At 70.2% G+C, this 54,950-nt stretch carries 60 protein-coding genes, 1 rRNA gene and 1 pseudogene (1 of these 62 running past the window's edge); 30 read left to right on the forward strand and 32 right to left on the reverse strand.

What is annotated here, in order from left to right; genetic code table 11:
* The first annotated feature begins 79 nt into the window (after window positions 1-79).
* Both rrf and DIZ27_RS16530 read left to right on the forward strand, forming a co-directional pair.
* A 5S ribosomal RNA gene (rrf, locus tag DIZ27_RS16525) occupies window positions 80-196 on the forward strand.
* Between the two features lie 108 nt (window positions 197-304).
* The gene (locus DIZ27_RS16530) at window positions 305-859 is read left to right on the forward strand and encodes a GNAT family N-acetyltransferase (protein ID WP_181383555.1); all 555 of its coding nucleotides are present in this window, start codon (window positions 305-307) and stop codon (window positions 857-859) included.
* A 10-nt stretch (window positions 860-869) separates the two neighbouring features.
* On the opposite strand, the gene DIZ27_RS16535 is transcribed toward DIZ27_RS16530, so the two are convergent.
* From DIZ27_RS16535 to DIZ27_RS16570, 8 genes are all read right to left on the reverse strand, one after another.
* Window positions 870-2,342 carry a TraM recognition domain-containing protein gene (locus DIZ27_RS16535; protein WP_109379190.1) on the reverse strand — a complete coding sequence of 491 codons (1,473 nt, stop codon included), beginning with the start codon at window positions 2,340-2,342 and terminating at the stop codon, window positions 870-872.
* A 31-nt stretch (window positions 2,343-2,373) separates the two neighbouring features.
* Window positions 2,374-3,783, reverse strand: coding sequence for an ATP-binding protein (locus DIZ27_RS16540; RefSeq protein WP_109379191.1), 1,410 nt, complete (start codon window positions 3,781-3,783; stop codon window positions 2,374-2,376).
* A 12-nt stretch (window positions 3,784-3,795) separates the two neighbouring features.
* On the reverse strand, window positions 3,796-5,355 hold the full coding sequence (locus DIZ27_RS16545; RefSeq protein ID WP_109379192.1) for an SCO6880 family protein: 1,560 nt from the start codon (window positions 5,353-5,355) through the stop codon (window positions 3,796-3,798).
* Window positions 5,352-6,704 (reverse strand): hypothetical protein, encoded by a 1,353-nt coding sequence (locus tag DIZ27_RS16550; RefSeq protein ID WP_109379193.1) that lies wholly within the window; start codon window positions 6,702-6,704, stop codon window positions 5,352-5,354. The genes DIZ27_RS16545 and DIZ27_RS16550 overlap by 4 nt, the downstream gene beginning before the upstream one ends.
* Window positions 6,694-7,521 (reverse strand): hypothetical protein, encoded by an 828-nt coding sequence (locus DIZ27_RS16555; RefSeq protein WP_109379194.1) that lies wholly within the window; start codon window positions 7,519-7,521, stop codon window positions 6,694-6,696. The genes DIZ27_RS16550 and DIZ27_RS16555 overlap by 11 nt, the downstream gene beginning before the upstream one ends.
* Window positions 7,522-7,722: 201 nt before the next feature.
* Window positions 7,723-8,031: a hypothetical protein gene (locus DIZ27_RS16560; protein ID WP_042174769.1), complete on the reverse strand. Its 309-nt coding sequence runs from the start codon at window positions 8,029-8,031 to the stop codon at window positions 7,723-7,725.
* Between the two features lie 208 nt (window positions 8,032-8,239).
* Complete coding sequence (locus tag DIZ27_RS16565) at window positions 8,240-8,593, reverse strand: DUF397 domain-containing protein (RefSeq protein ID WP_109379195.1); 354 nt, start codon at window positions 8,591-8,593, stop codon at window positions 8,240-8,242.
* 11 nt (window positions 8,594-8,604) lie between these two features.
* Window positions 8,605-9,450 (reverse strand): helix-turn-helix transcriptional regulator, encoded by an 846-nt coding sequence (locus tag DIZ27_RS16570; RefSeq protein ID WP_109379361.1) that lies wholly within the window; start codon window positions 9,448-9,450, stop codon window positions 8,605-8,607.
* Between the two features lie 208 nt (window positions 9,451-9,658).
* On the opposite strand from DIZ27_RS16570, the gene DIZ27_RS16575 reads away from it, so the two are divergent.
* From DIZ27_RS16575 to DIZ27_RS16595, 5 genes are all read left to right on the forward strand, one after another.
* Window positions 9,659-10,066: an ATP-binding protein gene (locus tag DIZ27_RS16575; RefSeq protein WP_109379196.1), complete on the forward strand. Its 408-nt coding sequence runs from the start codon at window positions 9,659-9,661 to the stop codon at window positions 10,064-10,066.
* Window positions 10,067-10,184: 118 nt separating this feature from the next.
* On the forward strand, window positions 10,185-11,195 hold the full coding sequence (locus DIZ27_RS16580; RefSeq protein WP_258308421.1) for a bifunctional lytic transglycosylase/C40 family peptidase: 1,011 nt from the start codon (window positions 10,185-10,187) through the stop codon (window positions 11,193-11,195).
* A 208-nt stretch (window positions 11,196-11,403) separates the two neighbouring features.
* Complete coding sequence (locus DIZ27_RS16585) at window positions 11,404-12,096, forward strand: phosphatase PAP2 family protein (RefSeq protein WP_109379197.1); 693 nt, start codon at window positions 11,404-11,406, stop codon at window positions 12,094-12,096.
* A 342-nt stretch (window positions 12,097-12,438) separates the two neighbouring features.
* Complete coding sequence (locus tag DIZ27_RS16590; RefSeq protein ID WP_109379198.1) at window positions 12,439-13,293, forward strand: hypothetical protein; 855 nt, start codon at window positions 12,439-12,441, stop codon at window positions 13,291-13,293.
* Window positions 13,294-13,374: 81 nt separating this feature from the next.
* The gene (locus DIZ27_RS16595) at window positions 13,375-13,590 is read left to right on the forward strand and encodes a hypothetical protein (RefSeq protein ID WP_109379199.1); all 216 of its coding nucleotides are present in this window, start codon (window positions 13,375-13,377) and stop codon (window positions 13,588-13,590) included.
* Here DIZ27_RS16595 and DIZ27_RS16600 read toward each other — a convergent pair.
* On the reverse strand, window positions 13,579-14,001 hold the full coding sequence (locus DIZ27_RS16600; RefSeq protein WP_109379200.1) for a metal-sensitive transcriptional regulator: 423 nt from the start codon (window positions 13,999-14,001) through the stop codon (window positions 13,579-13,581). The genes DIZ27_RS16595 and DIZ27_RS16600 overlap by 12 nt on opposite strands.
* Before the next feature lie 241 nt (window positions 14,002-14,242).
* Between DIZ27_RS16600 and DIZ27_RS16605 the strand changes: the two genes are divergently transcribed.
* Both DIZ27_RS16605 and DIZ27_RS16610 read left to right on the forward strand, forming a co-directional pair.
* On the forward strand, window positions 14,243-14,863 hold the full coding sequence (locus tag DIZ27_RS16605) for a DUF47 domain-containing protein (protein ID WP_109379201.1): 621 nt from the start codon (window positions 14,243-14,245) through the stop codon (window positions 14,861-14,863).
* Between the two features lie 8 nt (window positions 14,864-14,871).
* Complete coding sequence (locus DIZ27_RS16610; RefSeq protein WP_109379202.1) at window positions 14,872-15,873, forward strand: inorganic phosphate transporter; 1,002 nt, start codon at window positions 14,872-14,874, stop codon at window positions 15,871-15,873.
* Window positions 15,874-15,984: 111 nt separating this feature from the next.
* Here the strand turns inward: DIZ27_RS16610 and pstB are convergent, their stop codons facing one another.
* The 8 genes from pstB to mshD all read right to left on the reverse strand — a co-directional run bounded on the left by pstB (window position 15,985) and on the right by mshD (window position 26,037).
* Window positions 15,985-16,761, reverse strand: coding sequence for a phosphate ABC transporter ATP-binding protein PstB (pstB, locus tag DIZ27_RS16615; protein ID WP_109379203.1), 777 nt, complete (start codon window positions 16,759-16,761; stop codon window positions 15,985-15,987).
* Window positions 16,762-16,804: 43 nt separating this feature from the next.
* Window positions 16,805-17,869 carry a phosphate ABC transporter permease PstA gene (gene pstA, locus DIZ27_RS16620; protein ID WP_109379204.1) on the reverse strand — a complete coding sequence of 355 codons (1,065 nt, stop codon included), beginning with the start codon at window positions 17,867-17,869 and terminating at the stop codon, window positions 16,805-16,807.
* Window positions 17,866-18,870, reverse strand: a complete 1,005-nt coding sequence (pstC, locus tag DIZ27_RS16625) for a phosphate ABC transporter permease subunit PstC (protein WP_109379205.1) — start codon at window positions 18,868-18,870, stop codon at window positions 17,866-17,868. Before pstC ends, pstA begins: the two co-directional genes overlap by 4 nt.
* 106 nt (window positions 18,871-18,976) lie before the next feature.
* Window positions 18,977-20,104: a phosphate ABC transporter substrate-binding protein PstS gene (gene pstS / locus DIZ27_RS16630; RefSeq protein WP_181383556.1), complete on the reverse strand. Its 1,128-nt coding sequence runs from the start codon at window positions 20,102-20,104 to the stop codon at window positions 18,977-18,979.
* A 365-nt stretch (window positions 20,105-20,469) separates the two neighbouring features.
* Window positions 20,470-20,940 carry an NUDIX hydrolase gene (locus DIZ27_RS16635; protein WP_109379207.1) on the reverse strand — a complete coding sequence of 157 codons (471 nt, stop codon included), beginning with the start codon at window positions 20,938-20,940 and terminating at the stop codon, window positions 20,470-20,472.
* Window positions 20,941-20,951: 11 nt separating this feature from the next.
* Complete coding sequence (locus tag DIZ27_RS16640; RefSeq protein ID WP_109379364.1) at window positions 20,952-22,166, reverse strand: CHAD domain-containing protein; 1,215 nt, start codon at window positions 22,164-22,166, stop codon at window positions 20,952-20,954.
* Window positions 22,147-24,384 carry an RNA degradosome polyphosphate kinase gene (locus DIZ27_RS16645; protein ID WP_181383557.1) on the reverse strand — a complete coding sequence of 746 codons (2,238 nt, stop codon included), beginning with the start codon at window positions 24,382-24,384 and terminating at the stop codon, window positions 22,147-22,149. Before DIZ27_RS16645 ends, DIZ27_RS16640 begins: the two co-directional genes overlap by 20 nt.
* 702 nt (window positions 24,385-25,086) lie before the next feature.
* Window positions 25,087-26,037 (reverse strand): mycothiol synthase, encoded by a 951-nt coding sequence (mshD, locus tag DIZ27_RS16650; RefSeq protein ID WP_109379208.1) that lies wholly within the window; start codon window positions 26,035-26,037, stop codon window positions 25,087-25,089.
* A 280-nt stretch (window positions 26,038-26,317) separates the two neighbouring features.
* Here mshD and DIZ27_RS16655 point away from each other — a divergent pair, with 280 nt between their 5' ends.
* Entirely contained in the window at window positions 26,318-28,174 is a 1,857-nt protein-coding gene (locus DIZ27_RS16655; RefSeq protein ID WP_109379209.1) for a bifunctional UDP-sugar hydrolase/5'-nucleotidase, read from the forward strand.
* 87 nt (window positions 28,175-28,261) lie between these two features.
* On the opposite strand, the gene DIZ27_RS16660 is transcribed toward DIZ27_RS16655, so the two are convergent.
* The 5 genes and pseudogenes from DIZ27_RS16660 to DIZ27_RS16680 all read right to left on the reverse strand — a co-directional run.
* A complete protein-coding gene (locus tag DIZ27_RS16660; RefSeq protein ID WP_109379210.1) occupies window positions 28,262-28,927 on the reverse strand; it encodes a Uma2 family endonuclease in 666 nt (221 codons plus the stop codon).
* Window positions 28,928-29,093: 166 nt separating this feature from the next.
* The gene (locus tag DIZ27_RS16665; RefSeq protein ID WP_109379211.1) at window positions 29,094-29,294 is read right to left on the reverse strand and encodes a DUF1737 domain-containing protein; all 201 of its coding nucleotides are present in this window, start codon (window positions 29,292-29,294) and stop codon (window positions 29,094-29,096) included.
* A 30-nt stretch (window positions 29,295-29,324) separates the two neighbouring features.
* Window positions 29,325-29,564, reverse strand: a complete 240-nt coding sequence (locus DIZ27_RS16670) for a hypothetical protein (RefSeq protein ID WP_109379212.1) — start codon at window positions 29,562-29,564, stop codon at window positions 29,325-29,327.
* Window positions 29,561-29,887, reverse strand: coding sequence for a DUF6247 family protein (locus DIZ27_RS16675; protein ID WP_109379213.1), 327 nt, complete (start codon window positions 29,885-29,887; stop codon window positions 29,561-29,563). Before DIZ27_RS16675 ends, DIZ27_RS16670 begins: the two co-directional genes overlap by 4 nt.
* A 92-nt stretch (window positions 29,888-29,979) precedes the next feature.
* Window positions 29,980-30,165: pseudogene (locus DIZ27_RS16680) on the reverse strand (hypothetical protein); the annotation flags it as partial.
* Window positions 30,166-30,197: 32 nt separating this feature from the next.
* Here DIZ27_RS16680 and DIZ27_RS16685 point away from each other — a divergent pair.
* Window positions 30,198-30,476, forward strand: coding sequence for an Imm49 family immunity protein (locus tag DIZ27_RS16685; protein WP_109379214.1), 279 nt, complete (start codon window positions 30,198-30,200; stop codon window positions 30,474-30,476).
* Between the two features lie 214 nt (window positions 30,477-30,690).
* On the opposite strand, the gene DIZ27_RS16690 is transcribed toward DIZ27_RS16685, so the two are convergent.
* From DIZ27_RS16690 to DIZ27_RS16715, 6 genes are all read right to left on the reverse strand, one after another.
* Window positions 30,691-32,145 carry a cell wall metabolism sensor histidine kinase WalK gene (locus tag DIZ27_RS16690; protein ID WP_109379215.1) on the reverse strand — a complete coding sequence of 485 codons (1,455 nt, stop codon included), beginning with the start codon at window positions 32,143-32,145 and terminating at the stop codon, window positions 30,691-30,693.
* Window positions 32,142-32,882: a response regulator transcription factor gene (locus tag DIZ27_RS16695; protein ID WP_109379216.1), complete on the reverse strand. Its 741-nt coding sequence runs from the start codon at window positions 32,880-32,882 to the stop codon at window positions 32,142-32,144. The genes DIZ27_RS16690 and DIZ27_RS16695 overlap by 4 nt, the downstream gene beginning before the upstream one ends.
* A gap of 148 nt (window positions 32,883-33,030) precedes the next feature.
* Window positions 33,031-33,231 carry a hypothetical protein gene (locus DIZ27_RS16700; protein ID WP_109379217.1) on the reverse strand — a complete coding sequence of 67 codons (201 nt, stop codon included), beginning with the start codon at window positions 33,229-33,231 and terminating at the stop codon, window positions 33,031-33,033.
* 69 nt (window positions 33,232-33,300) lie between these two features.
* On the reverse strand, window positions 33,301-34,332 hold the full coding sequence (locus tag DIZ27_RS16705; RefSeq protein WP_109379218.1) for a S1C family serine protease: 1,032 nt from the start codon (window positions 34,330-34,332) through the stop codon (window positions 33,301-33,303).
* 153 nt (window positions 34,333-34,485) lie between these two features.
* Entirely contained in the window at window positions 34,486-35,508 is a 1,023-nt protein-coding gene (locus tag DIZ27_RS16710) for a LacI family DNA-binding transcriptional regulator (protein WP_109379219.1), read from the reverse strand.
* A gap of 117 nt (window positions 35,509-35,625) precedes the next feature.
* On the reverse strand, window positions 35,626-36,405 hold the full coding sequence (locus DIZ27_RS16715; protein WP_109379220.1) for a response regulator transcription factor: 780 nt from the start codon (window positions 36,403-36,405) through the stop codon (window positions 35,626-35,628).
* Window positions 36,406-36,730: 325 nt separating this feature from the next.
* Here DIZ27_RS16715 and DIZ27_RS16720 point away from each other — a divergent pair, with 325 nt between their 5' ends.
* From DIZ27_RS16720 to DIZ27_RS16750, 8 genes are all read left to right on the forward strand, one after another.
* Window positions 36,731-37,612: an alpha/beta hydrolase gene (locus DIZ27_RS16720; protein WP_109379221.1), complete on the forward strand. Its 882-nt coding sequence runs from the start codon at window positions 36,731-36,733 to the stop codon at window positions 37,610-37,612.
* Between the two features lie 41 nt (window positions 37,613-37,653).
* A complete protein-coding gene (locus DIZ27_RS16725; protein WP_109379222.1) occupies window positions 37,654-37,908 on the forward strand; it encodes a MoaD/ThiS family protein in 255 nt (84 codons plus the stop codon).
* Between the two features lie 3 nt (window positions 37,909-37,911).
* Window positions 37,912-39,108, forward strand: coding sequence for a hypothetical protein (locus tag DIZ27_RS16730; protein ID WP_109379223.1), 1,197 nt, complete (start codon window positions 37,912-37,914; stop codon window positions 39,106-39,108).
* 167 nt (window positions 39,109-39,275) lie between these two features.
* Entirely contained in the window at window positions 39,276-40,016 is a 741-nt protein-coding gene (locus DIZ27_RS16735) for a DUF2993 domain-containing protein (protein ID WP_109379224.1), read from the forward strand.
* A gap of 230 nt (window positions 40,017-40,246) precedes the next feature.
* Window positions 40,247-40,354 (forward strand): Ms5788A family Cys-rich leader peptide, encoded by a 108-nt coding sequence (locus DIZ27_RS48760; RefSeq protein ID WP_350849312.1) that lies wholly within the window; start codon window positions 40,247-40,249, stop codon window positions 40,352-40,354.
* A 151-nt stretch (window positions 40,355-40,505) separates the two neighbouring features.
* Complete coding sequence (locus DIZ27_RS16740; RefSeq protein ID WP_109379225.1) at window positions 40,506-41,351, forward strand: sulfurtransferase; 846 nt, start codon at window positions 40,506-40,508, stop codon at window positions 41,349-41,351.
* Between the two features lie 50 nt (window positions 41,352-41,401).
* Window positions 41,402-41,689 carry a DUF1416 domain-containing protein gene (locus DIZ27_RS16745; protein WP_006139129.1) on the forward strand — a complete coding sequence of 96 codons (288 nt, stop codon included), beginning with the start codon at window positions 41,402-41,404 and terminating at the stop codon, window positions 41,687-41,689.
* Between the two features lie 109 nt (window positions 41,690-41,798).
* On the forward strand, window positions 41,799-42,068 hold the full coding sequence (locus tag DIZ27_RS16750) for a DUF3099 domain-containing protein (protein ID WP_109379226.1): 270 nt from the start codon (window positions 41,799-41,801) through the stop codon (window positions 42,066-42,068).
* A 21-nt stretch (window positions 42,069-42,089) separates the two neighbouring features.
* On the opposite strand, the gene DIZ27_RS16755 is transcribed toward DIZ27_RS16750, so the two are convergent.
* On the reverse strand, window positions 42,090-42,452 hold the full coding sequence (locus tag DIZ27_RS16755) for a DsrE family protein (protein ID WP_042174837.1): 363 nt from the start codon (window positions 42,450-42,452) through the stop codon (window positions 42,090-42,092).
* Window positions 42,453-42,685: 233 nt separating this feature from the next.
* Between DIZ27_RS16755 and DIZ27_RS16765 the strand changes: the two genes are divergently transcribed.
* From DIZ27_RS16765 to DIZ27_RS16775, 3 genes are read left to right on the forward strand one after another with little or no spacing between them, the layout of a single operon-like run.
* The gene (locus DIZ27_RS16765) at window positions 42,686-43,261 is read left to right on the forward strand and encodes an FABP family protein (RefSeq protein ID WP_109379228.1); all 576 of its coding nucleotides are present in this window, start codon (window positions 42,686-42,688) and stop codon (window positions 43,259-43,261) included.
* A 53-nt stretch (window positions 43,262-43,314) separates the two neighbouring features.
* Entirely contained in the window at window positions 43,315-43,752 is a 438-nt protein-coding gene (locus DIZ27_RS16770; protein ID WP_109379229.1) for a Fur family transcriptional regulator, read from the forward strand.
* Between the two features lie 9 nt (window positions 43,753-43,761).
* Complete coding sequence (locus tag DIZ27_RS16775; protein ID WP_109379230.1) at window positions 43,762-44,727, forward strand: folate-binding protein YgfZ; 966 nt, start codon at window positions 43,762-43,764, stop codon at window positions 44,725-44,727.
* A gap of 63 nt (window positions 44,728-44,790) precedes the next feature.
* Here DIZ27_RS16775 and dtd read toward each other — a convergent pair whose 3' ends face one another.
* Window positions 44,791-45,216, reverse strand: coding sequence for a D-aminoacyl-tRNA deacylase (dtd, locus tag DIZ27_RS16780; RefSeq protein ID WP_109379231.1), 426 nt, complete (start codon window positions 45,214-45,216; stop codon window positions 44,791-44,793).
* Between the two features lie 177 nt (window positions 45,217-45,393).
* Here dtd and DIZ27_RS16785 point away from each other — a divergent pair, with 177 nt between their 5' ends.
* From DIZ27_RS16785 to DIZ27_RS16795, 3 genes are all read left to right on the forward strand, one after another.
* Window positions 45,394-46,107: an aerial mycelium formation protein gene (locus tag DIZ27_RS16785; protein WP_109379232.1), complete on the forward strand. Its 714-nt coding sequence runs from the start codon at window positions 45,394-45,396 to the stop codon at window positions 46,105-46,107.
* Between the two features lie 91 nt (window positions 46,108-46,198).
* Entirely contained in the window at window positions 46,199-47,470 is a 1,272-nt protein-coding gene (locus DIZ27_RS16790) for a GNAT family N-acetyltransferase (RefSeq protein ID WP_109379233.1), read from the forward strand.
* 346 nt (window positions 47,471-47,816) lie between these two features.
* Entirely contained in the window at window positions 47,817-48,728 is a 912-nt protein-coding gene (locus tag DIZ27_RS16795; RefSeq protein WP_109379234.1) for a winged helix-turn-helix domain-containing protein, read from the forward strand.
* A 27-nt stretch (window positions 48,729-48,755) separates the two neighbouring features.
* Here DIZ27_RS16795 and DIZ27_RS16800 read toward each other — a convergent pair whose 3' ends face one another.
* Window positions 48,756-48,944: a hypothetical protein gene (locus tag DIZ27_RS16800; protein WP_109379235.1), complete on the reverse strand. Its 189-nt coding sequence runs from the start codon at window positions 48,942-48,944 to the stop codon at window positions 48,756-48,758.
* Window positions 48,945-49,107: 163 nt separating this feature from the next.
* On the opposite strand from DIZ27_RS16800, the gene DIZ27_RS16805 reads away from it, so the two are divergent.
* A complete protein-coding gene (locus tag DIZ27_RS16805; RefSeq protein WP_109379236.1) occupies window positions 49,108-49,992 on the forward strand; it encodes a GntR family transcriptional regulator in 885 nt (294 codons plus the stop codon).
* Entirely contained in the window at window positions 49,938-50,771 is an 834-nt protein-coding gene (locus tag DIZ27_RS16810; protein ID WP_375231976.1) for an HAD family hydrolase, read from the forward strand. Before DIZ27_RS16805 ends, DIZ27_RS16810 begins: the two co-directional genes overlap by 55 nt.
* Here the strand turns inward: DIZ27_RS16810 and DIZ27_RS16815 are convergent.
* Window positions 50,762-50,944, reverse strand: coding sequence for a hypothetical protein (locus tag DIZ27_RS16815; protein WP_109379238.1), 183 nt, complete (start codon window positions 50,942-50,944; stop codon window positions 50,762-50,764). The genes DIZ27_RS16810 and DIZ27_RS16815 overlap by 10 nt on opposite strands.
* Window positions 50,945-51,141: 197 nt before the next feature.
* On the opposite strand from DIZ27_RS16815, the gene DIZ27_RS16820 reads away from it, so the two are divergent.
* From DIZ27_RS16820 to DIZ27_RS16830, 3 genes are all read left to right on the forward strand, one after another.
* The gene (locus DIZ27_RS16820; protein WP_258308408.1) at window positions 51,142-52,023 is read left to right on the forward strand and encodes a GntR family transcriptional regulator; all 882 of its coding nucleotides are present in this window, start codon (window positions 51,142-51,144) and stop codon (window positions 52,021-52,023) included.
* A gap of 238 nt (window positions 52,024-52,261) precedes the next feature.
* A complete protein-coding gene (locus DIZ27_RS16825) occupies window positions 52,262-54,451 on the forward strand; it encodes a phosphotransferase family protein (protein WP_375231977.1) in 2,190 nt (729 codons plus the stop codon).
* A gap of 94 nt (window positions 54,452-54,545) precedes the next feature.
* Window positions 54,546-54,950: the 5' portion of a hypothetical protein gene (locus tag DIZ27_RS16830; protein WP_258308409.1), read on the forward strand. Its footprint extends 471 nt past the window's final position; the window shows 405 of its 876 coding nt (coding positions 1-405); its start codon is at window positions 54,546-54,548; its stop codon lies beyond the right edge, outside the window.

Raw genomic sequence — 54,950 nt, forward strand, 5'->3', positions numbered from 1 at the left:
CGCGTCCACTGTGTTGGTTCTGAAACCACGAACGACCCCGCGTTGATTCAGCGTGGTGCGGTTGAGTGTTTCATAGTGTTTCGGTGGTCATAGCGTGGGGGAAACGCCCGGTTACATTCCGAACCCGGAAGCTAAGCCCCAGAGCGCCGATGGTACTGCAGGGGGGACCCTGTGGGAGAGTAGGACGCCGCCGAACAAATCGTGGGAGAGCCCCGCACCGACAGGTGCGGGGCTTTCTGCATTTCAGGGGTGCCTGCAGTAATTCAGGTGAGGGCGGTGGCACCCCGGTACTACGGTGGCCGGCATGACTACTTTCGGGGATTGCGTGATCCGGCAGGTGCGGGCCGAGGAGTGGGCCGCGGTGAAGGGGCTGCGGCTGATCGCGCTGCGGGACCCGGTCGCGGACATCGCCTTCCTGGAGACGTACGAGACGGCGGTGACGCGGCCCGACACGTACTGGCAGGAGCGGACGGCGCGGGCGGCCGAGGGCACGGACGGGATGCGGCAGTTCATCGCCGAGACCGCGGACGGCACCTGGGTGGGGTCGGTCGCCGTGCTGGTCGAGGAGCCCGGTACGACGGACTTGGCCGGGTTCACCGTCGAGCGGCGGCAGGGCCATCTCTTCGGGGTGTTCGTACGGCCCGAGCACCGGGGGAACGGGCTCACCAAGGCGTTGTTCGAGGCTGCGCTGGAGTGGGCGTGGGGGGTGGGGTTGGAGCGGGTGCGGCTCATCGTGCACCCGGACAACGCGCGTGCCCTCGGCTTCTACCGCAAGGCGGGCTTCGTGGAGAGCGGGGTGAGCCTGCCGCTGGCGGGGAAGCCGGACGAGTACGAGCTGGAGATGGTCGTCGAGCGCTGACCTGCGGTGCCTACACCGGCAGTTCGTCGTGCGGCCAGCGGGTGCGGGCCTGTTCGCGGGAGCGGAGGAGGGCCAGGGTGGGCATGCCGCGGTCCGCGCCGGTGGCCAGGAGCTCCGGGAGCTGGGGGAGGGGGGCCACGGCCGCGACGTCGTCCAGGACCAGTGTGAATGGTGGGTCGAGCCGACCGGAGGATGACCGTTCGGCCATGCGCCGGCCGTGCTCGACCACGCTTGCGGTGAGGGCCGTCAGCAACGGCATCGCACCCGGCTGGGTGCGGGGATCCTCGATGGATTCACCCACCACATAAAGCGTGCCCGTTTCGTGGACGAAGGAATCCAGGGAGAGGGCATCAGTTCGGTTCGGCGTGCAGGCCTCGCGGACGTTGACCGTGAGCAGGGCGGAGAGCGCACGCGTCGTCAGCTGCTGGGCGATGTCACGGCGTTCCGGGTACGCGGTGAGGGTCGCCTCGAGTTCGCCCGCGGCGCCCGGGGCGGCCTTGGGGTTGGTCCGCAGCACGCGTACCGCGTCCTGGACCTGGGTGCCCTGCGCCCAGCGGTGGACGTGGCGGATGGTGCGGCCGTCGATGGCGGCGGCGTGCAGGTAGCTGCGCAGGAGGGTCTGGGCGGTGTCGCCGACGGCCTGGTCGAGCCGAGAGGCGGGGCGGACCGGAGCCAGCAGGGCGGTGGCGCGTGCGACGGCCGTCTCCTTGTCCTCGCAGCCGACCGTGGGGGACCAGTGGAGGCGGGCCGGGGTGTCGCAGCGGTGGGTCGGGTCGTAGAGGTGGGTGGGGCCGAGCTTCGCCCGCGCGTCCTTGGTCTCCGCCCAGAGGGAGGGGTTGGAGGTGACGACGAGGGCGGGGCCCTCCGCGTCCCGTACGGCCGAGGCGGCGGTGGTGTGCCGGGTGTCCGGAGAGCCGTAGAACACCGGGTGGGCCGAGGCCGCCAAGGGCGGGAGGGCTTCGGTGAAGGCGGCTTCCTGGGGTGGTGCCGTGCCGGGGGGTGGCGCTGTTTCCCGCTCCCGCTCCCGTACGGGCTCGGGTGCCGCTCTCGGTGTCGGTACCTCGTGCTGGACCGGCTCCGGTGCCGCGGTCGCGCCCGCCGCCCGCTCCGCCTTCCGCCGGGCCCGTACCGCCCGCCACCGGGCCACCGTGCCCAGCACGAAGATGGTGAGGACCAGCAACAGCATCAGCTGGCCGATGAACAGGCCCCAGAACAGCCCGTACCCCGAGAGGGCGGAGGCGGGGGTGTCCGGCCAGGCGCCCGGGATGTCGTGGGGTTCGGCGACGAGGTGCCGCATGGCGACCGGGGTGCGGGTGAAGGTGACGCCGGACGGCCAGGAGCCGCGGGCGGCGAGGCCCGCGAGGCCGGTGGCCGTCCAGACCAGCAGGGTGATGCCGAGCAGGAACGCGAGCAGCCCGACCAGCAACCCGTCCGGAACGCCGCCCTGGCTGTTCCGTCCGTTCCCGTGGCCCTCCGGTCTCACGCGTGTTCCTTTCCCCTGTCGCCCGACGCCCTTACGCCACCGTCGACCGGGAGTCGCCGACGTGCTGCTCCACGAAGGCCGCCGCCCGCTCCTCCGCCTCCAGTTCGGCGGCGAGCAGGGCGTCGTGGGACAGGTCGGCGGAGGACTCGGTCATCGCGCGGTCGGTGAAGACCAGCGGGCGCTCGGTCTCGGTGATCAGGTGTTTGACCACTTGCACATTGCCGTTGACGTCCCAGACCGCGATGCCCGGGGTGAGCGAGGGGATGATCTCCACCGCCCACCGGGGCAGGCCCAGCACTCTGCCCGTCGCCCGTGCCTCGTCGGCCTTCTGGGCGTAGATGGTCCGGGTCGACGCCATCTTCAGGATGGCCGCGGCCTCCTTGGCCGCCGCCCCGTCCACCACGTCGGACAGGTGGTGGACGACCGCGACGAAGGACAGGCCGAGCCGGCGGCCGAACTTCAGCAGCCGCTGGAACAGCTGGGCGACGAACGGGCTGTTGATGATGTGCCAGGCCTCCTCGACCAGGAAGATGCGCTTCTTCCGGTCGGGGCGGATCCAGGTGTGCTCCAGCCAGACGCCGACGATCGCCATCAGGATCGGCATGGCGATGGAGTTGCGGTCGATGTGGGACAGGTCGAAGACGATCAGCGGCGCGTCCAGGTCGATGCCGACCGTCGTCGGGCCGTCGAACATGCCGCGCAGGTCACCGTCGACGAGCCGGTCGAGGACCAGGGCGACGTCCAGGCCCCAGGCCCGTACGTCGTCTATGGCGACGTTCATCGCCTCCGCCGACTCGGGTTCGGGGTGGCGCAGCCGCTCGACGATGTCGGTGAGGACCGGCTGGCGTTCGACGATCGTCTCGGTGACGTAGGCGTGCGCGACCTTGAGCGCGAAGCCGGAACGCTCGTCCAGGCCGTGCCCCAGCGCGACCTCGATGATGGTGCGCAGCAGCGCGAGCTGGCCCGTCGTGGTGATGGTCGGGTCGAGCGGGTTGAGCCGGATGCCGTGGTTCAGGGCGGCCGTCGGGTCCAGCCGGATGGGGGTGATCCCCAGCTCCTGCGCGATGAGGTTCCATTCGCCGACCCCGTCCTCGCCCTGGGCGTCCAGGACGACGACCTGGCGGTCGCGGAAGCGCAGCTGGCGCAGGACGTACGTCTTCTCCAGGGCCGACTTGCCGTTGCCGGACTCGCCGAGGACCAGCCAGTGCGGCGCGGGCAGCTGCTGGCCGTAGAGCTGGAACGGGTCGTAGATGTAGCCCTTGCCGGAGTAGACCTCGCGGCCGATGATGACGCCGGAGTCGCCGAGGCCGGGGGCGGCCGTCGGCAGGTAGACGGCCTGCGCCTGGCCGGTGGACGTGCGCACCGGCAGCCGTGTCGTCTCGACCTTCCCGAACAGGAAGGACGTAAAGGCGTCGGTGACGACGGACAGCGGATCCCGCATCGGACTCAGCCCCTACCTTCGAATGCCGGTGGCGAACGGGAGTGTGTTCACGAAGGCGCGGTGGTGCTCGCGGTCGCACCACTCCAGCTTCAGGTACGACTTTCCGGCCGAGGCCCGGATGGTCCGCTTGTCGCGGGCCAGCGCCTCGGGATTGCGGGAGGAGACGGTGATGTAGCCGACGAGGTTGACGCCGGCCGCGCCGCTGGCGAGGTCCTCGCCGCGCTGGTCGAGCCGGCCGTGCGCGGCGATGTCCCGCGGGTCGACCGTGCGGTTCATCTTCGCGGCGCGGGACGCCTCGGCCTCGTCGTTGGTCTTCTCCGTCAGCATGCGCTCGATGGCGACCTCGGTGGGTTCCAGGTCCATCGTGACGGCGACGGTGCGGATCACGTCCGGGGTGTGGACGAGGAGGGGCGCGAGGAAGTTGACGCCCACCGGGGTCATCGGCCACTCCTTGATCCAGGCCGTGGCGTGGCACCAGGGGGCGCGGGTGGAGGACTCGCGGGTCTTGGCCTGGAGGTAGGTGGGCTCCATGGCGTCCAGCTCGGCCGGCCAGGCGTTGCGCTTGGTCATCGCCTGGATGTGGTCGATCGGGTGGTCCGGGTCGTACATGGAGTGGATCAGCGAGGACAGCCTGCTCTGGCCGAGCGGCTGCCGTACGCGGATGTCGGCCTCCTGGAGCCGGGAGCAGATGTCGGTCAGCTCACGGGCCATGACGACGGCCAGTCCGGCGTCCCGGTCCACCTTGCGGCGGCCCTGGGTGCGCACCGCGCGGGCCATCGCGTTGGCCTCGGCAGCCAGCTCACGCGTGTAGTGCATGCAGGCGACCAGGTAGGCGCGGTGCTGCTCGCTGCTGGTGGACACCATCGACTGCAGCTGGTCGTACGACTGCTGGAGCCACGGCGGCGCCTTCTCGTCGCCGCGCAGGGAGACGTCCTTGGCGTGCGCGTCGGGGTCGGCGGGCAGCGTGCGGGCGAGCATCTGGATGCGGGTCACGAAGCCGTCGCCGTTCGCCACGTGCTTGAGCAGCGTGCCGAAGCGGTCGACGAGCGCCTCCTGGTCCTCGGAGTCGCGCAGGCCCACGCCGGGGCCCTCGATCTCGATGGCCGCGGTGACCGTCTTGCGGTCCGCGTGCAGTTGTACGGCGATCTCGTCGGGCCCGAACGGGGCGGCGAGCCAGGTGATCCGCCCGATCCCGGGCGGCGGCCCGACCTCGACCTCCCGGCCGTCCAGCCGGGTGCCCGCTTCCACGGCACCCGAGCGGTACGTGGTGCCCTGGCGCACGGTCCGCCGGTAGCTCCGGTTGATCTCGAACCACTTGTAGAACGTGCGGCCCCGGTACGGCACGTACACGGCGGCCAGCGCGATCATCGGGAGGCCCGCGAGCAGCACGATCCGCAGGGACAGCACGGGGACGAGGAGACCGGCCATCATGCCGAAGAACGCGCCCAGGACGATCAGCGCGATCTCCCCGGTCTCCCGATTGCGGCCGACGATCGCGTTCGGCCGGGCCCGGCCGATCAGATACGTACGGCGGGGCGTGACCGGATGGGACAGGTGGGACTCGGTCGTCAACGCCCTTCACCTCCCGTGCTGTTGTTACTGCTGCTGTTGCTCCGGCCGGCGTGCGGCGTGGTCACCGGGCTGCCCGAGCGGGGTGCGGGTGCGGCAGGTGCGGCGGAGGGGACAGATCCGCCGCCACCGTTCGAGGGGCGCGAGCTGTGCGCGGCGACTCCGCCGGAGGCGGGATTGGAGGGGCGCGCGCCGCCGGACGACGAGGACTGGCCGCCTCCGTGGCTGTCGGCGCGGGTGCTGTGGGTCTTGATGCCCTGAGCGACCATGGTCGCCGGGGAGCTCATGACCGCGGCGGCCTTGCTCTCGGCGCCCTGCATGATGCGGTTGTTGCGGGAGTTCGCGATCTCGTCGCCGAAGCCCGGCACGAAGCGGTAGATCATCGCGCTGGCGAAGATGGCCAGCAGGATGATCGCCAGACCCGACACCACGGCGGAGAAGGCGTTGGGGCCGTCGTCGGAGGACAGCGCGCCCGCCAGGCCCAGCACGATGACGATGACCGGTTTCACCAGGATCACCGCGATCATGATGCCCGCCCAGCGCCGGACGTGCCCCCACAGGTTCTTGTCGACCAGCCCCGCGTACACGACCGTGCCGAGCAGCGCGCCCACGTAGAGCAGGGCCGCGCGGATGACCAGCTCCAGCCAGAGGACGCCGGCCGCGAGGATCGACACCAGCGAGACGATGATCAGCATGATCGGGCCGCCGCCGATGCCCTCGCCCTTCTCCAGGGCGCCCGCGAACGTGCCGAAGAACGTGTCCGTCTGGTTGCCCGTCGCCGCCGCCAGGACGTCGGTCACGCTGTCCGTGGCCGACACGATGGTGTAGAGGATCAGTGGGGTGAACGCCGAGGCCAGCACCGTGAGCCAGAGGAAGCCGATGGCCTCCGAGAGGGCGGTCGTGAGGGGGACGCCTCGTACGGCCCGCTTGGCCACGGCCAGCAGCCACAGCAGCAGCGTCAGGATCGTCGACGCCGCGAAGACGACGGCGTACTGCTGACGGAACGTCGGGTTGGTGAAGTCCACGGCGGCCGTCTCGTCGACGGCGGCGCTGAGTTTCTTGATCGTCCAGGCGGCGGCGTCGGCGCAGCCCCTTGCCAGGGCGGCGAGGGGGTCGAGGGCGGTGGTGGGGTCGTTGAGGGAACCGGCTCCGCCGGACCCGCCACCGGAGCCACCTCCGCCGTCTCGGTCGCAGTACTCCTTGGCGGGGCCGGCGATGAGCGAGCAGGGGTCGTCGCTGCCCGTCGGTGTCGGGGTGGGTTCCGCGAAGGCACGGGTGGCGAAGAGGATGGCTGATGCCTGTACTGCCGCAACGATGCCGGTCAGTTTGAGCAGGCTGCGGTTACCGGGCATAGGTGAAGCCTCCGAACTCCTTGACCACCTTGCTCATCTCGTCGGCCCCAGAAACAGGGTTGTCCCCGGGGACGGGAGTTGGTCCGGTCTTCTGGGTGGTCTCGAGGACCCTCCAGTCGTCACCGCTCCAGTTCAGCTTCATGGTCACCGTGAACCAGGTACTGGTCACGGGATTGGTTGAACCCTCACCGGCCAGCCCGAAGAGGCCGTTGCACCAGACCTCGACAGTGGCTGAGCTTTCATTGAAGGATGTTGCCTTGGTACCGGCAGGAAGTGTGCGATTGACGAACGTGCTCCCCTTCGGAGCAGCGCCGTCCTTGGTGAGGCCGATGTTCTTCAGCAAGTTCGCTGAGTAGTCGGCGTCGAAGCCTGCCTGGAGGCGGTCCAGCGTGCTGGGGTCCGCGATGGCCTGCACGATCTCGTGACGCCGGGTCGGACTGAACATGCCGTCCGAGCCCAGCATCACTGCGTAGTTCGCCGCCGCGCTCTCCGCCCCCTGGCGGTTGTGGGCGAAGCCTGAGGGGATGCCGGTTTCCTTCGATTGGACCGGCTTCTCCCCAGAGGGGGCCGTCGCCGCCGCCTTCGGGGAGTCGTCGTCCTCGCCCGATGAGGAATCGTCTCCTCCACGGTTCGCGAAGGCGATCGCGGCGATCAGGAGCACCACCACGCCCACCACCGTGACCAGGCTGCGCGACGACGTACGGCCACCTCTGCGCCCGCCGGCGTACGGGCTGACGTCGGTCTCCGGCAGGCGGGTGTGGGTCTGGCCCGTGCCGCCGTACCCACCGGAGTTCCCGTGTTCGTCTCCGAGACTCATGCCGCGTACGCCCCCTCAGCGTCGTGCGGAAACACCTCGTACTCCGCGTACTCCATGTACGACGGTAGCCGTGCTGGTCCCCGCGCGGGCGCGGTGTTATGAGTCGACATCAGGGAAACGCAACCTCAGCCGGTGGGCGCGACGGGCGGGTGGGGTGGAAGGAGAGGCCGGACGGGCCCGGTCGGAGGCATGGCGGGTCTCCTACACGGCCATTCCGTACACGATGGTGAACACCGTGCCCAGAGAGCCGATGATGAAGACCCCTGTCAGGCCCGCGATGATCAGGCCCTTGCCCTGCTCCGCGCTGAAGGTGTCGCGCAGCGCCGTCGCGCCGATGCGCTGCTTCGCCGCTCCCCAGATGGCGATGCCCAGGCAGATCAGGATGGCGAGCGCCATGACCACTTCGATCATGACCTTGGCCTCGTTGCCCAAGCTGCCGAAGGGGCCCCAGTCGGGAGCGATCCCGCCGATGATGGTGTTGATGTCTCCCTCGTCGGCCGCAAAGAACATGTAAGTCACCGCCCCTGTCGGGTCGTTCCGTGCCCCCTGCGGGCATGCAGAGGTCAGGCCTCATTGTCGCCGACGATGACGCCGTCGGATGTCGACTCGGCGTCATTAGTTGGCGGGTTTCGTATGAAGAAAGCTTCTCACCGGCGCGCGCCGGTCCCTGGGAGGGGAGCGAGTCGATGGGTGATGAGTCGTATCGTCACTCTGTGTATCACGGTTCGGCCACGAAATGGTCGAACTCACCCGCGCGCACGCCGAGGACGAAGGTGTCCCACCGGCGCCGGTCCGTGGTGACGGTGGCCCCAGGGGGCGCGCCGGCGTGGATGCGGACGGTGAGGTCGTCTTCGACGGTCACGTCGATGGCGGGGGGCCGGTCGACCGTCATCTCCCTTTCTCCCTTGAGCACCTGAAGCAGGCTCAGAAAGTTGCCCGGCGTGGTGGTGAGGATCGCTCCGCTGGGATCGGCGGACTCGGTTATGTGGATGGCCTGGGCAGTGGTGGCTACATGGACGCAGGAGTCGCCTTCGCCGCAGTACGACGACTTCTGCCAGCTGAGCCGGGGCATCTCGGTTCCTTTCAGAGGTCCTGGACGATGGTGTGGATGACATCGCGCGACCTCTCCGGGGTGAGGGCTCGGGACTCCACCCGCTCCAGAAGGACGCGGTACTTGTTGAGCTGGGCCTCGGCGTTGAGGAACGCGGGCCCGTGCGACTGGTCGAGATGGACGGTGTCGAGCTGGGGTACGGGGCCGCGCGAGTAGAAGATCGACTGCCCCGACCCCGGGAAGCCTCCGGCGGCGAACGGGATCACCCTGATGGTGACGTGGTCCCGCTCGCTCATGTCCAGCAGGTGCCGTAGTTGTGCAGCGGCGACGGTGGGACCACCGAACTGCATGCGCAGGGCGGCCTCGTGAATGAGTGCCACATACGGGGTGACGGAGTTCCCGTAGATCACTGCCTGACGCTTGATGCGGAACGAGACGCGGTGCTCGATGTCGGGTGGTGAGAGATCGGGCACGACCTGGCGGAACAGCGCGCGGGCATGGTCCGTGGTCTGGAGCAGGCCGGGGATGTGCACGGTCACGGAGCCGCGCAGATGTGTCGCGTGGCATTCGAGTTCGGCCAGGTCCAGCAGCCCGGCGGGCAGGATCTCGCGATACTCCTCCCACCAGCCCCGCTTGCGATCGCCCGTCATGGCGGCGATGGCGTCCACGAGGGCGGTGTCGGCGCAGTCGTAGTGGCAGGCCATGGTTCGGACGCGTTCAGGGCTGACGCCCGCTCGTCCGGCCTCCATGTTGCTGATGTGGGTGGGCTTGATGCCAAGGAGTTGACCGGCCTCCATGGCGGTGAGTCCCGCGCGCTCCCGGAGTTTCCGCAGCTCAATGCCCAGGCGGAGCTGGCGACCCGTTGGGTTGGTTCTCACGGGCTGGCCCGCCTCCTTGCCGTGTGTGTCACCCACACGAGTGCTGTATCTGGGTTTTCATCGGAAACGTATAAAGGCTTTTACGGGCTCGCGCTAGCTTGAATGCCGGGCGCCCCGCTCCCAGAAGCGCACCGATCGACGGATCGGCACTGCCACTGGGCAACACCGTACGCAACCCGTCAATTTCCGTCAGTGATCGGAGACTTCCGTGCCCACCGTAAACCCGCCCTGGTCGTACGTCCTTCAACTCCCGCACGATCCCCGCGCTCCGCGCATCGCCCGTGTCACCCTGCGGACCGTGCTGGGGACGCACGGTCTCGCCGAACTCGTGCCCACCGCCGAGCTGGTGGCCGCCGAACTCCTCGCCAACGCCCACGTGCACACCACCGGCCCCTACGCCCTGCGGCTGCGCGCCGCCGAGGGCGGGCGGCTGCGGGTCGGGGTGTGGGACACGGACCCGCGCGTTCCGCCCGGGTTCGCCGACGGGGCGCCGCTCGACGCACCGCCGGACGGGGCGGAGAACGGGCGGGGGTTGCCACTGGTGCGGGCCTGCGCGTCCTCGTGGGGTGTGGGGACGTTGACCGGGGGGAAGGCCCTGTGGGCGGAGTGCGGCTGACGCCGTGCGTCCCGCCCCACGCGGCACATGTGTTCCCGTCCCTCCCGTGATCACCCCGGAGAGGGGCGGGCGCCTCTATGCTGACGTGGGCAGCGGACTGCGGTACGGCGAGGGGCGGTTGACGGTGCGTAAGGCCTGGATCGCGGCAAGCGTCGCTGTGGGTTCCGCGCTCGCCTTCGTCATGCTGCTCGCCGTCGGCGTCTTCCTCGTCGCGGGGAACCTCGTGGGCGGGGTCGGCGGCGGTGCCGCCAAGGCGCTGGCGAAGGGGGCCGTGCCGGCCGCGTACCAGGACCTCGTGCAGAAGTGGGGCAATCTCTGTCCGGCCATCAACCCGGCGCTGCTCGCCGCGCAGTTGTACCAGGAGAGCGGGTTCAACCCGAAGGCGCAGAGTCACGCGGCGGCGCAGGGCATAGCCCAGTTCATCCCCGGCACCTGGGCCACCCACGGTGTCGACGGGGACGGCGACGGCGACCGGGACGTGTGGGACCCGAACGACGCGATTCCCTCGGCGGCGACGTACGACTGCGCCCTCGCGGGCTATGTGAAGGACGTGCCGGGGAATCTGACCGAAAACATGCTGGCCTCGTACAACGCCGGGGCGTACGCGGTCATCAAGTACCAGGGCGTGCCGCCGTACAAGGAGACGCAGAACTACGTCAAGCGCATCCTCTCGCTGGAGAAGAGCTTCGCCGCGCCGGTCGGCCGGGTCGACCCCTCCAGGCAGGCCGCCGGGGCCATCGACTACGCGCAGAAGAAGCTCGGCACGCCCTATCTCTGGGGCGGTAACGGCACCGCTGACCAGGGAGGACGCTTCGACTGCTCAGGGCTGACCAAGGCCGCGTACGAGAGCGTGGGGATCACGCTCCCGCGGGTGGCGAACGACCAGTACAACGCGGGACCGCATCCCGCGCGGGACGAACTGCTCCCCGGCGATCTGGTCTTCTTCTCGGACGACCTCACCGATTCGCGGGCCATCCGGCATGTGGGCATTTACGTCGGCGGTGGGTACATGATCGACGCGCCGCGCCCGGGTGCCGTGATCCGATTCGACCTGATCGACACACCTGACTACTTTGGTGCCACCCGCGTCACCGAAGATGGCGCGAAAGCGCTCCCCACGACGGTCTGAGCGATGCGTGAACCAGCCCCCTGAGCTGCGACAACGCATCTCTCTTCGATAACGTCTGAGTGATCATTCGATGGAGGGCGGAACGTATCGGCGGTGGCCGTGCGTTCCTGTTGTCGTAGCCGAACAGGCCAGCGGATCTACACCACGGGGGTGGGGTAGAGGCGTACGCACGGTGCGCCGGAAGACATGACGAAGGGGCCTCAGCACCATGGCTGGACTCGCAGATTCCGGGTCGAACCCCGACGTCGACCTGCTCTATGACATCAACGGCCTGGCGAAGGCCGCACCGCCCTGGTTCGACCACCTCATGGAGTTCGTGGGCGAGTTCGGCCTGCTGTTCGCCTTGCTGGGGTTGCTGCTGTGGTGCTGGTGGGGCGTCAGGAAGCGGGGCGGCGAGGACGCGGCCCCGACCGTGGCGGCCCTGGTGTGGGCCCCGCTCGCGGCGGGCGTCGCGGTTCTGGTGAACGTGCCGATACGTGAGTTCGTGGAGCGGCGCCGGCCCTTCCTCGACCATGAGGGGCTCGAGGTCCTGGTCGACGGCAAGACCGACTACTCGTTCGTCAGCGACCACGCGACGCTCTGCATGGCGCTGGCGGTGGGGCTGTTCCTGGCCAACCGGCGGCTCGGGATCATCGGCCTGGTGCTCGGGGTGCTGGGCGGGTTCATCCGGGTCTACATGGGCGTGCACTACCCGACGGACGTCGTGGGCGGGCTCGCGCTCGGTACGGCCGTCGCGCTGCTGCTGTCGCCGCCCGCCATGGCGCTGCTGACCCCGCTGATGCGGACGATCGAGCAGTCACGGCGGGGGGCGTGGCTGGTCAAAGGGAACGGGACCGAGGCGCGGGTGACCCGGGGAGAGGCCCGGCAGTCCGAGCCGGGGGAGCGCGACCTGGCGGCGTAGCCCGTCGTCCTGTGTGACGTATGCCATGAGTGCCATGAGGTGGAGTGGCCCCCCGGGTGGTTCCCCGGTCCGGGTCACTCCACCGAGTGTTTCTCGGCGTCCGTACGGGCCAGGCTTCTGGCTCTCCTCGCGGGGCCGCGCCAGCCGCAGACGCAGCGGGCGACGCAGAAGCGCCCCTGCTCGGATGTGGTTGTCCTGTGTTCCTGGAGGCTTACCGGGGCTCCCTGCTGTTCCACCCGACAAAGGTACCGCTCCCGGAGTGTCTGCGTGACGGGGTCCCCTACCGGTCGTTAACCGGGAGAACAGGCGGCCCGTGTCGGACGTAGCGGGGGTAGGCGGAGCATGGCAGGACGGGAACTGCGGCGTGGGCGGACCGGTGGTGCGGTCGTTGCTCTCGGGGCTGTCGGTTGTCTGGTGCTCGGTGGCCTCGCGGGGTGCGGCGGCAGCAGCGGGGCCGCGACCGGCGGTTCGCCCGGCGGCTCGGCGGCGGTGGCGGTGGTGCGGGAGGCCGCGGACGCGCTGGTGGACGCGGGCAGCTCCAAGGCGCGCACCTCGATGGAGATGGCCACCGGCGGCACCCGGGTGACCATCCGCGGGGAGGGTGTGTACGACTACCGGAAGCGGCTGGGGCGGCTGAAGGTGCTGCTGCCGCAGGACCCGTCCGGTACGTCGGTGCGCCGGCCCATCACCGAACTGCTCGCTCCGGGCGCGCTGTTCATGAAGAACCGGGGCGCCGGAGTGCCCGCCGACAAGTGGGTGCGGGTGGACACCCGGACGCTGTCCGACGGGAACCTCGTCACCGGCGGCGTCACCGACCCGTTCGCCGCGGCCGAGCTGCTGCGCGGGACGCGGTCCGCGACCTTCGTGGGCAGGACGGAGCTCGCCGGGACCGAGGTGCGGCACTACCGGGGCACGGCGGACCTGCACGAGGCCGCGCGCGCCGCCTCCGAGGCGAACAAGGGGCCGCTGGGCGCGGCGGCGACCGGCTTCGCCACCGCCGTGGTCCCCTTCGACGTCTACCTGGACGGCGAGGGACGCATCCGGAAGGTCCGCCACCGGTTCAGCTTCATGAACGGGGAGCGGGAGGAGCCGGTCGCGGTCGCCTCCACCACCCTCCTCTACGACTTCGGCGCCCCCGCCGACGTCCGCCTCCCGGAGCCCGCCGACATCTACGCGGGCCGGATCGCCGAGGAATGACCGACGTGAACTAGCCCTTACGTGCCATGCGCGGGGCGGGGAGTGCTGCCTACGCTAGGGAACCTCTGCCCGTATGACGGTATGGATGAGGTGACGTGTGTGGCCCCGCTCGGTGGTGGGTCGGTTCGGGACTATGTGGCCCTCGCCGAGATCGAGCTGTGCGGAGAGTTGATCATCGCCGCCTCCGCCGCCCAGGGGCGGCTCAGCCTGGAGAGCATAGACAAGGTGCTGAAGGTGGCCGAGGTGTGCACGGAGCCGGGGATCGGTTCGATCGGTTCGCTCAGGTCACGTCCGTAGCATGCGGGCGATCGCCTGGGTCGCTTCCTTCACCTTGGCGTCGACCTCGTCGCCGCCCTTGAGGGCCGCGTCGGCGACGCAGTGGCGCAGGTGTTCCTCCAGCAGTTGCAGTGCGAAGGACTGCAGGGCCTTGGTGGAGGCGGACACCTGGGTGAGTATGTCGATGCAGTAGACGTCCTCGTCGACCATGCGCTGCAGGCCCCGGATCTGGCCCTCGATGCGGCGCAGGCGTTTGACGTGCTCCTGCTTCTGGTGGTGGTAGCCGTGGATGCCCCGGTCGTGGTCGGTCATGACGGCCGCGGGGTCGGTCGCCTCGGTCACCTCGGTCGCCCCGGTCACGTCCGTGGTGTCCGTCACGTCCGCGGTGTCCGGGGAGGAGGGCGCGTCGGTGCCGGTCTCGGTGGTCGTCATCGCGTCCTCCTGTGCAGTGGCGGGCGACATATACCCCTGGCGGGTATATGGTAGCGAACTTTGCTGGGTATAGGCACTGTGGCTGCCGCCCATGGGCGGCAGTCGCGCCGCGGCCCTCGGACCGCCCCCCGTGCCTGTTGTCCGACACCGAATGGGTGACACTGGTGGGCGGCCCGACAGTTGTGGCTGGATGGTGCGCCCGGCACCAGCCTCACCGAAACCTGCACCCCGAGGACCCCACGTGCGCTTTCGTCTGACCCCCAGGGAGACGAGCTTCTACGACATGTTCGCCGCGTCCGCGGACAACATCGTCACGGGCTCGAAACTCCTGATGGAACTGCTCGGGGCGGACGGCCCCGCCCGGGTCGAGATCGCAGAGCGCATGCGGGCCGCGGAACACGCGGGTGACGACGCCACGCACGCGATCTTCCACCAGCTGAACTCCTCGTTCATCACGCCCTTCGACCGCGAGGACATCTACTCCCTCGCCTCGTCCCTCGACGACATCATGGACTTCATGGAGGAGGCCGTCGACCTGGTCGTCCTCTACAACATCGAGGAACTGCCCAAGGGCGTCGACCAGCAGATCGAGGTGCTGGCGCGGGCCGCCGAGCTCACGGCCGAGGCCATGCCGAACCTGCGCACCATGGACAACCTCACCGAGTACTGGATCGAGGTCAACCGTCTGGAGAACCAGGCCGACCAGATCCACCGGAAACTGCTGGCCCATCTCTTCAGCGGCAAGTACGACGCCATCGAGGTGCTCAAGCTGAAGCAGATCGTGGATGTCCTGGAGGAGGCGGCCGACGCCTTCGAGCACGTGGCGAACACAGTCGAGACCATTGCCGTCAAGGAGTCCTGAGACCCTTCATGGACACCTTCGCTCTGGTCGTGACCATCGGGGTCGCGCTCTTCTTCACGTACACGAACGGCTTCCACGATTCGGCGAACGCCATCGCCACCTCGGTCTCGACCCGCGCGCTCACCCCGCGCGTGGCCCTCGCGATGGCCGCCGTCATGAACATGGCCGGCGCCTTCCTGGGGTCCGGGGTCGCCAAGACGGTCAGTGAGGGGCTGATCCAGACCCCCGAGGGCTCGACGGGCATGGGGATCCTGTTCGCCGCGCTCGTCGGCGCGATCACCTGGAACCTCATCACCTGGTACTTCGGGCTGCCGTCCTCCTCCTCGCACGCCCTGTTCGGCGGCATGGTGGGGGCGGCGCTGGCCGGCGGGACGACCGTGTACTGGAACGGGGTGCTGGACAAGGTCGTCATCCCGATGTTCGTGTCGCCGATCGTCGGTCTGGTCGCCGGTTACCTGGTCATGACCGCGATCCTGTGGATCTTCCGGCGGACCAACCCGCACAAGGCCAAGCGCGGTTTCCGTATCGCGCAGACGGTGTCCGCGGCGGGCATGGCGCTCGGGCACGGTCTCCAGGACGCGCAGAAGACGATGGGCATCGTGGTGATGGCCCTCGTCATCGCGGACGTCGAGGACTACGGCGATCCCATCCCGATCTGGGTGAAGGTCGCCTGTGCGGTGATGCTCTCGGCCGGTACGTACGCGGGTGGCTGGCGGATCATGCGGACGCTGGGCCGGAAGATCATCGAGCTGGACCCGCCGCAGGGGTTCGCGGCCGAGGCGACCGGCGCGTCGATCATGTTCGCCACGGCGTACCTGTTCAAGGCGCCGGTCTCCACCACGCATGTGATCACGTCGGCGATCATGGGTGTCGGGGCGACGAAGCGCATCAACGCGGTGCGGTGGGGCGTCGCCAAGAACATCGTCCTGGGGTGGTTCATCACCATGCCCGCGGCGGCGCTGGTGGCTGCGGCCGCTTACGGGCTGGTCTACCTGGTGATCCTCATGTAGCACGACCCTCGTGCAGTGCCGAAAAGCGCTCGGGCCCGCCCCCGCTAACGGGGGCGGGCCCTTCGCGTCCTCACGGTGGCACCGCCATGCAGCACCGCGAGGGGTCCGTGATCAGCCGAAGCGGCCGGAGATGTAGTCCTCCGTGGCCTGGACCGACGGGTTGGAGAAGATGCGCTCCGTGTCGTCGATCTCGATCAGCTTGCCCGGCTGGCCGACGGCCGCCAGGTTGAAGAACGCGGTGCGGTCGGAGACGCGCGCCGCCTGCTGCATGTTGTGCGTCACGATGACGATCGTGAACTGCTCCTTGAGCTTCCCGATCAGGTCCTCGATGGCGAGGGTGGAGATCGGGTCCAGGGCGGAGCAGGGCTCGTCCATCAGCAGCACCTTCGGCTCGACCGCGATCGCGCGGGCGATGCACAGCCGCTGCTGCTGGCCGCCGGAGAGGCCCGAGCCGGGCTTGTTCAGGCGGTCCTTGACCTCGTTCCAGAGGTTGGCGCCCCTCAGGGACTTCTCGACGATGCCGTCCAGCTCGGACTTCTTGTACTTGCCGTTCAGGCGCAGACCGGCCGCCACGTTGTCGTAGACCGACATGGTGGGGAACGGGTTGGGGCGCTGGAAGACCATGCCGACCTCGCGCCGCACGGCGACCGGGTCGATGCCGGGGCCGTAGAGGTTCTCGTCGTCGAGCATGACCTTGCCCTCGACCCTGCCGCCGGGCGTGACCTCGTGCATGCGGTTGAGGGTGCGCAGGAAGGTCGACTTGCCGCAGCCGGACGGGCCGATGAAGGCCGTCACGGAGCGGGGCTCGACGGTCATCGAGATGTCCTCGATGGCGAGGAAGGAACTGTAGTAGGCGTTGAGGCCGCTGATGTCGATGCGCTTGGCCATGTGGATCACTGCTTCTTTCGGGTCCGTGTCGCTGATGGCCGCGTCAGCGACCGGTCTTCGGGGCCTTCCAGCGGGCGATGCCGCGGGCCACGAGGTTGAGGATCATGATGAACGCGATGAGCGTCAGGGCCGCCGCCCAGGCACGGTCGTAGGCCGCGCCGGAGCCGCCGCTGTTGGCGTACTGCAGGTAGATGTACATCGGCAGTGACGCCTGCGGGTCGGAGAACGGGTTGGCGTTGATCACGCTCGTACCCCAGACCAGCAGCAGCACGGGGGCGGTCTCACCGGTGATGCGGGCGATGGCCAGCATGACGCCGGTGGTGATGCCGCCGATGGACGTGGGCAGGACGACCTTCAGGATGGTGCGCCACTTGGGGATGCCGAGCGCCAGGGACGCCTCGCGCAGCTCGTTCGGGACGAGCTTGAGCATCTCCTCCGTGGAGCGGACGACCACCGGGATCATCAGGATGCTCAGGGCCAGTGAGCCGGCGAAGCCGGAGTAGCCCATGTCCAGGATCACGATCCACAGGGTGAGGATGAACAGACCGGCGACGATCGACGGGATGCCCGTCATGACGTCGACGAAGTAGGTGACGGCCTTGGCGAGCCTGCCGCGTCCGTACTCGACCAGGTAGATCGCGGTGAGTACACCGATCGGCACGGAGATCGCGGTGGCGATGCCGACCTGCTCCAGGGTGCCCAGGATGGCGTGGTAGATACCGCCGCCGGGCTCGCTGTCGGCGACGACGCCCATGGAGTGGCTGAGGAAGTAGCCGTCGAGGACCTTCACGCCGCGCTTGACCGTCTCCCAGATGAGGGAGGCCAGCGGGATGACGGCCATCAGGAAGGCGACCCAGACCAGGCTGGTCGCGGTGCGGTCCTTCGCCTGGCGCTTGCCCTCGACCGCCGCGGAGACGGCGTAGCAGCCGAGGACGAAGAGGACCGCGGCGATCAGCGCCCACTGGATGCTGCTGTGCAGGCCGGCCAGGCTGCTGATGCCCAGGCCCAGCGCGGTGGAGGCCGCGGCGACCGCCCAGGAGAACCACTTGGGGAGCGTGGCACCGCGCAGGGAGCTCGCGGACTTCGGGGTGATGGTTGCGTGGCTCATGCGTTGGCCCCCGAGTACTCCTTGCGGCGGGCGATGATCAGGCGGGCGCCGCCGTTGACCAGCAGGGTGATGACGAAGAGGACCAGACCGGACGCGATCAGCGCGTCCCGGCCCATCACGGTGGCCTCGTTGAACTTGCTGGCGATGTTCTGGGCGAACGTGCCGCCGCCCGGGTCGAGCAGGCTGGCGTTGATGTCGAAGGACGGCGAGAGCACCATGGCCACGGCCATCGTCTCGCCGAGCGCGCGGCCGAGGCCCAGCATCGAGGCGGAGATCACGCCGGAGCGGCCGAAGGGGATCACCGACATGCGGATGACCTCCCAGCGGGTGGCGCCCAGGGCGAGGGCGGCCTCCTGGTGCATCTGCGGCGCCTGCCGGAAGACCTCACGGCTGACGCTGGTGATGATCGGCAGGATCATCAGGGCGAGCAGGATGCCGACGGTGAACAGCGAGCGCGCGGCGCCGCCGTTCCACTCGAGGATGCCGGTCCAGCCGAGGTAGTCGTTCAGCCAGCCGTAGAGGCCGGCCATGTTCGGCACCAGGACGAGGGCGCCCCACAGGCCGTAGACGATGGACGGCACGGCGGCGAGCAGGTCGATCACGTACGCGATGGTGCCGCCCAGCTTGCGCGGGGCGTAGTGCGTGATGAACAGCGCGATGCCCACCGAGATCGGGACCGCGATGATCATGGCGATGATCGACGACACGACGGTGCCGTATACCAGGACCGCGATGCCGAACTCCGGCGGGTTGCCGCTGGGGTTCCACGCGAAGGACGTGAAGAAGTTGGCCTCGTTCTCGCTGAGCGCGAGAACGGTGCGGTAGGTCAGGAAGGCCGCGATCGCGGCCATGATCGCCAACACGAGAATGCCGGACCCTCGGGAGAGCCCGAGGAAGATCCGGTCACCGGGGCGGGTGGCGCCGCGGGCGGCGCGCTTGTGCCCCGCCGAGGGCGGCGGGGGGACGGAGGGTGGAGCGGTCTGCTGTGTCGATATGTCCATCAGGGTTCTCCGGTCTGCGGGGCCTCTGGTCGGTCGAGGCCCCATGGCGGCGGTGCACCGGACGGTGCGGTCCGGCCCCTGGTCGGGAGCCGGACCGCACTCGGGGTCAGCTCAGGCTCGAGATGGTGTCGCGAACCTTGGTGATGATCTCCTCGGGCATCGGGGCGTAGCCGGCGTCCGCCAGCAGGCCCTGACCGTCCTCGGAGGCCATGTAGTTCAGGAAGGACTTCGTGGCGGGCAGGGTGTCCGCCTTGTTGCCCTTGTCACAGGCGATCTCGTAGGTCACCAGGACGAGCGGGTAGGCACCCTCGGCCTCGGGGGTGTAGTCCAGCTCCAGCGCGAGGTCCTTGCCGGTGCCGACGACCTTGGCGGCGCCGATGGCGGCCGTGGCGTTCTCGATGGTGGCCTTGACCGGCTCGGCGGCCTCGGTCTTCACGTCGACGGTGTTGATGTCCTTGGCGTAGGAGAGCTCGAAGTACGAGATCGCACCCTCGGTCTGCTTCACCTGCTGCGCCACACCGGAGGAGCCCTGGGCGGACTGGCCGCCCTTGGCCTCCCACGACTTGCCCGGCTCGTAGGGCCAGGCCTTCGGCGCGGCGGCCTTCAGGTACTTGGTGAAGTTGTCCGTGGTGCCGGACTCGTCGGAGCGGTGGAACGCCTGGATCTTCAGGTCGGGGAGCTTCGCGTCGGGGTTGAGCTTCGCGATCTTCTTGTCGTTCCAGTTGGTGATCTTGCTGTCGAAGATCTCCGAGATGGTCGCGGCGTCCAGGACGAGCTCGTCGACACCCGGGACGTTGTAACCGATCGCGATCGGGCCGCCGACCATCGGCAGGTCGATGGCCTGGCCGTCGGTGCAGATCTTCTTGGAGTCCTCGATCTCCTCCGGCTTGAGCGCCGAGTCGGAGCCGGCGAACGAGGTCTGGCCCTGGAGGAAGGCGGTGATGCCGGCGCCGGAACCGTCAGGACGGTAGTTGATCTGCACGTCCTTGCACGCGGCCGTGTAGTTCTTGACCCAGGCGTCGATCGCGTTCTTCTGCGCGGAGGAGCCGGAGGCCTGGAGCTGGCCCTTGGCGTCGTCGCACTGGATGTTGCCGGTCTGCGCGCTGGCGGAGGAGTCGCTGCTGGCGCTGTTGCCGCTGGTGTCGTCCGACCCGCACGCCGTGAGGGCCAGGGCGCCGGAGACGGCGAGAGCGCCGAGAGCGAGGGCCCGCCGGTTCTTGCGCTGAAGCTTCACTTGAGTTCCTTCCAGGTGCCGCCGTCCTGAATTCGGCGGCGTGCGAAGTCTGAAGTCAGAAGTCTGGGCGACGCTGGTGCCCGATCGGCGGGCGGTTCGCATCGCGTAAGGCCGAAATTAGGCAGAAGAGGTGACGGCGCCGATGGGCGTAAATGAACGAGAGGTGAACCCCTGGGGACGGTGCGGTGAGGTCACGGAACGCTTACGCCAAGGACACGAGTGGATACCGGGCCGGAACGGGGCAGTCCCGTACGACGGGGGGCCACGGCCGGGTCGTCGTCCGGGCGTTGCCGGAAGGCTGCCTGCGCGTTGTCCGGAGGTGGTGCGGGTGGTGACAGAGGGGCTGCCGCAGGGGCGGGCGGACGCTACCGGGCCGGGCGGAAGGTGGCGAGCAGGGCGTCCACCAGATCCGCGTCCCTCGGCTCGGTGAGCCGGCGGCGGGCCATGTGCGGGGGGAGCCAGAGGATGCGGTCCACCTCGTCGTTGGGGGTGAACGTGCCGGAGACGGCCTCGGCGGCCCAGTACCGGACCCGCTTCGGCCGGCCGTTCGCCACGTAGTGCGCCGACGGGAGTTCCGCGACCGGCACCGCCCAGTGGCCGGTCTCCTCCGCGACCTCGCGCAGCGCTCCGGCGAGCGGGTCCTCGCCGCGCTTCAGCTTGCCCTTGGGCCAGGACCAGTCGTCGTACTTGGGACGGTGCACGAGACACAGTTCGAGCGTCCCCTCAACGGGGGAGCGGCGCCACAGGACACAGCCGGCCGCCTGGACGGTGAGTGTGACGGCGGCCGGGCCCGGGGACGGGTCCGCGGGCCGGCGGGGGCTGTCGGACGGGCTCACCGGGCGCCTCCCTACAACGAGCCGACGACGTCCGTCTGCCAGCAGTGCTGGAACGCGTACCGCGCCGCCTCCACGTCGTGCCGCTGGTCCGCGTGGAGCACGCCGAGCGCGTACGCCGTGGCCGGGGCGATCCGCGGGGTACGGGCGGCGTGCGCCGCGGCCGCCGACGCCTCGGAGGCGTCCCGGTGCCGGTCCAGGGCTTCGCCCGCGGCGACGAGGCCGACGCTCGGGGGCGGTGCCGGGGCGGTGCCGTCGGTGCCTCCGGCGCGGTCCGTGGGGCCTTCGGTGCTGCCGGTGGGGGCCGGGACGGCGGCGCACAGGACCTCGCGGGCGTACCGGTGCAGGCGCAGCAGCAGGCGGACCTGGTGCCAGGGGACGTCCTGCGGATGCGGTGCCGGGTCCGGCGACAGCCCGTGCAGCAGAGCCTCCGCGTTGTACGGGCTGCCCGCGGTGACCAGGGGCAGCGCGGCGACGGCGTCGACGAGCCGTTCCCGCGCGGCCTCGGCCAGCGGGCGCAGGTCGGCGGAGCCGGCGGCCGGGGTCAGCGGAACCTCACTGGCCAGCACGGCGACCTTGTCGGCGACCGCGTGGAAACGGGAGGAGCCGAGGGCCTGCAGCGCCGTGGAGTGCGCCCGGGTCCGGGCCAGGGTGAGCTGCCGGTCCAGCAGGGCACCGGCCTTCGCGGCACCCACGGTGAGCTTGCCGCGTTCGGACACCGCGGTGGCGGTCGCCGTCCCGGTGGGGCCGGAGGCGGTCGCCGTACGCGCGCTCGCCCCGGTGGCGGCGGCGGTCGGGGGGGACGGCCGGGCCGTCCCGGTTCCGCTCCCGGCGTCCGCCTGGGCCGGGAACACCGTGCCCGACAGCCGGTGCAGGGCCAGGAGCAGCCGCTCCAGGCGTGCCGAGCAGGCGTGCTCCAGGGCCAGCGTGCCGGAGACCCAGGCCAGTTCCGGGCGCATCGCCTCGGACCAGTCGGGGTCCAGGACCGCCTGGAAGGTGTGCAGGCTGCCGCTGATCCGGCGGGCCGAGCGGCGCAGCGCGAGCGTCGCCTCGACGGAACCCTCCGAGGACGCCGCGCCCGCCCCCGCCTCCCGGTGGAGGCGCAGCGCGCGCAGGAACTCGGTGGCCTGGGCCCGCAGATAACCGGCGAGGGCCCCCGCGGGCACCGGGCCGGTCACCGGGCCGAGCACGGGGTCGGGACCCGTCGGTTCAAGGTGTTGCTGTGCCACGCCGGCGCCTCCGGGCGTCAATGAGCATCTCCTGGACGTGCCGCAGGGGCCGGCCGTCCGCGTCCACCGCGTGTCGGGTCCACGTTCCGTCCGAGCCGAGGTGCCAGGACGAGGTGGCGTCGGACATGCCGGTCTCCAGCAGCCGGTTCAGCGCCGCCCGGTGGGCGGGGTCGGTGACCCTGACCAGGGCCTCGATACGGCGGTCCAGATTGCGGTGCATCATGTCCGCGCTGCCGAACCACACCTCGGGCTCGCCGCCGTTGCCGAAGCAGAAGACACGGGAGTGTTCGAGGAAGCGGCCGAGGACGGAACGGACCCGGATGTTCTCCGACAGGCCCTCGACGCCCGGCCGGATCGCGCAGATCCCGCGCACCCACACGTCCACCGGCGCCCCCGCCTGCGACGCCCGGTAGAGGGCGTCGATGATCGCCTCGTCCACCATCGAGTTGACCTTGATGCGGACGTAGGCGGGGCGGCCGGCCCGGTGGTGCTGGGCCTCCTTGTCGATCCGTGAGATCAGACCGTCGCGCAGGGACTTGGGCGCGACGAGCAACCGCCGGTACGTCTCGCGGCGGGAGTAGCCGGAGAGGCGGTTGAACAGGTCGGAGAGGTCCGCGCCGACCTGCGGGTCGGCGGTGAGCAGGCCGATGTCCTCGTAGAGCCGGGCCGTCTTGGGGTGGTAGTTGCCGGTGCCGACGTGGCAGTAACGCCGCAGCGCTTCGCCCTCCTGGCGGACCACGAGGGACAGCTTGCAGTGGGTCTTCAGACCGACCAGGCCGTAGACGACGTGGCAGCCGGCCTCCTCCAGCTTGCGCGCCCAGTTGATGTTGGCGTGCTCGTCGAAGCGGGCCTTGATCTCGACCAGGACGAGGACCTGCTTGCCGGCCTCGGCGGCCTCGATCAGCGCGTCGACGATCGGGGAGTCGCCGGAGGTCCGGTACAGGGTCTGCTTGATGGCGAGGACGTCCGGGTCGGCGGCGGCCTGCTCCAGGAAGGCCTGCACGGACGTGGAGAACGAGTCGTACGGGTGGTGCAGGAGCACGTCCCGGCTGCGGAGCGCGGCGAAGATGTCGGGCGCCGACGCCGACTCGACCTCGGCGAGGTCGCGGTGGGTGCCGGCGACGAACGCGCGGTACTTCAGCTCGGGCCGGTCGAGGCGGTGGATCCGGAAGAGACCGGTGAGGTCGAGCGGTCCCGGCAGCGGGTACACCTCGGCCTCGCCGATCTTCAGCTCGCGCACCAGCAGGTCCAGGACGTCGCGGTCGATGGACTCCTCGACCTCGAGGCGCACCGGCGGCCCGAAGCGGCGCCGCATGAGCTCCTTCTCCAGGGCCTGGAGCAGGTTCTCCGCGTCGTCCTCCTCGACCTCCAGGTCCTCGTTGCGGGTGAGCCGGAAGGCGTGGTGCTGCAGCACCTCCATGCCCGGGAACAGCTCCTCCAGGTGGGCGGCGATGACGTCCTCGACGGGGACGTAGCGGCCCGGGGAGCTCTCCAGGAAGCGGGACAGCAGCGGCGGCACCTTGACCCGGGCGAAGTGCTTGTGGCCGGTGACCGGGTTGCGCACGACCACGGCCAGGTTCAGCGACAAGCCCGATATGTACGGGAAGGGGTGCGCCGGGTCGACCGCGAGGGGGGTCAGCACGGGGAAGATCTGGTGCCGGAAGAGGGTGAACAGGCGGGCCTGCTCCTTCTCCGTCAGCTCGCTCCAGCGGACCAGGTGGATGCCCGCGTCCGTCAGCGCGGGGAGGACGTCCTCGTGGAAGCAGGCGGCGTGCCGCGCCATCAGCTCGCGCGAGCGGCCCCAGATCATCTCCAGCACCTCGCGCGGCTGGAGGCCGGAGGCGGAGCGGACGGCGACGCCGGTGGCGATACGGCGCTTCAGGCCGGCCACCCGGACCATGAAGTACTCGTCCAGGTTGCTGGCGAAGATCGCGAGGAAGTTGGCCCGCTCGAGCAGCGGGGTGGCGGGGTCCTCGGCGAGTTCGAGAACCCGCTCGTTGAACGCGAGCCAGCTGCGCTCACGGTCGAGGAATCGACCCTGGGGCAGCGGTTCGCCGCCCGTCTGCGACTCCTCGTAGGCGTCGAGATCCGCGTCGATGTCGGGTGCCAGGTCGGAGACCGTACCGGCCACGGTGGGCGGCCGGTGTGCGGCGATGGAGCCCACGGAGGGCTGCGCTTGCTGTACCTGTGCCTTTGCGTTGACGTTCGGCTGGCTCATGGATCCATTGTTCCGCGCCGGCAGCCTCACGGGCGCGTCGGAAAACGCGGGTGGGATGGATGGTGCCCCTGGGACGTCCCAGTCGCCCCTCCGGGGCGGCGGTGGCTCTGAGGCGGCGGGATTCATTCGCTGAGCGTCGCAAGACTGTCTGAATCAGCGGTTACGGAGACATGACGTGTGGGATATCGGGAGGCGGCTCGCGGGGAGCGCGTCCGGGGTGCGAACCGCACATTCCCGGCGGTATGTCCCCACGTCGATCATGTGCCCCGCACCGGGGTGACGGTGTCGCCCGCCCCGGGTCGGCCCCCCGGCCCTCCGCCGACCGTATGCGTCCGCTCCGAGCGGGCTCGCGCCGGGGGCTGGATCCGGACCCTCGGCGAAGACGGCGGGCCGGAGCCGGGGGGCGTCGTCCGGCACGCCCTGCGCCTGGTCCTCGTCGCGCCGGCCGCTGTCGCTGCGGTGGACGCGGCCGCACCGCTGCCCGTCCCGCTCTGCGGCGTCCTCGCAAGGCGGCGGCGACCCCGGCCCTGGCCGGCGCCGCGTCCGCCGCAGCGACAGCGGCCGACCATGACCGCTGGAGGATCCTGCTGTGCGCGGCCGTGGAGGCCTGGACGGTGTGCGGGGCGGAGCCGGTACGCAGGTCGCGAGTCCGGCCTTTCCGGCCTCTCCGGTCCCTCCCGTCTGTCAGATCTGTCAGATCTGTCAGGTCTCCGTCCGGTACATCAGGTCCGTCTCGTGGGTGAGGAAGCCCAGCCGTTCGTAGACGGCCACGGCCGCCTTGTTGTCGGCGTCGACGTACAGCATCGCGGTGGGCAGCCCCTGCTCCGCCAGGTACCGCAGGCCGATCGTCGTCAGGGACTTGCCGAGGCCGCCGCCCTGGGCCTGCGGGCTCACGCCGAGGACGTACACCTCACCGAGCCCCTCCGCCCGGTGCGCCTTGGTCCAGTGGAAGCCGACGAGCCGGCCGTCCCGCTCGGCGAGGAAGAAGCCCTCGGGGTCGAACCAGGGCTCGGCCTTGCGGTCGTCCAGGTCGCGCTGGGTGAGGGCGCCCTGCTCGGGGTGGTGGGCGAAGGCGGCGGCGTTCAGCGCGAGCCAGGCGGCGTCGTCCTGTCCGGGGACGAAGGCCCGCACCGTCACGCCCTCCGGCAGCACCGGGTCGGGCAGCTCCAATCCAGCCAACGGCCTCCGCATCTGCCGCAGTTCGCGGAAGAGGGTGAGCCCGAGGACCTGGGCGAGATGGCGGGCCGCGGAGTGACCGCCGTGCGCCCACATCCGCAGCCGCTTGCCGGAGGCGGCGAGCAGCGCGGACCCGAGCGCCCGCCCGTGTCCCTGCCCCCGGTGAGAGGGGTGCACGACCAGCTCGGCGGCCGGCGGCTCGACCGGGTCGGTGTCCTCCAGTTGGGCGTACCCGACGAGTTCGTCGTCCTTGCCCTCGCTTCCCTCGCGGACGAGGGAGAGCAACAGATGGGTCACGCCCGCCCGTTCCCCGCCGCGCAGCTGCAACCGCCCCTGCTCGGACACCGCCTGCTGGCCATCGGTCCGGGCGGCCTCGTCGAGCAGGGCGAGAACCGCCTCGACCTGCTTCGGGGAGAGCGCGGTGTACGTCTGGAGCGAGCGGGTGCGGCCCGGCCGTGCGAAGTCGTCGCTGGTCATGCGTACGAGGGTAAGCGGCGGGCGCCGAAAACGGACGGCGGCGGCATCGGACGCGGCCCCGACCGCACGGTACGACCGGACCCGGGCCCGGCACGACCGGTGCCGGGACGCGAAAGATAACCAGGATGTAACCACGAACCCCCTGTCGCGCTACGCGCGTTGACCCTAGGCTGCGCCGGGTGGTCGGCGCGCGCGCCTCACGCGGGCCCGGCCCGGTCCCGCGTAGACAGGCCCCGGCCGACTCCGACCCACGCAGACCCGCAGACCCGCAGGGGGGCGCATGCCAGCCACACCCACGTCCACATCTTTGACGTACCGTCCGCGCCGCAGACGCCGTACGAACCGTCTCCTGGTGACCGCCGCCGGTGTGCTCACCGTCGGCGCGCTGGCCGCGGCCACCCTGCCCGCGGAGGCGGCGAGCGCGGGTGAGAGCAAGGGCGGCACGGCGCACGGGCACGGCCACCACACGGGCCACCCGGGCCGCTACCAGGACGTGCAGCTGCTGTCCTTCAACGACCTGCACGGCAACCTGGAGCCCCCGACGGGATCCTCGGGCCGGGTCACCGAACTGCACCCGGACGGTACGACGACGACCGTCGACGCGGGCGGCGTGGAGTACCTCGCCACCCACCTGCGCGAGGCCCGCAAGGGCAACCGCTACTCCGTCACCGCGGCCGGTGGCGACATGGTGGGCGCGTCCCCCCTCATCTCCGGCCTCTTCCACGACGAGCCCACGATCGAGGCGCTGAACAAGCTCGACCTGGACGTCACCTCCGTCGGCAACCACGAGTTCGACGAGGGCGCCAAGGAGTTGGGCCGCCTGCAGAACGGCGGCTGCCACCCCGTCGAGGGCTGCTACACGGACAAGAAGTTCAAGGGCGCCGACTTCCCGTACCTGGCGGCCAACGTCCTGAACGAGAAGACGGGCAAGCCCGTCCTGAAGCCGTACTGGGTGTGGAAGCACAAGGGCGTCAAGGTCGGTTTCATCGGCGTGACGCTGGAGGCCACCCCCGACATCGTCTCGGCGGAGGGCGTGAAGGGCCTGTCCTTCAAGGACGAGGTCGAGACGATCAACAAGTACGCCAAGGAGCTCCAGCGCCAGGGCGTGAAGTCGATCGTGGCCCTGGTGCACGAGGGCGGCTTCCCCGCCTCGTCCTCCTACAACTACGACTGCGACTCCCCGGGCGCCGGCGACGGCATCTCCGGCCCGATCGCCGACATCGCCAAGAACGTCTCGCCCCAGGTGGACGCACTGGTCACCGGTCACACCCACGCGGCGTACGTGTGCACGATCCCGGACCCGGCGGGCAAGCCCCGCATGGTCACCTCGGCCGCGTCCTTCGGCCGCCTCTACACGGACACGACGCTGACGTACGACCGTGCGACAGGTGACATCGCCCGTACGGCCGTGAAGTCGGCGAACCACGTGGTGACGCGGGACGTCCCGAAGGCGCCGGACATGACCCGGCTGATCGACAAGTGGAACACCCTCGCCGCCCCCATCGGCAACCGGCCGATCGGCTACATCTCCGGTGACATCGTCAAGGACGGCACCATCGAGTCCCCGCTCGGCGACCTGATCGCCGACGCCCAACTGGCGTACGGCCGGACGCTGGCCCCGGAGACCGACCTGGCCCTGATGAACCCCGGCGGCATCCGCGCTCCCCTCACCTACGCGGCGAGCGCCGCCGAGGGCGACGGCGTGGTCACCTACGCCGAGGGCTTCACCGTCCAGCCGTTCGCCAACACGGTCAACCTCCAGGACTTCACCGGCGCGCAGCTGATCCAGGCCCTCAAGGAGCAGGTGAGCGGCGCGAACGAGGCGGCGCCGAAGATCCTCCAGATCTCCGCCGGCCTGACCTACACCCTGGACCTGACCAGGACCGGCGCGGACCGGGTGGTCACGGACTCCATCAGGCTGAACGGCTCCGCGATCGACCCGGCCGCCACCTACCGCGTCGCCACGAACAGCTTCCTCGCGGGCGGCGGCGACGGCTTCCCGACCCTCGGCGAGGGCACGGCCGACCTGGTCGGCGACGACGACCTGACGGCCCTGGAGCAGTACCTGACGGCCAACTCCTCCCCCACGACCCCGCTCGCTCCGCCTGCGGCGGACCGCATCACGGTCGTGCAGTAGTCGGCGGACGGCCCTCGGGAGGGGCCCGGCACATCCGGCAGGCCGTACGAGGCCCATGGGTGCCGGGCCCCTCCTCCCCGTTCCGGGTCAGGTCCGCTTGGGGCCGGTGATCGCCTCTCCGATCACGAAGCCCGTGGCGGGGCCCTTCGGGATGTCGACATCGGTTCCGTAGGGGACCCGCACGACGCCCAGCCAGTCGGCCTTGTCGGGCCGTGGTTCGGTGAGGACGGTGACGGTGCCCTGGGCGTCGTAGTCGTCGATGATCACGTACACGGGAATGCCGGCGCGGGCGTACTCACGGCGCTTCCCGACCCGGTCGCGGTCCTCGTGGCGCTTTCCCGGAGAGACCACCTCGACCACCAGACGAACCGCCGCCGCATCGACACCGAGCCCGTCCTCGTCCGCATACGGCTCCAGGTCCTCCGGTGCGACGAAGACATCGGGGATCCATCCCTTGTGCCGGAAGATGACATTGGCGTCCTGGTACGCCGAGTACTCGCCGTCTCCCAGGAAACGCACCAGCGCGTTGCGCAGCCGGTTGGCGATCCGGGCATGGGACAGGCGACCGGTGGGCGACACCTCGATGGCTCCCTCGATGATCTCGGCGCGGTAGCCCTCCGGGAGTTCCACAGCCTTCCATGCCTGCCACACGACCTCGTCCAGGTCGGGTCCGTTCTCGGTTTCGTTCTCCAGCCCGGCCGCGGTCCTGATCTCCGACATGGTCTCGGGCCTCTCGTGCGCAAGAGTGGTCATGGTGGCGTCACCTCCTCAAGTGTGGGCTGGGCGTGCTCAGGGCACAAGCAACGCGATCACGGTAGGCGCGGCGGTACGGCTGACCAGGAAAACGGCTCCGGCTCACTCGATCGGATGAGGAAGACGCCCGGCCGGGCCGACCGTGCGCACGCCCGGCGCGTGCCCGTCACGTCGAGGCGGTGTCTCCCGCTCCGGGCCACACGACCGCCTGCGCGACGATCACCCGGTCGCCGTTGAACGTGACCGACGGCCCTTCGTGGAGTCGGTAACCCATCGCCAGGGCCTCGCTCACACGACGGCAGAACGCCACGTCGTCAGGACCGGTCAGCACGCGGTAGACAGGCAGGCCGTTCGGGGGTGTCTTCATGATCCCAGCGTGTCACACGCGTCCTCGGTGTCAGAGGGCCACGAGGTCGATGACGTTGATGACGACGTGGCGGTTGGACACGACGTAGGTGACGAAGCCGCCCTGGAAGCCCGCGGACCAGCTGTTGTCACGGTTGCTGAGCGCCGGCGGACCGAACGGGTTGAGGGTGAGCAGCTTCTCGAGGTTCTCGAGCGACGTCCGTTGGGATTCCGGTAACGCGGCCTTTCGCGCCGCCGCGCGGTCCACGTACCGGATGGAGTATGCGCTCACCGGCGTCCGCCCGCCTCGACGGGTCGGCCGGCCGCGTCATAGCCGTGGCCCTGCGCGTCGCGGAACACGAGGCCGTCGGTGTCGTCCTCCGTCATGCGCTTGACGGTCTGTTCGACGTCGTCGAGGTAGCCCGGTGTGGCGCAGGCGCAGGCGAAGGGGAACCACTTGTCGACCACGGCGTCGAGCGCCGACTGGTCGAAGTCGGCGGCGGCGCTCAGCCACTCCTGCTCGAAGGCCTGCAACCAGTCCCGGCGCCGTTGCAGGGCCGCTCGGATCGCTTCGGGTGTCCTTTCGCAGGAGTTCGGATCCACCTCGTGGGCCATGGTCGGCTCCTCATCTCCGGCCGGGGTGTGACGTGGGGGCCGGAGGTCCACGGTAGAACGCGGGAGATACCGGACGGGGGTGGTTGGGTGTGTCACCTGCCACCACCCGCCCCGATGCGTTCCCCCCGGCTGACCGCGACCCGCAGGACGTCGTCCAGGGACTCCGTCGCCCCGGTGAGCGCGAAGCGCACCGCCCGCTCACCGGCCTTCAGGTCGCCGAGCACGGCCCTGGCACCCGCGAGCACCTGCTCACCCGAGTCCAACTGGGCCGCCTCGATAGGTCGACGAACGCCTCGATGCGGCGCTACGACTGAACGCCCTCGGCACCCTGACGCCGGACCAGCGACTGCTGCGCGTGCTCCTGGAGGACAACCAGTCAGCCTTCGAACAGGCTCTGGCGCATCGTCTGGCCCAGCACCGGGAGAGCGCACCGCCCGATGCGGCGCTCCGCAGCCTGCTTCCGCAGAAGATCATCGCCCTGGCCGCACTGGCAGTCCAGGTACACGGCTGGGACTTGCGCGTCCGGTCCGCCTACCTGCCGCCCGCCTTGCTCAATGCCCCGGAAGGCGCTCCGTCAGTCAGTAGGTGAATCCGCGTCCCGACCCCGTTCGGGCGGAGGTTCCGGGTGGGACTTCGACCGCCGGCCGGCTCGCTTGTCCCGCTTGCGCGGTTGTCGCTCGGGGTGCGTGATACGGACGCCGACGCGTGGGGCCTGTTCCGCGAACTCTCGCGGTGTCCGAGCCCGGCGGAGCGGGAAGAGGGCCCCGCGAAGCCGTGACCGCCCGGCTCGCGGCCTTGTCCCGTCACGGCACCTCGGGTGGTGGGGTGGGGGCGCCGGGGAGGCGGATCGTGGCGGTCGTGCCGCCGCCGTCCGCGCGGGTCAGGGTGACCTCGCCGCCCGCCTGCTGGACCGTGCGGGCCACGATGGACAGACCGAGGCCCGAGCCGGGGAGGGCGCGGGCGGTGGGGGAGCGCCAGAAGCGGTCGAAGACGTAGGGGAGTTCGTCGGCGGCGATGCCGGGGCCGTGGTCGCGGACGCTGAGGACGCCGTCGGTGAGCCGTACGTCGATCGTGGCGCCCTCCGGGCTGAACTTCACCGCGTTGTCCAGGATGTTGACCAGGGCCCGCTCCAGCGCGGAGGGCTCCGCGCGTACGTACCAGGGCCGGAGGTCTGCCGTGATGGTCAGCTCCGGGCCGCGCAGCCGGGCGCGGCGCAGCGCCGACTCCACGACGTCCTGCCAGGCGACGATCTGTGCACGGCCCTCGTGCTGGCCGGTGTCCGGCCGGGACAGCTCCTGCAGGTCGCCGATGAGCGCCGCCAGTTCCGTCATCTGCGCCTTGACCGAGGCGAGCAGCGCCTTGCGGTCCTCGGCGGGGAGCGGGCGGCCCGTCTCCTCGCTGCGGGTGAGGAGTTCGATGTTGGTACGGAGGGAGGTGAGCGGGGTGCGCAGCTCGTGGCCGGCGTCCGCGATGAGCTGCTGCTGCAGGTCGCGGGAGCTGGCCAGGGCGGACGTCATCGAGTTGAAGGAGCGGGAGAGGCGGGCGACCTCGTCCTCGGAGTCGTCCTCCACGGGGATGCGGACGCCCAGGTCCTCGGTGCGCGCCACGTGCTCCACGGCCTCGGTGAGCTTGTCGACGGGACGCAGACCGGCGCGGGCGACCGCGAGCCCCGCCGCGGCCGCGCCGAGCACTCCGACGCCGGAGACGAGGAGCAGTATCAGCGCGAGGTCGTTGAGCGTCGACTGGGTGCTGTCGAGAGGAACGGCGGCGACATAGGCGTAGTCATTGGCCGTGCCCCGGCCCAGGGGGATCTTGACGGTGACCGCGGTGGTCAGCACGCGTACCTGGTCACCGTTGCTGTCGACGCCGTTGCGGAACCGTGCGGAGTCGGGGTCCGGGTTCTTCGCCACGTCCTTGTCGCCGCCGGTGACCTTGACCGCGGCCGAGGCGAAAGGCAGCAGGCAAACGGTGCCGTCCGTTCTCACCAACTGGCCGTAACTCCCGCTCTGCGGGCCGATGGCGTCCGTCCACGAAGGTGTCTGGCTACAGGTGTCGACGATTCTGTCGAGCTGGTTCTTGTCCAACGCGACGACCGACGACTGCAGGTCGCCGTCGAGCTCCGCGTACAGCTTCCCCTGCACGATGAACCAGCACGTCACCGACACCGCCGCCACCGCGAACGCCACCGCCGCCGCCACCAGCAGCGACAGCCGCGCCCGGATGGGCAGCGCGCGGAACCGGCGGGCCAGAGCCGTCACTCCGCGCCGTCCTGCCGCAGGGCGTAGCCGACGCCCCGCACCGTGTGCACCAGGCGCGGTTCGCCGCCGGCCTCGGTCTTGCGGCGCAGGTACATGACGTACACGTCGAGGGAGTTCGACGACGGCTCGAAGTCGAAACCCCAGACCGCCTTCAGGATCTGCTCACGCGTGAGCACCTGGCGCGGGTGCGCCATGAACATCTCCAGCAGCGTGAACTCCGTACGGGTCAGCTCCACCCGTCGCGTGCCCCGCGTCACCTCGCGGGTCGCCAGGTCCATGCGCAGGTCGGCGAAGGCCAGGACGTCGTTCTCCTCCGCGGCGCCGGCCACGGCCGCGGCGTACGAGCTGCGGCGCAGCAGCGCGCGGATACGGGCGAACAGCTCGTCCAGCTCGAACGGCTTGACCAGGTAGTCGTCCGCCCCGGCGTCCAGCCCGGTCACCCGGTCGCCGACCGTGTCCCGGGCGGTCAGCATCAGGATGGGGGTGGTGTCGCCGGTGGCCCGGATGCGGCGGGCGGCGGTCAGGCCGTCCATCCGGGGCATCTGGATGTCGAGGACGACCAGGTCGGGCCGGTGGGCCGCGGCTTTCTCCAGGGCGTCCGCACCGTCGACGGCGACCTCGGTGCCGTATCCCTCGAAGGCCAGGCTGCGCTGGAGCGCTTCGCGCACCGCCGGCTCGTCGTCGACGATCAGGATGCGCTGGGGGTCGCGGTCACGGTCGCCGTCTGCGGGGCTCATGGGGTCGGGGTTCCTCTGGTCTGCCGGGGTGTCGGGCCGGCGGTGTGTCGGGCTGCTGGTCTGCTGGACTGGGGGGAACGCGGGGCTGGGAGCTCGAACTCTCAGGATCCCAGGCTCGCACGAGTGCCCGGGGCGCGTGCGCCGCGGATCAGCCGCGCGCGGTGCGGCGGTGTCCGTGCCCGTTGGCAGTCCTGCGGCGGGTCGTGGCCGGGGCGACCTCCGGCTCCGGGGCCCGCCGTACCGGGGTGGGCAGCTCGGCCGCGACCTCCAGCGCGAGGGCGAGACCGGCCGGGTCGGCGCCGGGGACCTCGTGGGTGACCCGCTTGATCTGCTTGGCCTGTGTGATCATTTCGGGCTCCTCGGGTGGGAACCGAATCGGATCGGTGCGTACCGCGTGCGGCGGTGGTTCGCGGCGCCGTCAGTTCATGGCGCCGGACCGCAGGGCCGGGAGGTCCGCCTTGACCGTGTTGACCGGGATGGCGAAGCCCAGGCCCACGCTGCCGGCGTCGGACGAGGAGGAGCCGCTGCCGCTCGGCGCGTACATCGCGGAGTTGATGCCGATGATGGCGCCGTTCATGTCGATCAGCGCGCCGCCGGAGTTCCCGGGGTTCAGGGACGCGTCGGTCTGGATCGCCTTGTACGTCGTCGTGGACCCGCCGGTGTCGCCGTTGAACTGCTGCCCGCCGAACCCGAAGGGCCAGCCGCCCTGCTGTCCCTGCTGTTGCTGACCCTGGCTCCCGTCGGTGGAGACGGTCACGTCACGGTTGAGCGCCGAGACGATGCCGCTGGTGACGGTGCCGGTCAGGCCCTCGGGGGAGCCGATCGCCACGACCTCGTCGCCGACCTGTACGCGGTCGGAGTCGCCGAGGGTGGCCGGTTTCAGGTTCGAGGCGTCGTTCAGCTTGATCAGCGCGAGGTCCTTCGAGCTCTCCGTGCCGACGAGGTCCGCGGTGTACGTCGTGCCGTCGCTGGTCCGCACCTTGATCGAGGAGGCACCGGCGACGACGTGGTTGTTGGTGATGATCTCGCCGTCCTTGGTGATGATCACACCGGAGCCGGTGGACGATCCGGCGTTGGAGGTGGCGTTGATCTCGACGATGCTCGGGCTGACCGTCTTGGCGACGCCGGAGACCGTGCCCTTCTGACCGGTCGGCACCACGGGGGCGCTGCTCGCGCTCGACGAGGCGACGGTGCCGTTGCCGGTCAGCTCCTGGATGCCGTAGGCGGTGGCGCCGCCCACGGCCGCCGCCACGATCGCCACGGCGGCGAGCAGGGCGGCCGGGCCCCGGTTCCTCTTCCGGCGGGGTCCGGCGGTGCCGGCGGCGACCGGATGCCCCGGCGCGAACACCGGCGGGGGCGGCCACTCGGGGTTCACCGAGGAGGAGGAGTGCTGCGGGCCGCTCGCGTGCGGGTTCTCGTGCTCGCCGCTGCGGCGAGAGGATTCGGTCATGTCAACGAGCCTCCCGTCCGACCATGAGAGCACCCTGAGTGCCCGCTGAGAAGTCCGACAGAACATCGTATGCCCGATATAAAGATATCCCCGGCGGCCCGGTCAGTGGCCCAGTCGCCGGCCCGGGCAGTGGTCCAGTCGGCGGTCCGACCGCTACGCGCAGCCGCAGGAGCGGCGGACCACCAGTCCGGACGGGAAGACCTTCAGCCGCTCGCGCTGCGAGCCGGCCACCCGCAGCCCGTCGTCGAGGACGAGGTCGACCGCCGCGCGGGCCATCGCCGAACGGTCGGAGGCGACCGTGGTCATCGGCGGATCGGTGAGCGCCGCCTCCTTGATGTCGTCGAACCCGACGACCGCGAGCTCGCCGGGCACGTCGATGCGCAGCTCGCGCGCCGCGCGCAGCACGCCGATCGCCTGGTCGTCGGTGGAGCAGAAGATCGCGGGCGGGCGGTTCGGCCCGGAGAGGATGTCGAGCCCGACGCGATAGGCGTCGTAGCGGTTGTACGGGGCCTCGAAGAGGCGGCCCTCGGTCGGGATGCCGGCCTCTTTCATCGCCCGCCGCCAGCCCTCGACGTGGTCGGAGACCGGGTCGCCGACGGCGGGGGTCTCCGCGGTGCCGCCGACGCAGGCCACGTACTCGTAGCCGTGTTCCAGCAGGTGGCGGACGGCGAGCTGGGCGCCGCCGAGGTCGTCGGTGACGACGGCGACGTCGTCGATGGCCTCGGGGCGCTCGTGCAGCAGGACGACCCGGGCGTCCCAGGCGTCTATCTCCGCGGCGGCGAGGTCGTTGAGCGCGTGGCTGACCAGGATCAGCCCGGAGACGCGCATCCCCAGGAACGCCCGCAGGTAGTGGACCTCGCGTTCGCCGATGTAGTCGGAGTTCCCGACGAGCACCATCTTCCCGCGCTCGGCCGCGGCCTGTTCGACCGCGTGCGCCATCTCCCCGAAGAAGGGCTGGCGCGCGTCCGGGACGATCAGGCCTATCAGGTCCGTGCGCCGTGACGCCATCGCCTGGGCGACCCGGTCGGGCCGGTACCCCAGCTCCTTGATCGCGGCGAGTACGCGTTCGCGTGTGGCCGGGGCGACCGGCCGGGGTCCGTTGTTGATGACATAGCTGACGACGGCGGTGGAGGTACCCGCCAGCCGCGCCACGTCATCCCTTGTCACCTTGGCCACGCGCGGAGTCTACGCGGATATAACCGGTCCTGGCAGAGCAAGAAGGAGTCTGTGAACAGCGGAGAACGGCGGGGAAGGGCGGGAAAACGGCGCGTGCCCGCGAACGCGCGCGAAATCTCACGCCTGCGTCCGTGTCTCCGTGGTTCCCCGGACGGCTTTCTCGTCCGTATCCGCCGCCTTTTGCCGGTCGGCGGCCTCGCCCTTGCCCTCCTTGGCCCGCTCGCCCTTCTCCGGCGTAACGAATCGGTAACCCACGTTCCGGACGGTGCCGATCAGCGACTCGTGCTCGGGGCCGAGCTTGGCCCGCAGTCTCCGTACGTGGACGTCGACCGTGCGGGTGCCGCCGAAGTAGTCGTAGCCCCAGACCTCCTGCAGCAGCTGGGCGCGGGTGAACACCCGGCCGGGATGCTGGGCGAGGTACTTCAGCAGCTCGAACTCCTTGAAGGTGAGATCGAGGACGCGCCCTTTCAGCTTGGCGCTGTAGGTCGCCTCGTCGACGGACAGGTCACCGCTGCGGATCTCCATGGGGGAGTCGTCGCCGGTGATCTGCAGCCGGCCCATGGCGAGCCGCAGCCGGGCCTCCACCTCCGCCGGTCCGGCGGTGTCGAGGAGGACGTCGTCGATGCCCCAGTCCGCGGTGACGGCGGCGAGGCCGCCCTCGGTCACCACGAGGACGAGGGGGCAGCCGGGGCCGGTGGAGCGCAGCAGCTGGCAGAGGCTGCGGACCTGCGGGAGGTCGCGCCGGCCGTCGACGAGGATGACGTCGGCGCCGGGGGTGTCGACCAGGGCGGGACCCTGAGCCGGGGCCACGCGCACGTTGTGGAGCAGCAGGCCGAGGGCGGGGAGCACCTCCGCCGAGGGCTGGAGGGCGTTGGTCAGCAGGAGCAGTGAACTCATCGCACCCCTCCCTCGAGATCTCGGCGCCGGGAGCCGAGCTCGCGGAGCCGGCTGTCGGGCTCCCGGTCCGGCGCGGGTGCTGCCCACTTCCGGGTCGTCATACGGTCGTGCACGGTTCGCTCGCCCATAACGTCTGGTTCCTCCTCGGTCCCTGCGGTGGGGGTACCTCCCACGCCGTCGGGGCAGTGGGGGAGTCTGCGGCTTGCTTCGTGCGTTCGACGGCCCGTACACCGGCGGTCTCCCGCGTCGTATACAACGCTTCCGAAAGCACAAAAGGACCCGGGGGCTTCGCTGCCCGAGTCCTCTCCCCCGCAGAATAGCCGACATGAGCACCGGTCCGGCAGGTCATGTGGCACGTTCCGCCATTCGTCCGAATTCCGAGACGCACGGCGCACCACGTGGTGGTACGTCTTTGCGGACGTTTCTGTGTACCGCGGACGGCGTACGGATCGATTCCGTGTACGAATCGGCCGCCGTGTCGGCGGCGGCCGGGAACAACGGCTTCCGCCCACCCTCCCGTGAACCGGTGTTCGTGATCGCGCACGGGTTCACGGGGCACGCGGACCGGCCGCACGTACGCAGGGTGGCGCGGGCTTTCGCGCGGCACGGGGCGGTCGTGACGTTCTCCTTCCGTGGGCACGGAGCCTCGGGCGGGCGGTCCACGGTGGGGGACCGCGAGGTGCTGGATCTGGCGGCGGCGGTGTCGTGGGCGCGGGAACTGGGGCACGCGCGCGTGGCGACGGTCGGGTTCTCGATGGGCGGCTCGGTGGTGCTGCGGCACGCGGCGCTCGACGCGGGTGGTGCCGGGGGTGCGGGCGGTCCGGATGCCGTGGTGTCCGTCAGCGGGCCCGCCCGGTGGTTCTACCGGGGGACGGCTCCCATGCGGCGGCTGCACTGGCTGGTGACCCGGCCCTCGGGGCGGCTGGTGGGTCGGTACGGGCTGCGGACGCGGATCCACCGCCGGGACTGGGACCCCGTTCCGCTGTCCCCCGTCGAGGCGGTGCCGCGCCTCGCGCCGACGCCGCTGCTGGTCGTGCACGGCGACCGCGACGGCTACTTCCCGCTCGACCATCCGCGCATGCTGGCGGCCGCGGCCGGCGAGCACGGGGAACTGTGGGTGGAGCCGGGCATGGGGCACGCGGAGAACGCGGTGTCCGACGGGCTGTTGCACCGGATCGGGGACTGGGTGGTGGCCCGGGCGGGCTAGCCTGACCGTGTTCACCGTCAACCCGATTGAGGAACCAGCAGATGGCAAAGGTCACGGTGCGGTACTGGGCCGCCGCCAAGGCCGCGGCCGGGGTGGCCGAGGAGACGCTCGAGGCGGCCACGCTCGCCGAGGCGCTCGACGCGGCGCGCGAGCAGCACCCCGGCGAACTCACGCGCGTCCTGCGGCGGTGCTCCTTCCTCGTCGACGGTGATCCCGTGGGCACCCGCGAACATGAGACGGTACGGCTGGCCGAGGGCGGCACGGTCGAGGTGCTCCCGCCGTTCGCAGGAGGGTGAGCGATGACCAACCAGCCGTATCAGGGCTACGACGGGTACGAGGGACAGCGGGGCCACGACCCCCACGGGCGGCCCCAGCCCCAGCAGCACCAGCAGTACCGGCAGCCCGGGCCGCAGGCGTGGCCTGGGGGTCAGCCGGGCCACGAGGACCCGCACGCCGCGCTGCAGTACACGCAGCAGTGGCAGGGGCAGACGTGGGAGACGCAGATGCAGCCGCCGGTCCCGGCGGCGACCCCGGCGGAGGAGACGTCGTACCTGCCGCAGACCCCACCGCCCCCGCAGGGGCACGGCGGGCCCGCGGTGTACGCCGGGTACGGCGCGGCCCAGGCCCACGGGGCCCCGGCGGGCGCCGTCCCCGCCGCCGGGGCCGTACCCGCACCCCCGCCCGCACCCTCCGCTCCCGCTGACGGTCCCGAGTACGGGCCCGCCACCCTCGCCGGCAACACCCGGGTCACGGACGCGCAGCGCGCCCGCGCGGAGGGGCGCTCGCCGATCATCGAGCCCGGCATGCAGCCGGCGGCGCTCACCGCGCTGCTGGGGCTGCTGCTCGCCGGCGGGGCGGCGCTGGGTACGTACGCCCTGCTCGTACCGCTGGTGGCCCTCCAGGGGCTCACCGCCGCGGGCTGGTTCCGGCTGAACGGGATGTGGCCCGCGCGGCAGGGCATCGCCCTGGGCTTCCTCGGGGCGCTGGTCGCCGACGTGGCGCTGCTGGCGTCCGACCGCTCACCGTCGGCCGTCCTCGGCACGCTGGGGGTGTGGGTGGTGCTGTCGCTGGTGCTGCAGCTGCGCTCGCACGCCGACCCCGACGAGCGGATGTACGGCCTGACGGCGACGGTCGCCGCGTCGGCGCTGGCGATCGTGGCGAGCGGACACCTGGCGGCCGACGCCGACGCGGTGACGGTCGGCGGGGTCGCGCTGGCGGCGGCGGTCGTGGCGCGTGCGCTGCCGTTGCCGACGCCGGCGTCCGTCGTGGTCGCGCTGCTCGTGGCGGCGGGTGCGGGCGCGGCGGTCGGCGGGATGACGGGGTTCGGCGCCTCGGGCGCGCTGATCGGTGCGGGCGCGGCGGTGTGCGCCCTGATCGGGCACCGCGTCGCGAGCTACGACTACCCGTCCCGGTTCGTCCACTTCACGGCCGGGGTGGCCCTGCCGCTGGCCGCGGCGGCACCGGCGGTGTACGTACTGGGGCGCGTCGCCGGCTGACGGCACTGACGGCACTGACGACCGGCGGACCTGCGGTCCCTGTCACAGGTGATCGACAATCCCGGGGTTTCCCCGGCCTTGCGGGTTACCCTCGCGCAGGACGGCTGCCCGGCCGTCCGTGGGGGACTGCCGTCGAAAGCACCTAGCCAGGTGGGGGAACCAACCGCATGCGCGCACTGCGAATACTGCTGGTCGTCGTCGTGATTCTGGGCGGCATCTTCGTGATCGTGGACCGGGTCGCGGTCAACTTCGCGGAGGGCGAGGTGGCCGACCGGCTCAAGTCGACGGAGAACCTCGCCGCCACTCCCGACGTGTCCATCAACGGTTTCCCCTTCCTCACCCAGGTCGCCGGAGGCACCCTCGACGAGGTGCAGATCGGCATCGAGGGCTACGAGGCCACCACCGGCGACGGCGCGAAGAACATCCGCATCGCCGACCTGCGCGCCGACATGGAGGGCGTCGAGTTCTCCAGCGACTTCAGCTCCGCCACCGCCGCCGCCGCGACCGGCACCGCGACCGTCGCCTACGACGAGCTGCTCAAGACCGCCAAGTCCGACTCCACGCAGGTGGCCCCCGGTGTCACCGCCAACGTCGTCGGCCTCTCCGACGGCGGCAACGGGAAGATCAAGGTGACGGTGGAGGCCACCGTCCTGGGTACCAAGCTGCCCGAGCCGGTCTCCGTGCTCAGCTCCGTGACGGTCGTGGACGGCGACACCGTGCGGGTGCGGGCGGACGGGCTGCCGAAGTTCGGCGGCGTCGAGATCGCCGAGACGCGGGTGCGGGCGATCACCGACTTCGAGCAGAAGATCAACGGCCTGCCCGGCGGCATCAAGCTGGACAAGGTCGAGGCGGCGGAGGGCGGCGTCCACATCACCGTGAAGGGTTCCGACGTCCGCCTGGCCGGGTAGGTAGCGAGCGGCGGGCCCTCCGGGGATCCCCGCCGGACCCCCGACGGACCTCAGACGTCCGACAGGCGAGACGAAGGCGTCCGTAGAGCAGATGTGACGGCGCACGCGGCTCCGCCCGGGGTGTGCGGGGGCAGGCCCGGCAGCACAGCCGTCTCATGTGGCGGGCAATCCTGTATCAGCATGTGACACGTCGGTGACACGCCCGCCCTGTCCTCCCTACGATCGACGGCATGCAGTGTCAGACGAGCGTCCTCCGAGCGCGAGGACAAGCGGATCTCACGAAGCGGCGGGCAGTCGACCTGTGCCGCGTCGCCGCCATGCTCTGTCGACCCTTCTGAGCGGTCGCATCGCCGTCCGTGTTTTCCCGGTTTCCCGGTTTCCCGCTTTCCCGCCTCGCCCCCCTGAGGGGCGTCCGTGCGCCGGCCCCGTAGGGGCGCGCAGCCTCTCTACCCGCACGCCCCGCCGCAACTGCCCCGGAGGAGACAGAACATGAGCCGCAACGACGTACTGGTCGACGCCGACTGGGTCCAGGAGCACCTGGACGACCCGACGATCGCCATCGTCGAGGTGGACGAGGACACCACCGCCTACGAGAAGAACCACATCAAGAACGCCATCCGGATCGACTGGACCAAGGACCTCCAGGACCCGGTCCGCCGTGACTTCGTCGACCAGGCGGGCTTCGAGAAGCTCCTGTCGGAGAAGGGCATCTCCAACGACCACACGGTCGTCCTCTACGGCGGCAACAACAACTGGTTCGCCGCGTACGCCTACTGGTACTTCAAGCTGTACGGCCACGAGAACGTCAAGCTCCTCGACGGCGGACGCAAGAAGTGGGAGCTGGACGCCCGCGAGCTGGTCGCCGGCGACGAGGTGCCGGAGCGGGCGAAGACCGAGTACCAGGCCAAGCCGCAGGACCTGTCCATCCGCGCCTTCCGCGACGAGGTCGTGGACGCCATCGGCGTGCAGAACATCGTCGACGTGCGTTCGCCCGACGAGTTCAGCGGCAAGCTGCTCGCGCCGGCCCACCTGCCGCAGGAGCAGTCGCAGCGCCCCGGCCACGTGCCGAGCTCCCGCAACATCCCGTGGTCCAAGAACGCCAACGACGACGGCACCTTCAAGTCCGACGAGGAGCTCAAGAAGCTCTACGAGGACGAGCAGATCGACCTGTCGAAGGACACCATCGCCCTGTGCCGCATCGGTGAGCGCTCCGCGCTGTCCTGGTTCGTGCTGCACGAGCTGCTGGGCGTGGAGAACGTCAAGAACTACGACGGCTCCTGGACCGAGTACGGCTCCCTCGTCGGTGTGCCGATCGAGCTCGGCGACGGCAAGTAAGCCCTACCGGCCGACCTTTCCAGACCACTAGACCACTTCAGGAGTACGCCATGTGCGGTGCGAAGGCCGGTGGCCCGGACGCTTCGACGATCAAGCCCGGCGAGACCACCATCCAGGGTCAGGTGACCCGTGACGGCGAGCCGGTGACGGGCTACGTCCGGCTGCTGGACTCGACCGGTGAGTTCACGGCCGAGGTCCCGACCTCCGCCACCGGACAGTTCCGCTTCTACGCGGCCGAGGGCACCTGGACCGTCCGTGCCCTGGTGCCCGGCGGCAGCGCCGACCGCACGGTCGTCGCCCAGCAGGGCGGGCTGGCCGAGGTCGCCATCGCGGTGTGAGGGCTCGTCCCGCGGATTCGTCCGCGGGGCCAGTGACGACCGAAGGGCCGCATCCCGGGCCGGACGCCGGGATGCGGCCCTTCGCGCTGTTCGGTTCTAGGCTGGAGACATGTACGCGCGCAGGCGTCATGTCTACTTCGCCATGATGGGGACGTGCATCGTGTTGTTCGTCCTGGCCTGGGGCGTCGTGCGACTGTGGTCGGTGCCGGCGGCCGTGGGCATGTGCGTGGTGGCCATGGTCATACCGCCGGTCGCCGCGATGATCGCCAATCGGCGCGGCCCCGAGGACCGCTGGTGGGACGACCCCTCCGGCGACCCCCAGTCCGACGAATGGTGGGACGAACTGGACGGCAAGAAGGGACCGAGGCCGCCCCGGTGAGAGGCCGACAGGCGTGGCTCCTCAGTACACGAGTGCCTGTGTGTCGTCCGCCAGCGCCTCCTGCACGAACACCTGCGCGCCCGCGATCCGTACGCCCTCGATGACGTCCTTCTCCGTGATGTCCCGACGGGCCGCGCACTGCGTGCACAGGGTGAGACGTCCTCCCGCGACGATCGAGTCCAGCAGGTCGGGCAGCGGGGCCGCGTGCGGCAACTCGAACTCCGCGGCACGGCCCGGCAACGCGAACCACGCGGACTCGCCGGTGAGCCACAGGGAGACATCGACCCCGCTCGCCACGGCCACCGCCGCCACCGTGAACGCCTGCGAGCAGCGTTCGGGGGCGTCGGCCCCCGCGGTCACCTTGATCACAAGCTTCTTCGCCATGGCTGCATGGTAAGCAACCGGGTGCACGACGGGGCCGGGTCCCGGCCGCGTAAGCTGGGGGCCGGACCTGTGTACACGAACCGCACCGCACCCGCTCAAGGAGCACCCGTGGAGATCTTCTTCTCAGCCCTGTTGGCTCTGGTCTGCGTCGGCGTCCTCGCCTTCGCCGGGCTGGCCGTGAAGAAGCTGTACCAGGGCCAGCGCTGACCGCCCACGTCCAGGAACTGTCACTGATGATCGAGATCCCGTCCGACCTCCACAAGGACCTCGTGCCGCTCGCCTTCCTGCTCGGCGACTGGACGGGCGCCGGGGTGCACGACTTCCCCGGCGCCGAGAAGTGCAACTTCGGGCAGGAGGTCTCCTTCGCCCACGACGGCCGGGACTTCCTGGAGTACAGCTCCCACACCTGGGTGCTCGACGGGGACGGCAATAAGGTCCGGCCCCTGGAGTCCGAGCACGGCTTCTGGCGGATCGACGCCGCCCGCAAGGTCGAGGTGACGATGACCCGCGACGACGGCGTCATCGAGATCTGGTACGGCGAGCTGGCCGACCAGAAGCCGCAGATCGACCTGGTGACGGACGCGGTGGCGCGCACCGCCGCCGCCGATCCCTACAGCGGCGGCAAGCGGCTGTACGGCTACGTCAAGAGCGACCTGATGTGGGTCGGCGAGAAGCAGACCCCCGAGGTCGAGCTGCGCCCCTACATGTCGGCGCACCTGAAGAAGGTCGTCACCCCGGAGGACGTCGAGCGCTGGGCCAAGGCCCTGCCCGACGACATGCCGGACGACGGAATCGCCTTCTTCAAGTGAGCTCCCGGGCCGCACGGCCCCGGGTTCTGGGCTCCACGTCCTAGACTCGTGGTGTGGTGAGCACCGACTGGAAGAGCGACCTCAGGCAGCGCGGCTACCGGCTGACGCCGCAGCGCCAACTCGTGCTCGAAGCCGTCGACACGCTGGAGCACGCGACCCCCGACGACATTCTCGTGGAAGTGCGCAAGACGGCGTCGGGGGTCAACATCTCCACCGTCTACCGCACGCTGGAGCTCCTGGAGGAGCTGGGTCTGGTCAGCCACGCCCACCTCGGGCACGGCGCCCCGACCTACCACCTCGCCGACCGGCACCACCACATCCACCTCGTCTGCCGTGACTGCACCAACGTGATCGAGGCGGACGTGGAGGTGGCCGCCGAGTTCACGGCGAAGCTGCGCGACATGTTCGGTTTCGACACGGACATGAAGCACTTCGCGATCTTCGGCCGCTGCGAGGACTGTTCCCTGAAGCGTTCAACTACCGAGTCGTAGGCTAGGGGTATGAAGAGCCCCCTGCTGACCCTGTCCGGCGCCGTCCCCGCCGAGGGCGTGGACGAAGGCGTGGCCGCGCACTACGGCGACCTGTTCCGCGAGCAGCGCGCCCTCGCCGACGGCACCGGCTTCGTCGACCTGTCCCACCGCGGAGTCGTCACCGTCTCCGGGGCGGAACGACTGAGCTGGCTGCACCTGCTGCTCACCCAGCACGTCAGCGACCTCCCGCCGCACCAGGCCACCGAGGCGCTGATCCTCTCCGCGAACGGCCACATCGAGCACGCGCTCTACCTGGTCGACGACGGCGAGACGGTCTGGGCCCACGTCGAGCCCGACACCCAGGACGCGCTGATCGCCTACCTGGAGTCGATGAAGTTCTTCTACCGGGTCGAGGTCGCCGACCGCACCGCCGACTTCGCGGTGGTGCACCTGCCGGCCGGTTCCATAGCGGAGGTGCCCGAGGGCGTGGTCGTCCGGGAGACGCCGTACGGCCGTGACCTGTTCCTGCCCCGCGCCGACCTGGAGTCGTTCGCGGAGAAGGCGGGGCCGCCCGCCGGCATCCTCGCCCACGAGGCGCTGCGGGTCGAGCAGCACCGCCCGCGGCTCGGTTTCGAGACCGACCACCGCACCATCCCGCACGAGCTGGGCTGGATCGGCGGTGCGGTGCACCTGCAGAAGGGCTGCTACCGGGGCCAGGAGACGGTCGCCCGGGTCCAGAACCTGGGCAAGCCGCCGCGCAGGCTGGTCTTCCTGCACCTGGACGGCAGCGAGGTCCACCTGCCGCCGGCCGGCACCGACATCCGGCTCGCCGACGACGGGCCGGACGGGCGCAAGATCGGCTTCGTCACCACGTCCGTACGCCACCACGAGCTGGGCCCGGTCGCCCTCGCGCTGATCAAGCGGAACGTCCCCGTCGACGCCCGCCTGATGGCCGGGGACACGGCGGCGGCGCAGGAGACCGTGGTCGAGCCCTGAGCGCCGGGTCTTCGACCCGAGGGCCCGAGGGCTCGAGGGCTCGAGGGCCCGAGGGCCCGGGGGTCAGACCTCCAGCAGGACGGTGAACGGGCCGTCGTTGGTCAGCGACACCCGCATCTGCGCGCCGAAGCGGCCCGTCGCCACCGTCGCGCCCAGGGAACGCAGCCGGGCCACCACCTCGTCGACGAGCGGTTCGGCGACGTCCCCGGGGGCCGCGGCGCTCCAGGTGGGGCGACGACCCTTGCGGGCATCGCCGTAAAGGGTGAACTGGCTGATCACCAGGAGCGGCGCGTCGATGTCGCTGCACGACTTCTCGTCCTGGAGGATCCGGACCGACCAGAGCTTGCGGGCCAGCTGGGCCGCCTTCTCCTTGGTGTCCTCATGGGTGACGCCGACGAGGACACACAGTCCCTCGCCCTCGATCGCCCCCACCGTCTCGCCGTCCACGACGACGCTCGCGCCGTCCACCCTCTGCACCACCGCACGCATACGTCCATCATGCCGGTCGGCGAACGGATGACCGACGGCGGCCCGCGCGGGGCCCCGGTCGGACTATTTTTACTCCTTACCCCCCATCTGGGGTGGATCAGGGGCACTCGGTCACATAGCGGCCACCAGGGGTGGCACGATGCTGGCACACACCGGTCGAGGGGACGGTTGAGGCACATGAGCACACCAGAAACCGGGCAGCAGCCCGGCCCTGTCCTGTCGGCGTCGATCGGAGTGGGGGTCGGGGAACGCCTCGGGGAACACGATTTCCACCGTCCGCCCGCCCAGCGCACGGACAGTCCGACATGGGAACCCGATCCGGCACCGGAGCCCGAGCTGAGCGCGCGCAGCCTCCCCGACCTGCGCGCGCTGCGCCGTGACGCGCGGCGCGACGAGGCCGACCTCAGCTATGTGCGGCGGCTGCTCCAGGGGCGCATCGACATCCTGCGGGCGGAACTGGCCCGGCGTACGCCGGTGGACGGGCCGGCGGGTGTCGGTGCCGGCGGGGGCACGTCCGACGCGGCCACGTCCGGCGGGGGCGCGGTCCCGGTCGTCGCGCCGGTGGCGGCGTCCGTGGTGGAGCGGCTTCCGGAGATCCTGCGGGACACCCCGGCCCGCCAGCGTTCCTCCGCCCGCCACGTGACCCTGGGCACTCCGCGCAGCGAGGAGTCCCGGCGGCTGGCGGCGGAGATGCTCGCCGAGGTGGAGCTCTCGGACCTGGGAGCGCGTACGGACGGGGAACTGCGCGCCGCGATGGGCCGGCTCGTGCGGTACGAGGAGCAGGTCTCCCGGCGGCGGCAGGGGTTGCAGCGCACCGCGGACGACTGCGGCGCGGAGATCGCACGCCGGTACCGCGAGGGGGAGGCCCAGGTCGACGACCTGCTCGGGTGAGGCGGGGCGCCGGAGCAGGCGGTCGGAGCAGACGGTCGGACGGGCGGAAAAGTGCGCGACACCCCGCCCGGGCGCGATCTACCGTGAACGCATGACCTCCAGCGCCGACACCTCCCGTGCCGACATCGACGTACGCCCGATCACCGAGACCGAGTTCGAGGACTGGAACCGGGCGCTGAACACCGGGTTCCTGCGCGAGCCCACCCCCACCCGGGAGGAGCTCGACGCGCGGCGCCCGGAGTTCCAGCCGGGCCGGTCGCTGGGAGCCTTCGACGGCGGCCGGTGTGTCGCGACGCTCCGCTCCTTCGCCCAGGAGCTCACCGCCGTCGGCGGCGCCGCCGTGCCCGCCGACGCCATATCGAACGTCACCGTCAGCCCCACCCACCGCCGGCGCGGCCTGCTGACCCGCATGATGGCCCAGGACCTCGCCGCCGCGAAGGAGCGCGGGGACGTCGTCGCGACGCTCATCGCCGCCGAGTACCCGATCTACGGCCGGTACGGCTTCGGCCCCGCCACCTGGATGACCGAGTGGACCGTCGACGTCCCGCGCAGCGGCCTCGACCCGCGCTGGGCGGGCCCCGAGGACGGTGGACGCGTCGACCTCGTGGACGCCGAGGACGTGCGCAAGCTCGGGCCGGACCTGCACGAGCGGCTGCGGGTGGCCCAGCCGGGTGCCGTCAGCCGTACGGAGCAGTGGTGGAAGTTCGCCACCGGCGCCCTGAGCCACCGCCCGACCTGGACCGAGCCCTACTTCGCCGTGTACCGCTCGGCGGACGGCGAGGTCGAGGGCATGGTCTCCTACAAGGCGGACGACAACTGGGGCGACGCCATGCAGCCGTTGAACACGGCGAGTGTGAACTGGCTGCTCGCGGTGAGCCCGGCCGCGGAGCGCGCGCTGTGGCACTACCTGTGCTCGATCGACTGGATCGTGAAGGTGAGGAGCGGCTGGCGGGCCCCCGACGACCTGCTCCCGTTCTTCCTGCCGGACCCGCGCGCGGCAGCCGTGACGATCCAGACGGACTGGCTGTGGGTGCGCGTGCTGGACGTCGTACGGGCACTGGAGGCCCGGACGTACGGCGCGGCGGGGACGCTGGTGCTGGAGGTGGCGGACGGCGCGGGGCTGGCCGGTGGCCGCTACCGGCTGGAGGTCTCGGCGGACGGGGCCGGAGTCTGCGCGGCGACCACGGAGGACGCCGATCTCACGCTGGACGTCGCCGAGTTGGCGGCGCTGTGGCTGGGTGACGGGTCGGCGGTGCGGCTGGCGGCGCTGGGCCGGGTGCGGGAAGAACGAGCGGGCGCCGCCCGTCAGGCCGACGCCCTGCTGCGTACGCCCAGGCGCCCGTGGTGCCCGGACCTCTTCTGAGCGCTTCTGCTGCTGCTCTCCTTCCCTTCCTTTCCCTTCTCCGGCCGGTTTGTCTGCCGACGACGGGTGTCGGATCGTCATCCGTAGCTGCTTGCTTTTCAGTTGTGGTTGTCGCGCTGCCGCGCCGTGGTGCTGACCGGCCGGGTTCCCGGCTCCCCTCCAGGAGGGAAGCCCGGCCGGCTCCTCGAGAAGTGCTCCCGACGGTCGCCGTGAGGAGCCAACCTCCCGAGAGGTTCGACCATGTCGCCCAAGTTGGCGACCAACTTCTCTTCAGTTATCTCCACTTGGAAGCGGCTCATAACCACCTTTCCCTGAACTGCCCAAGGATGGCGCGAAGTTGTAGGGTTTGGTCGTGGACCCGGAATACGCCCCCGTCAATGGAGGGAAGAGGTCACAGCGGCCACAGAGGACACATCGCGAGGTGGCCGACGCGTTGCGCGCCCGGATCAAGTCCGGAGAGCTGAGCCCTGGCCAACGCATGCCCACCCAGGCCCGGCTCGCCGAGGAGTTCGGCGTCGAGCGCGGTACCGTGCGCCAGGCGCTGCGTGTCCTGCGGTCCGAGAGGCTCCTCACCGACGCCTCCAAGGGCGCCCCCGCGACCGTCGCCGTCGACCCCGGCAGCGCGCCGACCGGCCCCGGAGCACCGCCGCAGCCCACCACGGTGGCCCTGGCGCCCCGTGTCGCCGCCGCGTTCGCGGCCGAGCGCGTCGAGATCGACGCCGTCTGCCTGACCGCGATATCCCTCACCCTCGCGATCGGCGCACCGCTGCGCCAGATCCACGCCGGGCGACTGAAACCGGCCAAGGTCGACGTCCGTGTCCTGCTGCCCAGCCGGGACATCGACCTCGCCTTCCCGGTGGCGGTCGAGGACCGCGGCGACGACCACGCCGTGCACGAGCGGTGGTTGTCGATGCGCAACGCCCAGGGCCAGGTGCTCCAGCACAACCTGCTCGCCCTGCGCGCCACCCACGGCATCGACGTCCGTGTCTCCTTCCGGGCCCTGCCCTTCACCCCGCCGGTGAAGCTGTACCTGCTCAACGGCACGGAGGCGCTGTTCGCCTACTACACGCTGGCACGCAGCGAGGCGCAGATCGACCAGGAGAACTTTCAGACGTACGACGCGCAGGGCGTCCGGTCCGTGCTGTTCGGCTTCGGTCAGGGCGCCGGGATGCGGGACGCCACCTTCGTGGAGCAGTCCCACCTGTGGTTCAACGCACTGTGGGAGACGATCAGTTCGGAGCTGGTGCTCACCAACTGACGTCTTCCGGTCGTGGGCGCCGACGGCTCACAGGGCGGGCCGCGCCACCAGCAGGGCGAGCAGGACCGCTCCCGCGGAGCTGACGCCGGGGCTGTTGGCCTTGATGCCCACGGTGAGCAGCAGCAGGCCGACGATGCCGGCGATGCCGTACTTCCATTCGGCGTACTGCTCGACGGTGATGACGACCACCGCGGAGATGAGGGCGAGGACAGGCACGGAATTCCCCCTTCGGGCTTCCCCGGCGACGGAAGCGGAACTTCCGCCAACCCGGTCAAGTTGCCCAAGTTGGCAACCAACTCTAGCTAAGTTGTCCCCACTTGGCAGGCATCTATAAACAACTTCCAAACAACTCCCCATAGATGGATCAAAGTTGTAGCGTTTGGTCGTGACCCAGGAGAACGTCGCAGTGAACGGTGACAAAAGGAAATCGCCCCAGGAGATCGCCGACACCCTGCGCGAACGCATCCGCGCCGGGGAGCTCAAGGTCGGCGAGCGCCTGCCCACCCAGGCCGAGCTCGCCGTGGAGTTCGGCGTGGAGCGCGGCGTCGTCCGTCAGGCCCTGCGCGTCCTTCGGGAGGACGGCCTCCTGAGCAACGTCAGCAAGGGCAGCCCGCCCCGGGTCGCCGTACCGGCCTCGGTCCCCGACGAACCTCAGCGGACCATGGTCGGCCTGGCCCCCCGCCTCACCGAGGCCTTCTCGGCGGCGCACGTCCGTATCGACGTCGTGTGCCACACGTCCGAGACCCTGATGGTCGCCGTCGGTGAACCCGTGCGGCTGATCCATGAGGGCACGCTCCGCCCCGAGTCGATCGAGTTCCGTGTCCTCCTGCCGTCCCGGAAGATCAACCTGGCCTTCCCCGTCCTGGTCGACGAGGACGCCGACGACGGCGACCCGGTGCACGAGCGGTGGTTGCAGATGCGCAACGCACAGGCCCAGGTGCTCCAGCACAACCTGCAGGCAGTCCGCCACACCCACGGCATCGACGTCCGCGTCTCCTTCCGGGCCCTGCCGTTCACCCCGCCGGTGAAGCTCTACCTGCTCAACGGGCAGGAGGCACTCCTCGGGTACTACATGCTCGCCAGGCGCGAGGAGGAGTGGGGCACCCAGACCCTGGACATGTACGACGCCCTCGGCTCCCAGTCCCTGCTCTTCCTCTTCGCCAGACAGGCCGGGCAACGGGACCAGGCGTTCGTGGAGGAATCGCAGAAGTGGTTCGACGCCCTCTGGGAAACCATCACGACGGACCTGACACTCTCCTGGTGACTTCTGATGCGAAGCGGACCGATCCGGTGACATACGAGCCCGAGAAGGACCGGAAGCCTTCCATGGATCCGAACGATCCGAGCGAGCTGAACGATCTGATCAGGGGCGCCCGTGTGGTGCTGTGGGACTTCGACGGCCCTGTCTGCCGACTGTTCGCGGGCCACTCGGCGCAGCGGGTGGCGAAGGAGCTCGTCGACCGGCTGGAGGGGCGGGGCCTGCACGGCCTGCTGACGGAGGCCGAACGCGAGTCCCTGGACCCGCACGTGGTGCTCCGCGCCGTGGACCGCCGGCACCCGGGCAGTGACCTGGTGGAGGAGCTGGAGGCACGGCTCACCGAGGAGGAACTGCGGGCCACCTCCTCGGCGTTGCCCACCCCCTACGCCGACCCGCTGATCCGCACCTGGACCGCGGCGGGCTCCCGGCTGGCCATCACCACGAACAACTCCCCCCGCGTGGTCCGCAGGTACCTCGCCGACCGCGACCTCCTCGGCTGCTTCACCCCCCACGTCTACGGCCGCACCCGGCAGCTCAGCCTGCTCAAACCGGACCCCCACTGCGTCAACCGCGCCCTGAACGCCATGGGCGCTGCCCCGGACTCCGCCCTGATGATCGGCGACACCCCCTCCGACCTGTACGCCGCGGAGGCGGCCGGCGTGCCCTTCGTCGGCTATGCCCGCAACGAGCGGAAGGAAAAGGTGCTGCGGGACGCGGGCGCCACCACGATCCTGTCCTCACTGGAACCCGTGCTCGAACACATCCGCTCCGGCCCTCAGGCCTGAACCATCAGCAGGGCCAGCACCACGGCCGCCCCCACGGCGAGCCCGTCCCGCCGGGCACGCGTCCACACGCCGATCATGAACAGGAGCCCCACACCGACCGCGCCGAGCTTCGATTCCGCGAGCAGACCGACCACCAGCTCGCCGAGCCCCGCGAGTACCTGGAACAGTGGCACAACCAACCACCTCCCCCTCCACTTCCGGTGAAGCGGCCAACCAGCCAGCCAATTGGTCTGGTTGTTGTGAAGATGGTCTGCCCGGCCTGTCTGATCCATTAACCAGCAGCCGCCAGTCGGTCGGATGACAGCGTCGTATGGCTGAGGAATTGAGAGTCATTGGTTTCCAGGTGGACCGAAAGCGGTACGGTCCACAAGTGGATGGACAGCAGCTCAGTGAGGGTGGCGGCGGCAGGGAGTTCCAGCGGGTCGCCGACCACGTGCGCGGCCGGATAGCCGACGGGACCTATCCGCTGCGTTCCTTCCTGCCGTCACAGCGCGATCTGGCGGAAGAACTCGGGGTCTCGCGCGACACGGTGCAGCGGGCTCTGCGTGAACTCGTCAACGAGGGCTGGATCGAGTCGCGACAGGGCAGCGGGTCACGCGTGATCAAGACGCAGCGCATACAGTCCTCGGCGGCGAAGGCGACCAGACTGCCAAGGGAAGTGACGTTGGCGCCGTTCATCAGCGAGGCCTTCGAGCAGCCCGAAGTCACTCTGGACGTCTACACGCTGACGTCCGAGTCGCTGGACGCGCACATCAGGCTCCAGGCGGAACGCATCCGCGGCCGTTACATCTCCCCCCAGCGGATCACGCTGCGCATGCTCCTGCCGGACCCGGCGCTGGAGCTCCCCTACCCCAGGGTCAAGGACGACAGGAACGACCTACGGTTGAGGCAGCGGCTGCGAACGATCACGGATTCGCACACCGCATCGCTGCAAGGAGCGCTGAAGGACCTGCAGACCGAAGGCCTCGTGCCCTCGGTCGACCTGCGGATCCGTCACACGCCGCTGACCCCCACGTTCAAGGTCTACCTGCTCAACGACGCCGAAGCCCTGCACGGGATGTACGAGGTGATCGAACGGCCGACGGAATTGGAGGCCGGTGAGGTGATCACGGCCCTCGACGTCCTGGGCCTCGGTGCCACGCTCACCCACCACGTGAAGGACGGAGACGAGACGTCCTTGGGGTCGGTCTTCGTGGACAGCATGCGGCAGTGGTTCGACTCGGTATGGAACCTGCTCTCCACCGATGCCTGAGCCGGGTCGGCTTCCGTTAGCATGCCCGCACCGACTGAGCAAACGCTCCTTGACGTTCGTATCAAGAGGCTGACAAGCCAATCTCGAACGAGCTCGCGCGGCCTTCACGCAGAGAGGTGGTAAACCGCCTGGTGCGCCCGGCGCGCTCCTTTGTCGCGCGCCGTTTATCGTGCGTGACACCAGCCTCATGTTTACCGATTGCCACGTCGTGACTCCCCTCGCACTACCGGAGTGGTCAGTGGGTGCACCTCCTCTTCCCCGTCCCGCCTTCGAGGAACTTTCCGCGCCCCCCAAGGGGTACCGAGCCTTCGTCGATCTGGCCGTACGGGTGGGGCAGGCGATCAGCGGCCACCACAACCAGAACTACGTCGTACCGGTCGCACCAGCCATGGCGAAAGCGCTGGGCCGCGAGACCGGCACCTCCGTGGTCGTGCGGATCCTGCGCCTCAAGGTACTGCCGGTGGTGATCAGGACCTGGCAGAACGAGCAGGAGATCCTCAGCGCCATCAAGGGGACCCTGCCGTACGTGCCGGAAGTCCTGGCCAGGGGGGACGGCTTCGCGATCCACAGCTATGTGGAAGGGGTCCCGCTCTCCAGCGTCTGCGGGAACGGCAAGCGAGTCGACTCCCTGCTCGTCCAGGAACTGGCCTGGCTTCTGTCCCGAATGGCTCAAGTGCGCCGTAACGGGCTTCCTCCACTGCCACCCGCCTGGCCACGCAACGACACGGACAGCCAGGCTTTCCTGCGCACGTTGACGCATCTTGCGGACCAACAGATCAGGCAGCCCAACTGGGCCGCCTTCGGTGGGCTGTTCGTGGCGCTGGGCATTCCCGAGGACGCTCTGCTCAGGCTGGGCGAGCGGGTCCCCGCCATGGCGCGGCGACCCTACGGCCTGCTCCACGCCGACCTGCATCGTGACAATCTGATCGTGTCGTATACCGGCGACCGGCCGCCCATCTGTGTCGACTGGGAGCTGGCGACCTACGGTGATCCGCTGCACGACCTGGCGACCCATCTGGTGCGGATGCGGTATCCGGCAGACCAGTTCTCCGAAGTGGTGGACGCCTGGGCGGACGCCATGCGGGAGGTCCGTCCGGTCGCCGTCAACGGTCTGGGCAAGGACCTGCGCCACTACCTGGCCTTCGAGCGCGCCCAGTCGGTGTATCCCGACGTGATGAGGGCGGCGTGGTCCCTCGAAGAGTCGTTCACTCAGAACAGACTGGACGAGGCGACGGCGGAGGTGCGCAGAGCGCTGGAGGCGGCTGCCGAGCCGCTGCGGCTCAGGAGCGTGCCGGGGGAGGGGGAGATCGAGCGGGCGCTGTTCCGCTGGCTGGCGGCCCGCGCTGGTGAGAGCGGGGCCGGCCGCAGCCTGAGAGCCAGAGCCTTCACCTGGCAACCGGACCGGCGCCTCGAGCAGCCGGTGGACTTTCCGGAGTCCGCGGTGCGCGATGCGTTGGCGCTCGAGGGAGCGGCTCCGGCGAGTCGGGTGTTCAAGGGGACCGCACACCTCAACTCGGTGGTGCGCGTATCGGGTTTCGACCGTCCCGTGGTCGTCCGGCGGAAGCTGCCCGAGGAGTGTCGGAGGGAACGCAGCGTCCTCAGCGAGCACGCCGTGCTGCGGGCCATCGAGAAGGCGTTCGTCTCCGTGGCCGCGCCCAGGGCCCTGGCGCTGGGCGTCAGCTATCCGGAGGACCCTTTCGCCATCCATACCTACGTAGGGCCGGACGACATCGGCGGCCCCCCGAGCCACCCGGTCAACGGCCTGCTGCCGCACGAAGCGGATGGTCTCGTGGACCAGCTTCGCGCCTTGACGCAGGTGGACTACAGGCCACTCGATCCGCTGGCGGGGGCGAGGGGCTTCTACCGCTGGCTCAAAGACCAACTGATCCTGCTGGTGGCCGACCTGCCCGAGAGGTCACAGCGGCTGGCGCGGCATCTCGGGCTGCCGGACGCCGACCGCCTCGACCAGATCCTGTCCCGCCACGCCGTCAGCGACCGAAGCCCCTCCCTGCTGCACGGCGATCTCAACCCGTGGAACCTGGTGCGCAGGGACGATACTTTCGTGCTGACCATCATCGACTGGGAGATGGCCCTGGTCGGCGATCCCCTCTACGACCTGGTGCGGCACATGCACCTGACGCCCACCCGCCCGGAGATCCGCGAGCGGATGTTCCGCCGCTGGGAACGCGGGCTGCCGTCCGAGTACACCCGTGACTGGCGGAAGGACTGGCAGGTGTACCGCCTGCTGGAAATCGTGCGCTCCGCCTACATCGACCTCGACCGCATCGTGACCGGGGCGAGCCTGGACGCTCCCAACGTTCAGCGGGCGGTGGACTCGTACGCGATGACGCTGGCGGTGGCGACCGGTTCGCTCGGCCTGCCGGCCCGTTCCACCGCCAATCCCCGTCTTGTCCGTGCCCTGGTGTAGGTGGACCATGAATCCTTCGCAAGTTGGTTCGGTCACAGGGACATGACGCCCCGTCGGCCGCTGTGCGCGGAGGGGGTTCGGTATGCCGGAGCGCGTGAACGGGGCGACTGGGGGAGGTGTGGGCCGACGGCTGCGGCGCTTTCAGGAACGCTTCGAGCCCGCTGTGACCCGCATCGTCCTGCTGACCGTCTTCGTGACGGGACTGACCGCACAGTTCGTCCAGCCCGTGGGGGACGCCCTGGAGGGCAAGGCCTTCCTCGGTGGTGCCCTGCTCAGCCTGGTCGCCTACGTGCTCTACGACGCCGTGACGTCACTGTCCTCGTCGATGCGGCCTCCGACTCGTGCCCTGGTCGGCTCCAGCGAGCTGGGGGGCTTCGTCGGCGATGCCTTGCAGGCACGAAGAGTGGAGATCGGTTTCCTCGGCTACACGGGGGAGACCCTGTACACCGAGCTCTACCACCGTCTCCGTGACCTGCTCGACGACCCGGGTCCGACGAGA

Source organism: Streptomyces sp. NWU339 (assembly GCF_003143855.1).
GTDB lineage: Bacteria > Actinomycetota > Actinomycetes > Streptomycetales > Streptomycetaceae > Streptomyces.

Coding starts and splice junctions, on each gene's coding strand:
- DIZ27_RS16530 (WP_181383555.1), top strand. CDS start 305: ATGACTACTTTCGGGGATTGCGTGATCCGGCAGGTGCGGGCCGAGGAG.
- DIZ27_RS16540 (WP_109379191.1), bottom strand. CDS start 3,783: ATGCGGGATCCGCTGTCCGTCGTCACCGACGCCTTTACGTCCTTCCTG.
- DIZ27_RS16550 (WP_109379193.1), bottom strand. CDS start 6,704: ATGCCCGGTAACCGCAGCCTGCTCAAACTGACCGGCATCGTTGCGGCA.
- DIZ27_RS16555 (WP_109379194.1), bottom strand. CDS start 7,521: ATGAGTCTCGGAGACGAACACGGGAACTCCGGTGGGTACGGCGGCACG.
- DIZ27_RS16560 (WP_042174769.1), bottom strand. CDS start 8,031: ATGTTCTTTGCGGCCGACGAGGGAGACATCAACACCATCATCGGCGGG.
- DIZ27_RS16565 (WP_109379195.1), bottom strand. CDS start 8,593: ATGCCCCGGCTCAGCTGGCAGAAGTCGTCGTACTGCGGCGAAGGCGAC.
- DIZ27_RS16585 (WP_109379197.1), top strand. CDS start 11,404: ATGGCTGGACTCGCAGATTCCGGGTCGAACCCCGACGTCGACCTGCTC.
- DIZ27_RS16590 (WP_109379198.1), top strand. CDS start 12,439: ATGGCAGGACGGGAACTGCGGCGTGGGCGGACCGGTGGTGCGGTCGTT.
- DIZ27_RS16595 (WP_109379199.1), top strand. CDS start 13,375: ATGGATGAGGTGACGTGTGTGGCCCCGCTCGGTGGTGGGTCGGTTCGG.
- DIZ27_RS16600 (WP_109379200.1), bottom strand. CDS start 14,001: ATGACGACCACCGAGACCGGCACCGACGCGCCCTCCTCCCCGGACACC.
- DIZ27_RS16610 (WP_109379202.1), top strand. CDS start 14,872: ATGGACACCTTCGCTCTGGTCGTGACCATCGGGGTCGCGCTCTTCTTC.
- pstB (WP_109379203.1), bottom strand. CDS start 16,761: ATGGCCAAGCGCATCGACATCAGCGGCCTCAACGCCTACTACAGTTCC.
- pstA (WP_109379204.1), bottom strand. CDS start 17,869: ATGAGCCACGCAACCATCACCCCGAAGTCCGCGAGCTCCCTGCGCGGT.
- pstC (WP_109379205.1), bottom strand. CDS start 18,870: ATGGACATATCGACACAGCAGACCGCTCCACCCTCCGTCCCCCCGCCG.
- DIZ27_RS16645 (WP_181383557.1), bottom strand. CDS start 24,384: ATGAGCCAGCCGAACGTCAACGCAAAGGCACAGGTACAGCAAGCGCAG.
- mshD (WP_109379208.1), bottom strand. CDS start 26,037: ATGACCAGCGACGACTTCGCACGGCCGGGCCGCACCCGCTCGCTCCAG.
- DIZ27_RS16655 (WP_109379209.1), top strand. CDS start 26,318: ATGCCAGCCACACCCACGTCCACATCTTTGACGTACCGTCCGCGCCGC.
- DIZ27_RS16660 (WP_109379210.1), bottom strand. CDS start 28,927: ATGACCACTCTTGCGCACGAGAGGCCCGAGACCATGTCGGAGATCAGG.
- DIZ27_RS16665 (WP_109379211.1), bottom strand. CDS start 29,294: ATGAAGACACCCCCGAACGGCCTGCCTGTCTACCGCGTGCTGACCGGT.
- DIZ27_RS16675 (WP_109379213.1), bottom strand. CDS start 29,887: ATGGCCCACGAGGTGGATCCGAACTCCTGCGAAAGGACACCCGAAGCG.
- DIZ27_RS16695 (WP_109379216.1), bottom strand. CDS start 32,882: ATGAGCCCCGCAGACGGCGACCGTGACCGCGACCCCCAGCGCATCCTG.
- DIZ27_RS16700 (WP_109379217.1), bottom strand. CDS start 33,231: ATGATCACACAGGCCAAGCAGATCAAGCGGGTCACCCACGAGGTCCCC.
- DIZ27_RS16705 (WP_109379218.1), bottom strand. CDS start 34,332: ATGACCGAATCCTCTCGCCGCAGCGGCGAGCACGAGAACCCGCACGCG.
- DIZ27_RS16715 (WP_109379220.1), bottom strand. CDS start 36,405: ATGAGTTCACTGCTCCTGCTGACCAACGCCCTCCAGCCCTCGGCGGAG.
- DIZ27_RS16720 (WP_109379221.1), top strand. CDS start 36,731: ATGAGCACCGGTCCGGCAGGTCATGTGGCACGTTCCGCCATTCGTCCG.
- DIZ27_RS16725 (WP_109379222.1), top strand. CDS start 37,654: ATGGCAAAGGTCACGGTGCGGTACTGGGCCGCCGCCAAGGCCGCGGCC.
- DIZ27_RS16730 (WP_109379223.1), top strand. CDS start 37,912: ATGACCAACCAGCCGTATCAGGGCTACGACGGGTACGAGGGACAGCGG.
- DIZ27_RS16735 (WP_109379224.1), top strand. CDS start 39,276: ATGCGCGCACTGCGAATACTGCTGGTCGTCGTCGTGATTCTGGGCGGC.
- DIZ27_RS48760 (WP_350849312.1), top strand. CDS start 40,247: ATGCAGTGTCAGACGAGCGTCCTCCGAGCGCGAGGACAAGCGGATCTC.
- DIZ27_RS16740 (WP_109379225.1), top strand. CDS start 40,506: ATGAGCCGCAACGACGTACTGGTCGACGCCGACTGGGTCCAGGAGCAC.
- DIZ27_RS16745 (WP_006139129.1), top strand. CDS start 41,402: ATGTGCGGTGCGAAGGCCGGTGGCCCGGACGCTTCGACGATCAAGCCC.
- DIZ27_RS16750 (WP_109379226.1), top strand. CDS start 41,799: ATGTACGCGCGCAGGCGTCATGTCTACTTCGCCATGATGGGGACGTGC.
- DIZ27_RS16755 (WP_042174837.1), bottom strand. CDS start 42,452: ATGGCGAAGAAGCTTGTGATCAAGGTGACCGCGGGGGCCGACGCCCCC.
- DIZ27_RS16765 (WP_109379228.1), top strand. CDS start 42,686: ATGATCGAGATCCCGTCCGACCTCCACAAGGACCTCGTGCCGCTCGCC.
- DIZ27_RS16775 (WP_109379230.1), top strand. CDS start 43,762: ATGAAGAGCCCCCTGCTGACCCTGTCCGGCGCCGTCCCCGCCGAGGGC.
- dtd (WP_109379231.1), bottom strand. CDS start 45,216: ATGCGTGCGGTGGTGCAGAGGGTGGACGGCGCGAGCGTCGTCGTGGAC.
- DIZ27_RS16785 (WP_109379232.1), top strand. CDS start 45,394: ATGAGCACACCAGAAACCGGGCAGCAGCCCGGCCCTGTCCTGTCGGCG.
- DIZ27_RS16790 (WP_109379233.1), top strand. CDS start 46,199: ATGACCTCCAGCGCCGACACCTCCCGTGCCGACATCGACGTACGCCCG.